Source organism: Alexandriicola marinus (genome assembly GCF_004000435.1).
Classification (GTDB): domain Bacteria; phylum Pseudomonadota; class Alphaproteobacteria; order Rhodobacterales; family Rhodobacteraceae; genus Alexandriicola; species Alexandriicola marinus.
Genome location: NZ_RBVZ01000002.1, coordinates 725,019 through 780,933 on the forward strand (window position 1 = coordinate 725,019; position 55,915 = coordinate 780,933).

The 55,915-nt window shown below is 62.5% G+C and carries 53 protein-coding genes, 1 tRNA gene and 1 riboswitch (2 of these 55 only partly in view); of the genes, 24 read left to right on the forward strand and 30 right to left on the reverse strand.

Features of this window, described 5'->3' with window-relative positions; translation table 11 throughout:
• Together EP376_RS09950 and EP376_RS09955 are read right to left on the reverse strand one after the other, a co-directional pair.
• Window positions 1-1,004, reverse strand: partial view of an aminotransferase class I/II-fold pyridoxal phosphate-dependent enzyme gene (locus tag EP376_RS09950; protein ID WP_127655388.1) — the 5' portion only. 175 nt of this gene lie to the left of the window's left edge; the window shows 1,004 of its 1,179 coding nt (coding positions 1-1,004); it begins with the start codon at window positions 1,002-1,004; its stop codon lies beyond the left edge, outside the window.
• Window positions 1,005-1,121: 117 nt separating this feature from the next.
• Window positions 1,122-2,447, reverse strand: a complete 1,326-nt coding sequence (locus EP376_RS09955; protein ID WP_127655389.1) for an amidase — start codon at window positions 2,445-2,447, stop codon at window positions 1,122-1,124.
• An 84-nt stretch (window positions 2,448-2,531) separates the two neighbouring features.
• Between EP376_RS09955 and EP376_RS09960 the strand changes: the two genes are divergently transcribed.
• Window positions 2,532-3,749, forward strand: a complete 1,218-nt coding sequence (locus EP376_RS09960) for a UbiH/UbiF/VisC/COQ6 family ubiquinone biosynthesis hydroxylase (RefSeq protein WP_238928712.1) — start codon at window positions 2,532-2,534, stop codon at window positions 3,747-3,749.
• A gap of 6 nt (window positions 3,750-3,755) precedes the next feature.
• Here EP376_RS09960 and EP376_RS09965 read toward each other — a convergent pair whose 3' ends face one another.
• The 3 genes from EP376_RS09965 to EP376_RS09975 are packed head-to-tail and all read right to left on the reverse strand — an operon-like array spanning window position 3,756 to window position 5,538.
• Entirely contained in the window at window positions 3,756-3,908 is a 153-nt protein-coding gene (locus tag EP376_RS09965) for a Trm112 family protein (RefSeq protein WP_127655924.1), read from the reverse strand.
• A gap of 47 nt (window positions 3,909-3,955) precedes the next feature.
• Window positions 3,956-4,597: an LON peptidase substrate-binding domain-containing protein gene (locus EP376_RS09970; protein WP_127655391.1), complete on the reverse strand. Its 642-nt coding sequence runs from the start codon at window positions 4,595-4,597 to the stop codon at window positions 3,956-3,958.
• A 26-nt stretch (window positions 4,598-4,623) separates the two neighbouring features.
• A complete protein-coding gene (locus EP376_RS09975) occupies window positions 4,624-5,538 on the reverse strand; it encodes a thioredoxin family protein (protein ID WP_127655392.1) in 915 nt (304 codons plus the stop codon).
• A 140-nt stretch (window positions 5,539-5,678) separates the two neighbouring features.
• On the opposite strand from EP376_RS09975, the gene EP376_RS09980 reads away from it, so the two are divergent.
• Complete coding sequence (locus tag EP376_RS09980; RefSeq protein WP_127655393.1) at window positions 5,679-6,323, forward strand: SGNH/GDSL hydrolase family protein; 645 nt, start codon at window positions 5,679-5,681, stop codon at window positions 6,321-6,323.
• Window positions 6,324-6,329: 6 nt separating this feature from the next.
• On the opposite strand, the gene EP376_RS09985 is transcribed toward EP376_RS09980, so the two are convergent.
• From EP376_RS09985 to EP376_RS09995, 3 genes are all read right to left on the reverse strand, one after another.
• The gene (locus EP376_RS09985) at window positions 6,330-7,118 is read right to left on the reverse strand and encodes an exodeoxyribonuclease III (protein WP_127655394.1); all 789 of its coding nucleotides are present in this window, start codon (window positions 7,116-7,118) and stop codon (window positions 6,330-6,332) included.
• Window positions 7,119-7,228: 110 nt separating this feature from the next.
• Window positions 7,229-7,549 (reverse strand): hypothetical protein, encoded by a 321-nt coding sequence (locus EP376_RS09990; RefSeq protein WP_127655395.1) that lies wholly within the window; start codon window positions 7,547-7,549, stop codon window positions 7,229-7,231.
• Window positions 7,550-7,864: 315 nt separating this feature from the next.
• Window positions 7,865-8,551: a response regulator transcription factor gene (locus tag EP376_RS09995; protein ID WP_127655396.1), complete on the reverse strand. Its 687-nt coding sequence runs from the start codon at window positions 8,549-8,551 to the stop codon at window positions 7,865-7,867.
• A 161-nt stretch (window positions 8,552-8,712) separates the two neighbouring features.
• Here EP376_RS09995 and ribA point away from each other — a divergent pair, with 161 nt between their 5' ends.
• A complete protein-coding gene (gene ribA / locus EP376_RS10000) occupies window positions 8,713-9,801 on the forward strand; it encodes a GTP cyclohydrolase II (RefSeq protein ID WP_127655397.1) in 1,089 nt (362 codons plus the stop codon).
• A gap of 69 nt (window positions 9,802-9,870) precedes the next feature.
• Here the strand turns inward: ribA and serA are convergent, their stop codons facing one another.
• The gene (serA, locus tag EP376_RS10005) at window positions 9,871-11,466 is read right to left on the reverse strand and encodes a phosphoglycerate dehydrogenase (RefSeq protein ID WP_127655398.1); all 1,596 of its coding nucleotides are present in this window, start codon (window positions 11,464-11,466) and stop codon (window positions 9,871-9,873) included.
• An 82-nt stretch (window positions 11,467-11,548) separates the two neighbouring features.
• The gene (locus tag EP376_RS10010; protein WP_127655399.1) at window positions 11,549-12,703 is read right to left on the reverse strand and encodes a phosphoserine transaminase; all 1,155 of its coding nucleotides are present in this window, start codon (window positions 12,701-12,703) and stop codon (window positions 11,549-11,551) included.
• A gap of 157 nt (window positions 12,704-12,860) precedes the next feature.
• Here EP376_RS10010 and serB point away from each other — a divergent pair, with 157 nt between their 5' ends.
• On the forward strand, window positions 12,861-13,733 hold the full coding sequence (gene serB, locus EP376_RS10015) for a phosphoserine phosphatase SerB (protein WP_127655400.1): 873 nt from the start codon (window positions 12,861-12,863) through the stop codon (window positions 13,731-13,733).
• On the opposite strand, the gene EP376_RS10020 is transcribed toward serB, so the two are convergent.
• Window positions 13,703-14,644, reverse strand: a complete 942-nt coding sequence (locus EP376_RS10020) for a threonine/serine dehydratase (protein WP_127655401.1) — start codon at window positions 14,642-14,644, stop codon at window positions 13,703-13,705. The genes serB and EP376_RS10020 overlap by 31 nt on opposite strands.
• A gap of 77 nt (window positions 14,645-14,721) precedes the next feature.
• Here EP376_RS10020 and EP376_RS10025 point away from each other — a divergent pair, with 77 nt between their 5' ends.
• Window positions 14,722-15,573 (forward strand): LOG family protein, encoded by an 852-nt coding sequence (locus EP376_RS10025; protein ID WP_127655402.1) that lies wholly within the window; start codon window positions 14,722-14,724, stop codon window positions 15,571-15,573.
• A gap of 49 nt (window positions 15,574-15,622) precedes the next feature.
• Here the strand turns inward: EP376_RS10025 and EP376_RS10030 are convergent, their stop codons facing one another.
• Genes EP376_RS10030 through EP376_RS10040 form a run of 3 tightly spaced genes read right to left on the reverse strand, consistent with a single transcriptional unit; the run spans window position 15,623 to window position 18,873 of the window.
• Window positions 15,623-16,741 (reverse strand): Gfo/Idh/MocA family protein, encoded by a 1,119-nt coding sequence (locus EP376_RS10030; protein WP_164744901.1) that lies wholly within the window; start codon window positions 16,739-16,741, stop codon window positions 15,623-15,625.
• A 14-nt stretch (window positions 16,742-16,755) separates the two neighbouring features.
• Window positions 16,756-17,808 carry a sugar phosphate isomerase/epimerase family protein gene (locus tag EP376_RS10035; protein WP_127655403.1) on the reverse strand — a complete coding sequence of 351 codons (1,053 nt, stop codon included), beginning with the start codon at window positions 17,806-17,808 and terminating at the stop codon, window positions 16,756-16,758.
• Window positions 17,809-18,873, reverse strand: a complete 1,065-nt coding sequence (locus tag EP376_RS10040) for a LacI family transcriptional regulator (protein ID WP_127655404.1) — start codon at window positions 18,871-18,873, stop codon at window positions 17,809-17,811.
• A gap of 174 nt (window positions 18,874-19,047) precedes the next feature.
• Here EP376_RS10040 and EP376_RS10045 point away from each other — a divergent pair, with 174 nt between their 5' ends.
• The 7 genes from EP376_RS10045 to EP376_RS10075 all read left to right on the forward strand — a co-directional run bounded on the left by EP376_RS10045 (window position 19,048) and on the right by EP376_RS10075 (window position 27,718).
• Window positions 19,048-20,283, forward strand: a complete 1,236-nt coding sequence (locus EP376_RS10045) for an ABC transporter substrate-binding protein (RefSeq protein WP_240652449.1) — start codon at window positions 19,048-19,050, stop codon at window positions 20,281-20,283.
• A 104-nt stretch (window positions 20,284-20,387) separates the two neighbouring features.
• Window positions 20,388-21,323, forward strand: a complete 936-nt coding sequence (locus tag EP376_RS10050; protein WP_127655405.1) for a carbohydrate ABC transporter permease — start codon at window positions 20,388-20,390, stop codon at window positions 21,321-21,323.
• 109 nt (window positions 21,324-21,432) lie between these two features.
• The gene (locus EP376_RS10055; RefSeq protein WP_203331002.1) at window positions 21,433-22,338 is read left to right on the forward strand and encodes a carbohydrate ABC transporter permease; all 906 of its coding nucleotides are present in this window, start codon (window positions 21,433-21,435) and stop codon (window positions 22,336-22,338) included.
• 5 nt (window positions 22,339-22,343) lie between these two features.
• Window positions 22,344-23,426, forward strand: a complete 1,083-nt coding sequence (locus EP376_RS10060) for an ABC transporter ATP-binding protein (protein ID WP_127655407.1) — start codon at window positions 22,344-22,346, stop codon at window positions 23,424-23,426.
• Window positions 23,423-25,831 carry a beta-mannosidase gene (locus tag EP376_RS10065; RefSeq protein WP_127655408.1) on the forward strand — a complete coding sequence of 803 codons (2,409 nt, stop codon included), beginning with the start codon at window positions 23,423-23,425 and terminating at the stop codon, window positions 25,829-25,831. Before EP376_RS10060 ends, EP376_RS10065 begins: the two co-directional genes overlap by 4 nt.
• A complete protein-coding gene (locus tag EP376_RS10070; RefSeq protein ID WP_127655409.1) occupies window positions 25,828-26,571 on the forward strand; it encodes a sugar phosphate isomerase/epimerase family protein in 744 nt (247 codons plus the stop codon). Before EP376_RS10065 ends, EP376_RS10070 begins: the two co-directional genes overlap by 4 nt.
• 13 nt (window positions 26,572-26,584) lie before the next feature.
• Window positions 26,585-27,718, forward strand: a complete 1,134-nt coding sequence (locus EP376_RS10075; protein WP_127655410.1) for a Gfo/Idh/MocA family protein — start codon at window positions 26,585-26,587, stop codon at window positions 27,716-27,718.
• A 22-nt stretch (window positions 27,719-27,740) separates the two neighbouring features.
• Here EP376_RS10075 and EP376_RS10080 read toward each other — a convergent pair whose 3' ends face one another.
• The 3 genes from EP376_RS10080 to EP376_RS10090 form a co-directional block, all read right to left on the reverse strand.
• Window positions 27,741-28,505: a hypothetical protein gene (locus EP376_RS10080; protein ID WP_127655411.1), complete on the reverse strand. Its 765-nt coding sequence runs from the start codon at window positions 28,503-28,505 to the stop codon at window positions 27,741-27,743.
• On the reverse strand, window positions 28,502-29,692 hold the full coding sequence (gene rlmN / locus EP376_RS10085) for a dual-specificity RNA methyltransferase RlmN (RefSeq protein WP_127655412.1): 1,191 nt from the start codon (window positions 29,690-29,692) through the stop codon (window positions 28,502-28,504). The genes EP376_RS10080 and rlmN overlap by 4 nt, the downstream gene beginning before the upstream one ends.
• Window positions 29,693-29,788: 96 nt before the next feature.
• Window positions 29,789-30,319: an invasion associated locus B family protein gene (locus EP376_RS10090; RefSeq protein ID WP_127655413.1), complete on the reverse strand. Its 531-nt coding sequence runs from the start codon at window positions 30,317-30,319 to the stop codon at window positions 29,789-29,791.
• Window positions 30,320-30,516: 197 nt separating this feature from the next.
• Here EP376_RS10090 and EP376_RS10095 point away from each other — a divergent pair, with 197 nt between their 5' ends.
• The 4 genes from EP376_RS10095 (at window position 30,517) to EP376_RS10105 (ending at window position 32,903) form a co-directional block, all read left to right on the forward strand.
• Complete coding sequence (locus EP376_RS10095; RefSeq protein ID WP_127655414.1) at window positions 30,517-31,512, forward strand: asparaginase; 996 nt, start codon at window positions 30,517-30,519, stop codon at window positions 31,510-31,512.
• Between the two features lie 89 nt (window positions 31,513-31,601).
• Complete coding sequence (gene dapD, locus EP376_RS10100; RefSeq protein ID WP_127655415.1) at window positions 31,602-32,429, forward strand: 2,3,4,5-tetrahydropyridine-2,6-dicarboxylate N-succinyltransferase; 828 nt, start codon at window positions 31,602-31,604, stop codon at window positions 32,427-32,429.
• Between the two features lie 15 nt (window positions 32,430-32,444).
• Complete coding sequence (locus EP376_RS22970; protein ID WP_164744902.1) at window positions 32,445-32,594, forward strand: hypothetical protein; 150 nt, start codon at window positions 32,445-32,447, stop codon at window positions 32,592-32,594.
• A 66-nt stretch (window positions 32,595-32,660) separates the two neighbouring features.
• The gene (locus EP376_RS10105) at window positions 32,661-32,903 is read left to right on the forward strand and encodes a GlsB/YeaQ/YmgE family stress response membrane protein (protein WP_127655416.1); all 243 of its coding nucleotides are present in this window, start codon (window positions 32,661-32,663) and stop codon (window positions 32,901-32,903) included.
• Window positions 32,904-32,907: 4 nt separating this feature from the next.
• Here the strand turns inward: EP376_RS10105 and aroC are convergent, their stop codons facing one another.
• Entirely contained in the window at window positions 32,908-34,020 is a 1,113-nt protein-coding gene (gene aroC, locus EP376_RS10110; protein ID WP_127655417.1) for a chorismate synthase, read from the reverse strand.
• A gap of 158 nt (window positions 34,021-34,178) precedes the next feature.
• A riboswitch (TPP riboswitch) is annotated at window positions 34,179-34,284 on the forward strand.
• Window positions 34,285-34,325: 41 nt separating this feature from the next.
• Between aroC and thiB the strand changes: the two genes are divergently transcribed.
• From thiB to EP376_RS10125, 3 genes are read left to right on the forward strand one after another with little or no spacing between them, the layout of a single operon-like run.
• Window positions 34,326-35,309 carry a thiamine ABC transporter substrate binding subunit gene (gene thiB, locus EP376_RS10115; RefSeq protein WP_127655418.1) on the forward strand — a complete coding sequence of 328 codons (984 nt, stop codon included), beginning with the start codon at window positions 34,326-34,328 and terminating at the stop codon, window positions 35,307-35,309.
• Window positions 35,285-36,829: a thiamine/thiamine pyrophosphate ABC transporter permease ThiP gene (locus EP376_RS10120; RefSeq protein ID WP_127655419.1), complete on the forward strand. Its 1,545-nt coding sequence runs from the start codon at window positions 35,285-35,287 to the stop codon at window positions 36,827-36,829. Before thiB ends, EP376_RS10120 begins: the two co-directional genes overlap by 25 nt.
• Complete coding sequence (locus tag EP376_RS10125; protein WP_127655420.1) at window positions 36,816-37,547, forward strand: thiamine ABC transporter ATP-binding protein; 732 nt, start codon at window positions 36,816-36,818, stop codon at window positions 37,545-37,547. Before EP376_RS10120 ends, EP376_RS10125 begins: the two co-directional genes overlap by 14 nt.
• 68 nt (window positions 37,548-37,615) lie before the next feature.
• On the opposite strand, the gene EP376_RS10130 is transcribed toward EP376_RS10125, so the two are convergent.
• From EP376_RS10130 to petA, 3 genes are read right to left on the reverse strand one after another with little or no spacing between them, the layout of a single operon-like run.
• Complete coding sequence (locus tag EP376_RS10130) at window positions 37,616-38,488, reverse strand: cytochrome c1 (protein WP_127655421.1); 873 nt, start codon at window positions 38,486-38,488, stop codon at window positions 37,616-37,618.
• 18 nt (window positions 38,489-38,506) lie between these two features.
• A complete protein-coding gene (locus tag EP376_RS10135) occupies window positions 38,507-39,856 on the reverse strand; it encodes a cytochrome b (RefSeq protein ID WP_127655422.1) in 1,350 nt (449 codons plus the stop codon).
• A gap of 10 nt (window positions 39,857-39,866) precedes the next feature.
• The gene (gene petA / locus EP376_RS10140) at window positions 39,867-40,427 is read right to left on the reverse strand and encodes a ubiquinol-cytochrome c reductase iron-sulfur subunit (protein ID WP_127655423.1); all 561 of its coding nucleotides are present in this window, start codon (window positions 40,425-40,427) and stop codon (window positions 39,867-39,869) included.
• A 332-nt stretch (window positions 40,428-40,759) separates the two neighbouring features.
• Between petA and EP376_RS10145 the strand changes: the two genes are divergently transcribed.
• A complete protein-coding gene (locus EP376_RS10145) occupies window positions 40,760-41,407 on the forward strand; it encodes an outer membrane protein (RefSeq protein WP_255519435.1) in 648 nt (215 codons plus the stop codon).
• Between the two features lie 28 nt (window positions 41,408-41,435).
• Here the strand turns inward: EP376_RS10145 and EP376_RS10150 are convergent.
• The 7 genes from EP376_RS10150 to leuD all read right to left on the reverse strand — a co-directional run bounded on the left by EP376_RS10150 (window position 41,436) and on the right by leuD (window position 48,654).
• Window positions 41,436-41,512, reverse strand: a tRNA-Pro gene (locus EP376_RS10150).
• A gap of 50 nt (window positions 41,513-41,562) precedes the next feature.
• A complete protein-coding gene (locus EP376_RS10155; RefSeq protein ID WP_127655425.1) occupies window positions 41,563-42,543 on the reverse strand; it encodes a DMT family transporter in 981 nt (326 codons plus the stop codon).
• Between the two features lie 140 nt (window positions 42,544-42,683).
• Entirely contained in the window at window positions 42,684-43,790 is a 1,107-nt protein-coding gene (leuB, locus tag EP376_RS10160) for a 3-isopropylmalate dehydrogenase (protein WP_127655426.1), read from the reverse strand.
• Window positions 43,791-43,859: 69 nt separating this feature from the next.
• Window positions 43,860-44,759 (reverse strand): LysR family transcriptional regulator, encoded by a 900-nt coding sequence (locus EP376_RS10165; RefSeq protein WP_127655427.1) that lies wholly within the window; start codon window positions 44,757-44,759, stop codon window positions 43,860-43,862.
• Between the two features lie 867 nt (window positions 44,760-45,626).
• A complete protein-coding gene (locus EP376_RS10175) occupies window positions 45,627-46,829 on the reverse strand; it encodes an endonuclease/exonuclease/phosphatase family protein (RefSeq protein WP_240652459.1) in 1,203 nt (400 codons plus the stop codon).
• Window positions 46,787-47,638: a hypothetical protein gene (locus EP376_RS10180; RefSeq protein WP_127655927.1), complete on the reverse strand. Its 852-nt coding sequence runs from the start codon at window positions 47,636-47,638 to the stop codon at window positions 46,787-46,789. Before EP376_RS10180 ends, EP376_RS10175 begins: the two co-directional genes overlap by 43 nt.
• Before the next feature lie 410 nt (window positions 47,639-48,048).
• Window positions 48,049-48,654: a 3-isopropylmalate dehydratase small subunit gene (gene leuD / locus EP376_RS10185; protein ID WP_127655429.1), complete on the reverse strand. Its 606-nt coding sequence runs from the start codon at window positions 48,652-48,654 to the stop codon at window positions 48,049-48,051.
• A gap of 184 nt (window positions 48,655-48,838) precedes the next feature.
• Here leuD and EP376_RS10190 point away from each other — a divergent pair, with 184 nt between their 5' ends.
• Complete coding sequence (locus tag EP376_RS10190; RefSeq protein WP_127655430.1) at window positions 48,839-50,047, forward strand: TsoY family (seleno)protein; 1,209 nt, start codon at window positions 48,839-48,841, stop codon at window positions 50,045-50,047.
• 126 nt (window positions 50,048-50,173) lie between these two features.
• Here the strand turns inward: EP376_RS10190 and leuC are convergent, their stop codons facing one another.
• Entirely contained in the window at window positions 50,174-51,580 is a 1,407-nt protein-coding gene (gene leuC, locus EP376_RS10195) for a 3-isopropylmalate dehydratase large subunit (RefSeq protein ID WP_127655431.1), read from the reverse strand.
• A 238-nt stretch (window positions 51,581-51,818) separates the two neighbouring features.
• On the opposite strand from leuC, the gene EP376_RS10200 reads away from it, so the two are divergent.
• The 3 genes from EP376_RS10200 to EP376_RS10210 all read left to right on the forward strand — a co-directional run bounded on the left by EP376_RS10200 (window position 51,819) and on the right by EP376_RS10210 (window position 54,498).
• Window positions 51,819-52,436 carry an SOUL family heme-binding protein gene (locus EP376_RS10200; protein ID WP_238928713.1) on the forward strand — a complete coding sequence of 206 codons (618 nt, stop codon included), beginning with the start codon at window positions 51,819-51,821 and terminating at the stop codon, window positions 52,434-52,436.
• 153 nt (window positions 52,437-52,589) lie between these two features.
• A complete protein-coding gene (locus EP376_RS10205) occupies window positions 52,590-53,882 on the forward strand; it encodes a mechanosensitive ion channel family protein (RefSeq protein ID WP_240652460.1) in 1,293 nt (430 codons plus the stop codon).
• Window positions 53,883-53,898: 16 nt separating this feature from the next.
• The gene (locus EP376_RS10210) at window positions 53,899-54,498 is read left to right on the forward strand and encodes a hypothetical protein (RefSeq protein WP_127655432.1); all 600 of its coding nucleotides are present in this window, start codon (window positions 53,899-53,901) and stop codon (window positions 54,496-54,498) included.
• A 3-nt stretch (window positions 54,499-54,501) separates the two neighbouring features.
• Here EP376_RS10210 and EP376_RS10215 read toward each other — a convergent pair whose 3' ends face one another.
• Window positions 54,502-55,915, reverse strand: the 3' portion of a protein-coding gene (locus tag EP376_RS10215; protein ID WP_127655433.1) for an ABC-F family ATP-binding cassette domain-containing protein. 113 nt of this gene lie beyond the right edge of the window; only the last 1,414 of its 1,527 coding nucleotides appear in the window; its start codon lies off the right edge, out of view; it ends in the stop codon at window positions 54,502-54,504.

The following is a 55,915-nucleotide window of genomic DNA, read 5'->3' on the forward strand; positions in this document are numbered from 1 at the left end:
TGCTCGTCATCCTCGACCGGCAACCACAGAAAGAAACCGGCCTTCGGGCTGCGATAGCCTGGCACCGCGTCGAATATCCGATCGGCAAGCTGGTATTTCTGGTGATAGAGCGCGCGGCTTTCGGTCACATGATCCTCGTCCGCCCAAACCTTTGCAGACACGTCCTGCAACGGCAGCGGAAGCGGTGCGCCGGCATAGGCGCGCAACTGGCGCATCCGCGCGATCGCGCCGGCGCCGCCCGCGACAAAGCCTGACCGCAATCCCGGCAGGTTCGACCGTTTGGACAGCGAATGGAATGTCAGAACGCGCTCCGGATCGGCGCCCACTTCGGCCGCGGCCTGAAGCACGCCGACCGGCGGCGCATCGCGCCAGATTTCGGAATAGCACTCGTCTGCAAGGATCGTGAAATCGTGCCTCTCGGCCAGCGATAGCGCGGTCTTCCAATACTCCATATCGGCCACCGATCCCTGCGGGTTGGCGGGAGAGCAGATATAGGCAAGGGTCGTCCGATCAAGGACATCCCCGTCCAGCGCGGTCAGATCGGGCAGATGCCCTGTCTCTTCGGTGGCGTTGACATAAACCGGCTCGGCGCCGACGGACAGGGCCGCCACCGCATAGACCGAATAGAACGGGTTGGGCATCAGGACGACGGGACGCGCCCCGTTCTTGTGTTCGGGACACAGCGCCATTGCGGCGTTGTAAAGACCCTCTCTCGTGCCGTTCAGGGCAAGGATGTTGTCTGCCGCCAATTCGACGCCATAGCGACGACCGATCCAGCCGGTAATCGCATCAAGCAATGCGTCCGAGCCGTTATTGGGCGGATACTTCCCAAAGCCGGCCAGACTTTCGGCAAGGGCATCGCCGAGCCAGTCGGGATAGGCATGTTTGGGTTCCCCGATGGTCAGCACGATCGGATCGGCGCCCGGTTGATGGACGTCGAGAAGCCCGCGCAAACGCGGCCACGTATGTTCCGGTAGGTCCGAAAACCGCTCGGGGTAATTCATCTCTGCCTCAGATCGCGGGGTCGTTTCGCCCCTTTGCAATCAAACTATCGTTTGACCGGCGCGACTGTCCAGAACAACGGCGTGGTTTGGTCGGGCACGGTCCGGGTTTTGTGGCATTTAGGTCAGAGCGGCCTCGGCCGCCGAGCCAAGCCGCAGCAACCGCGCCTCGGCGCCCGGCGGTGCGCAGAACATGATCCCGGTCGACGGCACCCCGGTCGGAAGCGTCAAGGCCGTCAGCCCCATCAGGTTTCCGATCCGCGTATTGCGCAAGGCTTTCAGGTTTTCAGACACATAGTAGTCATCATCCGCGAGCAGATCAGCGACCTTCGGCGGCAGGCTCGGCACCGTCGGCATGATCACGGCGTCAAATCCGGCGGTTTCCCTTAGCCAGGTTTCGCGCATCATCCGAAGGTTCTTCCAGGCGGTGATATAGGTATGGGCTGCAAAATCGGCACCCGCGGTGACGCGCTTGCGCACCTGGTGGAACATCCGGTCGCCCGCACGGTCGATATGATCCTTCCAGTTGGCATAGGCCTCTGGCGGATAGAGCGGGCCGGTCATCTGAAAGGCATCCGCAAGGAACGGCAGCGGCATACGCGTGATCCTTGCTCCGGCGCGGGCCAGTTTCTCGACAGCCTCTTCAAAGGCGCGGGCCGGAGCATCGGACAGCCCCTCCATCGCGACCGTTTCACAGATCAGAAGCCGGGCGCCGTCGATTCTTGCGCCATCAAGCGTGATCTTCGGCCCGCCCAGCGCGGTGTAGGACAAGGCCGCATCCTCGACCGTCCGGGCCAGCGGCCCGACCGTATCGAACGACTGCACCAAAGCCACGACACCGTCGACCGGCAGAGCGCCATGGGTGGGTTTGAACCCCACAAGATCGTTCCAGGCCGAGGGCACGCGAACCGACCCCCCGGTATCGGATCCGATCGCCAGAGGCGCGATCCCGAACGCCACCGAGGCCGCCGCCCCGGATGAGGAGCCTCCGGACACCGCGTCGAGGTCGTTCACGCAGGGGGATGTCGCGGTAACAGGGTTGAGACCAAGGCCCGAGAAGGCAATTTCGGACATATGGGTCTTACCGATGCAGACCATGCCGTTCGCCGTAGCATTCACAAGGACCTGTGCATCCGCATCCGGCACCCGGCCCTCCATCATCGCCGTGCCGGCCTCTGTCCCGATGCCGGCCGTATCGAAAAGATCCTTCCAGCTGACTGGCACACCATCCAGCGGCGACAGGCGTCTGCCGGTGTGCGCCCTGTCCCGCGCAGCCAGCGCCTCTGTCCGGGCGCGATCCGGTGTTAGCCTTGCATAGATATCGGAGCCACGAGGATGACTTTTCGCCGCATCCAGAAATGCGTCTGCCAGTTCAACGGGATCGATGTCCCCCCGTTCGATACCGCGACCCAAATCCGCGGCACTCATCCCAAGCCAATCCTGCATTCCGTCTCCCCCGTTTCCCTGTCAAAACAGGTAGCGGCCAATTGCAGCATGGACAATCCCGGACAGAGCCCACTAGATCCTGCCATGACACAAAACGATGACATCCTGATCGTTGGCGGCGGCCTCAACGGACCCGTTCTTGCGCTGGCCCTGGCCAAGTCGGGGTTCGGCGTGACCATCCTCGATGCGGCCGAGCGGGACACCCATACCGATCCCGATTTTGACGGGCGATCCTATGCGCTTGCGCTGGCGTCGTGCCGCCTTCTGGCTGCGATCGACATCTGGGACAAGATCGAGGATCAGGCGCAACCGATGCGCGAGATCAAGGTCTCGGACGGGCGCGCGGGCGAAGGGCCGTCACCCTGGATCCTGCATTTCGATCATCGCGAGATGGAAGAAGGCCCTATGGGCCATATGATCGAAGACAGGGTCCTGCGGACCGCCCTTCAGGACGCGATAGATGCCCACCCCGCGATCACGCATCTGACCGGCGCCCGCGTCACGGCGCAGGAGGTGGGGCCATCGGGCGTGACGTTGACACTTGCATCGGGCGACACACTGTCAGGCGGAATGCTTGTCGGTGCCGACGGACGCCAGAGCGGGACGGCCGCGCGGGCCGGTATCGGGCGAAAGGGCTGGGGCTATGGCCAGACGGCCGTTGTCTGCGCCGTGTCCCACGAAAAGGACCATGGGGGCATCGCGCACCAGTTCTTCATGCCTGCCGGTCCTCTGGCGATTCTGCCGCTGACGCAGCGCAGATCATCGATTGTCTGGTCCGAAACGGATGCGCGCGCGGCAGAATTGATGTCCATGGACGATGCCGCCTTTCTGGACGCGCTGCGACCCGCCTTCGGAAGTTTTCTGGGCGAGATCGCGTTGACCGGAAAACGGTTCAGCTATCCTCTTGGCTTGACGCTTGCCGACAGTTTCATCGCACCCCGGATCGCGCTTGTGGGCGACGCGGCGCATGGCGTTCACCCCATCGCGGGACAGGGCCTTAACGCGGGCCTTCGGGATGTCGCGGCCTTGGCCGAAGTGCTTGCCGATGCCCGTCGACGCGGCGAGGATCCCGGCTCGGCCGGGCCCCTTGGCCGGTATCAGCAATGGCGCCGGTTCGATACGACGACGTTGGCGATTGCCACCGATACGTTCAACAGGCTGTTTTCAAATAATAATCCCGCCCTTCGTCTTGTTCGGGATATCGGGATGGCGGCTGTGAATTCGGTTCCAGGCCTCAGGACGACCTTCATGCGCGAAGCGGCCGGGCTGACCGGCGATCTGCCACGGCTCATGCGCGGTTAGGCGCCACTATTCGATGTTGCGGGCCTCGTCGATCAGCATGACGGGAATGCCGTTGCGGATGGGAAAGGCCAGATGGGCGGCCTTTGAGATCAGTTCCTGACGATCGGGATCATACGTCAGCGCCCCATGTGTCTGCGGGCAGACCAGAGCCTCGAGCATCCGCCTGTCAAACGGCTTTTCCTCGTGGACCTCGTTGGTGATCTCGTTCACTGCATAACCTCTTCGTCCGTGCCACCGCGAAGCGCGAATTCGATCAGAGTAACCAGCGTCTCGCGTCGTGTCACGAGCGACGGTGCCTCGAGGAGGGCCTGCTTGTCCTCAGGCGCGAACGGGCACAGCATCGACAGTGAATTGATCAGCAATTCGTCTTCGGCCTCGCGCAGCGATTCCCAGTCGGTCTCGAGCCCGCGATCATCGAAGAACCGCGCAAGAATGGCAAAGAACTTGTCCCGATCAAGGGACGTGTCCTTTTCGGTCGGCCCAAGGTCGCGATCAAAACCATCCCAGTTCACTTTGAACCGCCGGTAGGGCGTAAAGCCTTCGACCTCTTCCTTGATCCGAAAACGGGATTGTCCCGAGAGGGTGATCATGTATCGCCCATCCTCGGTTTCGGAAAAGGCCGTCACGCGACCGGCGCACCCGATCGAATGGACCTGACCCGGACTATCGGGCGCGTCGTAGGGCTGAACCATGCCGATCAGACGATGCGGCGTTTTCAGCACATCCTCCAGCATCGCCAGGTAGCGCGGCTCAAACAGGTGCAGCGGCAGCCTCGACCGAGGCAGCAGGAGGGCCCCCGGAAGAGGAAAGACCGCAATGGTTTCGGGCAAATCTGTCTTTCGGGTCATGACGGTGAATTAGCCCGCCGCGGCCGTCAGGCAAACACCAGAGAAGAGAACTTTCGCCGGCCGTTCAAAACAATCGGATCATTGGGGGGAAGGGCGTCGAAAATCTTGAACAATTGGGCCTTTGCCGCGCCTTCGTTCCATTCCCGATCCTTGCGGAACAGCGTCAGAAGCTCTTCGACCGCCTCTTCCGTCTTGCCACTGGCATGCAGCGCGGTGGCCAGTTCGAACCGGGCCCCGTGATCTTCGGGATCCGCCTCAACCTTGGCCATCAGATCGGCGACGGGACCAGCGGACGCGGCCTGCCGCGCAAGCTCGAGCTGGGCGCGCGCAGCCTCCAGTTCCGGGGTCTCGGTGATTTCGGCCGGTGCACCGTTCAAGATCGCCTCGGCCTGATCAAGATCGTTCAGCGCAATGTAGGACCGAACGAGCCCGCCATAGGCCGCGGCATTGTCGGGTTCTTCCTGAAGGATCGCGGCGAACGTCTCGGCGGCACCGGCAACATCGCCCTCCGACAACATGGATTCCGCGGCCTCGACCGCTTCGGCGAAACCTTCGTCCTCACCCTCGCCACCAAGCTTGGCGATCTTGGCCACGAATTCATCAACCTGGCTGGGGGGCAATGCGCCCTGAAACCCGTCGACAGGCTGGCCCTGCCAGAATGCATAGACAGTCGGGATCGACTGCACGCGCAGCTGGCCCGCATAGGCCTGGTTCTGGTCGACATCGATCTTGACGAGCCTGACCTTGCCCTTCTGCTTCGCGACCGCCGCCTCGAGAGCCGGGCCAAGCGTCTTGCAGGGGCCACACCATGTGGCCCAGAAATCGACGATCACCGGAACGGTCTGCGATGCCTCGACGACGTCGGCGACAAAGGTGGCATCGGTGCCATCCACGATGGGCGCGCCTTCTGGCGCTTTCGGGCTGTCGGAGAATTCCAGCATCTGCGTCTCCTGATTGCTGTCTGCGGCGCAAGCGCCTGTTCCGCCCTATATGTGCGCTATGACCCCAAAGGCCAAGAGGCTTGCCGCATCGAAGGCTGTGGCTCTAGGATGCCGGGACGATATTCCGAAAAGGACAGACGATGGCCCGCACCCTTCTTTGTTTTGGTGACAGCAATACGCATGGCTCCCCGCCGATGCCCGAACGTGCCGCGCCGTATGAAAGATATGGCCCCGGCATCCGCTGGCCGACGGTTACCGCGGCGGCCCTTGGCCCCGACTGGACGGTGATCGAAGAAGGGCTGCCCGGACGCACCGCGCAATTCGACGATCCCGTGATGGGGCCGCATATGAACGGCCAGATCGGGCTCAAGATCGCGCTGAACAGCCACGGGCCTTTGGATATGGTCGCGATCATGCTGGGCACCAACGATTGCAAGCCGCGATTCGGCGGCGACGCTAGAACCATCGTCGGGGGAATCGCCAGCCTTGTCGATATCGCGCAAAGCGTTGAGATGCAGGCGCGGCATGGCGGGCTGGATGTCCTGCTGATCTGTCCTCCTCCCGTCGAGGAGGCGGGGTGCCTGACCGGAGAATTCTTTGGCGGCGCAGAGTTGAGCCGTGCCCTCCCGCCGCTCTATCAGGCGCTGGCCGAGGCCCGCGGATGCGGGTTCCTCGATGCGGGCAAGATCATCGAGGTCAGCACGATCGACGGCGTCCACTATGCGCCCGAGGCACAGAGAACCCTGGGCGAGGCCATCGCCCGCGAGGTTGCAGCGCGGGCCTGAGTGGCGTCAAAGATCGAAGGTCGCCAGAACCGGCGCGTGATCGCTGGGCTTCTCCCAGCCCCGCACATGCCGGAGGATCCGGCTTCCTCCGCCGGCCTGCGCGATATCTGACGTGGCCCAGACATGATCGAGCCGCCGGCCCTTGTCGGCGGCGTCCCAATCGGGGGATCTGTAGGACCACCAGCTATAGAGGTTGCCATCGGGGATATCGGCGCGGGTCACGTCGACCCAGCCGCCCGCATCCTGAGTCTGCGCAAGATGCTCGACCTCGATCGGCGTATGGCTGACCACCTTGAGCAGCTGCTTGTGGTTCCAGACGTCATCTTCGCGCGGCGCAATATTCAGATCGCCCACGAGGATCGACCGGGCAGGACGATCGGCGTGGAACTGGTCGCGCATGTCTGTCAGGTAGTCGAGCTTTTGTCCGAACTTGTCGTTCTTGTCGCGGTCAGGAACATCGCCGCCGGCGGGCACATAGTAATTGTGGATCGTCACGCCATTTTCCAGCCGGCCGGCGATGTGCCGTGCATGGCCAAGGGCCGCATGATCTTCGGCGCCGACCTCTTCGATCGGCAACTTCGACAGGATCGCGACGCCGTTATAGCCCTTCTGGCCCCGCGCGATCATGTGGGTATAGCCCAGCGCTCTGAAGCCGTCGGTCGGTATCTTGTCGACCGGGCTTTTGCATTCCTGCAGGCACAGGATATCTGGGCGCTCTTCTTCCAGAAGACGCAGAACAAGCCCCTCGCGCAGGCGGACGGAATTGATGTTCCATGTGGCAAGGGTGAAAGGCATGCGATCCGCTCCAACTCTGTTCGAGGGCGGACCCTAGGCCGAGCCTGCATTCACCGCAACGCGATTGATCGCCACGGGCCGGATGGCCCGCAGCGACATCAATGGACGACTCAGCGGATGTTGATTGTCGTTGTGGAACAGATGTCGAAGGTGCCCGTCGACCAGACGCCATTCGCCAGAAGGGCTCTTACATCGTAGGAGCAATCGGCCAGACGGTTGATCCGCAGGCTGAATGTCTGACCCGGGCCCAGAACACGCCCCTGAAACAGATCGGCTTCCCAGTTCGGGTTGCTTGACGCAGAGGTCTGAAGCGCGACGACGTTTTGCCCACTTCTGTTGACGAACCGCAGGTCCACGGTCTGCGCGATGACAGGGGCCGCGGCAACCGACAGGGCCAGCGCGGTTACTGCGACTTTCAGTGAATTAAGCATCGATACCTTTCCCTCTTATCGAAAACTCATGAACTTTAATAAATTCATAAGGAACAATAGACACAGGGTCGGGAACTCGCCAATGCTGAAAAATTATCCCGGACGCAGGCTTCGGACAAAAAAAGCCCGGGTCGAAACCCGGGCAAGTCCAACAGGGAGGTGATGGCTTGACCCCGCCACCGAGGGATTCCGTCGACGCCGCTGGTTCAATCTAGAATCAAAAGCGTCCAATACGATTAACAAAACACGTCATCTGGACAACAATATGGCTTCGTTTTGCAAAATTGTCACTTGCGGCGAACAAGTCCGGGGACGTCAGGCCACCAGCCGATAGCCTCCGGATTCGGTCACGAGGAGCCGTGCGTTTGAAGGATCGGGCTCTATTTTCTGGCGGAGCCGGTAGATATGCGTCTCGAGCGTGTGCGTCGTGACCCCAGCGTTATAGCCCCAGACCTCGTGCAAGAGCACATCGCGCGGGACGATCCCTTCGGTCGAGCGGTAGAGATACTTCAGGATGTTCGTCTCCTTTTCGGTCAGGCGAACCTTTCTGTCGTCCTCGGTGATCAGCATCTTCTGGGCCGGCTTGAACGTGTAGGGGCCAAGCTGGAACACCGCGTCTTCGGATTGCTCATGGGTCCGCAACTGGGCCCTGATGCGCGCCAGCAGAACCGGGAACTTGAACGGCTTGGTCACGTAATCATTGGCCCCGGCATCAAGGCCAAGGATCGTATCGCTGTCGCTGTCATGCCCTGTCAGCATCAGAACGGGGCACTTTACCCCTGTCTTGCGCATCACGCGGCACAGCTCCCGGCCATCGGTGTCGGGCAGGCCCACGTCGAGGATCACCAGATCGAAAAGCCCTGCCTTGGTCTTGGCCATCGCGTCGGCACCGTCGACCGCTTCGAAGACGTCGAAGTCCTCGGTCATCATCAATTGCTCGCTCAGCGCTTCGCGCAGATCGTCGTCATCATCGACAAGCAGGATTTTCTTCAACTGAGCCATGACTTTCTCCGCTTTGTTCTCACCAGAGATGAGGCGCGCACTATGTTCAGGCAAGCTATGCTGCATTCCGCTCACGCGCTCGTGTCGGAGGGGCGGGATTTGTTTCATTTCCGCCGGTTTGGCGCTATCGACTGACACGAAACGAAAGGTCCCACCCCAAGATGAGCTTTGCACCCGACCTGACAGAACGGCTGGCCCGCGCCCGGTCGGACCTCCGCATGGGTGTGCCGGTGGTGTTGATCGCCGAGGATGGAACCGGCGCGCTGGTGCTTGCCGCTGAAACAGCGGGGGCAGACCGTGTGCGGCAATTCGCCGGACAAGGCACCGACGCCGCGTTGACCATCACCGCGCGCCGCGCCGAGACGCTGCGCGCCCGCGTCTATGACGGGGACCTTGCGCGCATCGCCCTGCCGCCGGATGCGACGCTTGGCTGGGTGCGTGGCGTGGCCGATCCCGCGGGCGACCTCGACACACCCATGAAGGGGCCATTCACCTGCCTGCGTGGAGGCGACGCCACCTTGCATCGCGCAGCGCTCAACCTGACGAAGGCCGCGCGCATCCTGCCGGCGGCCCTCGTGGTTCTTCTTTCCGATCCCGCCAGCTTTGCCCGCGACCACGCCCTGACCGAACTGCCCGTGGCGGCCGCGCTGGATACGGGCATGTCTCCGCTCCATTCCGTCGTCTCGGCCCGCGTGCCTCTCGAGGTGTCAGAGGCGGGACGGCTTCACGTCTTCCGCCCAGAAGACGGCGGAGAGGAGCATTACGCAGTGGAGATCGGGCATCCGGACAGATCGGCCCCGGTGCTTGCACGGCTGCACTCGGCCTGTTTCACCGGCGACTTGCTTGGCAGCCTGAAATGCGATTGCGGGCCCCAGCTGCGCGCGGCACTCGCCCAGATGGGGGCCGAAGGGTCGGGGGTTCTGCTGTACCTCAACCAGGAAGGCCGCGGCATCGGACTGGCCAACAAGATGCGGGCCTATTCGCTTCAGGATCAGGGGTTCGACACCGTCGAGGCAAACCATCGTCTGGGGTTCGAAGACGACGAACGGGATTTCAGGATCGGCGCCGCGCTCTTGGAAAAGCTTGGCTTTTCTCGGGTCAGGCTGATGACGAACAATCCCGCGAAGGTCGACCGCATGGAAAGCTGCGGGTTGGAAGTGACGGAACGCGTCCCTCTCAAGGTTGGTGAGAACCGGTTCAACACCGCCTATCTGCAGACCAAGGCCCGGAAGTCGGGCCATATCCTTTAGCACCGCCATCCACGACACGTCGCGGAGGGGTGGCCGGGCCGGAAGCCATGCTCCCGGCCCGCCATGTCATCAGGCGACGTCGAACTGAAGCGCCTTGACCTGCCGGAACAGGCCGGTGGCGCGCAGCTTGTCCAGAACCGCCTCTGGGACCTGCTCATCGACATAGAGAAGGGCAATCGCTTCGCCCTTTTCGGCGGTCCGCCCAAGGGTGAAATTCGCGATGTTGACGCCGTTTTCGCCCATCGTCTGACCCAGCGTCCCGATGATGCCGGGCACGTCTTCGTTGGTCGTGTAAACCATGTGCGCCCCGATCTCGGCGTCGATATTGATGCCCTTGATCTGGATGAAGCGCGGCTTTCCGTCGGAGAAGACGGTGCCCCCGATCGACCGCTCGCGCTTGGTCGTGACGACCGTCACCTTTATATAGCCCTCGAAGGCGCCGGACTGATCCTGTTTCGTCGTCGAAATCCGGATGCCGCGTTCCTTGGCGATGACCGGAGCCGAGACCATGTTCACATCCGGGTTGGTGCTTGCCATGATCCCGGCCACGGTGGCGGAGGTCAGGGCGGCGAGGTTCATCTCGCTCGCCTCGCCGTCATAGAGGATGTTGATCGCCTTGATCGGCTCGTCCGTCATCTGGCCGATGAAATTGCCCAGATGACCGGCAAGCTTGATCCACGGGCCCATGATCTTGGCCTCTTCGGCGGTGACCGACGGCATGTTGAGCGCGTTCTGCACCGCGCCCGTCAGCAGGTAGTCGGCCATCTGTTCGGCCACCTGAAGCGCCACGTTCTCCTGCGCCTCCGATGTTGCGGCCCCAAGGTGCGGGGTGCAGACGACGTTGGGCAGATCGAAAAGCGGGTTCTGCGTTGCGGGTTCCTCGGAAAACACATCAAACGCCGCGCCGGCGACGTGGCCGGACTTCAGAAGGTCGGCAAGCGCGGCCTCATCGACCAGACCGCCACGGGCACAGTTGATGATGCGGACGCCCTTCTTCGTCTTCTCGAGGTTTTCGCGGCTGAGGATGTTGCGGGTGGCATCGGTCAGCGGCACGTGAAGCGTGATGAAATCGGCCCGGGACAGCAGCGTTTCCAGCTCGACCTTCTCGACACCGATTTCGGTCGCCCGCTCCTCGCTGAGGAAGGGATCATAGGCGATGACCTTCATCTTCAGACCGCGGGCCCTGTCACAGACAATGGAGCCGATGTTCCCGGCTCCGATCACGCCCAGCGTCTTGCCAGTCAGTTCGACGCCCATGAACTTCGACTTTTCCCATTTGCCCGCATGGGTGGAGGTGCTCGCCTCAGGGATCTGGCGGGCGACGGCGAACATCATCGCGATGGCATGTTCGGCAGTTGTCACCATGTTGCCGAAGGGCGTGTTCATCACGATGATGCCCTTCTTGGAGGCCGCTTCCTTGTCGATGTTGTCGGTGCCGATCCCGGCACGGCCGATGACCTTGAGATTGTCCGCAGCGGCGATCAGCTTTTCGGTTGCCTTGGTGGCCGACCGGATGGCCAGACCATCATAGTCGCCGATCACCGCAAGAAGCGCGTCCTTGTCCTTGCCGAGTTCGGGCCGGAAATCGACCTCGATCCCGCGATCCCGGAAGATCTGGACGGCCGCGTCGGAAAGTTTGTCGGAGATGAGAACCTTGGGAGCCATGTATCTGGTCCTTGAACGTTTGAAGAGGGGGGACCGGACTCTTTGAAAGAGTCCGGGACGATTTCCTGATAGGAAATCGGGCTCAGGCGGCTTGGGCCTGCGCCTCGATTTCAGCGTGGAAGGCCCAGTCGAGCCACGGCAGCATCGCCTCGATGTCGGCGGTCTCGACCGTGGCGCCGCACCAGATGCGCAGACCTGCCGGCGCATCGCGATAGGCGCCGATGTCGAGCGCGACGCCTTCGGCCTCGAGGCGCTTGGCCACCGCCTTGGCGAAGGCCGCGCCATCCGCGATCGCGGGATCGGTGAACTTCAGGCAAACGCTGGTGTTCGACCTGGTCGCCGGATCCTCGGCCAGGTTCGCGATCCAGTCGCGGGAGTCGCAGAAATCCCAGATCGCCTGCGCATTCGCGTCGGCCCGGGCCTGCAGGGCCGCGAGGCCACCGATCGATTGCGCCCAGTCGAGCGCAAAGAGGTAATCCTCAACCGCCATCATCGATGGCGTGTTGATCGTCTCGCCCCGGAAGATGCCGTCGATGAGCTTGCCGCCCTTGGTCAGGCGAAAGATCTTGGGAAGCGGTCTGTCGGGCGTATAGCTTTCCAGCCGTTCGACTGCGCGGGGGCTGAGGATCAGCATCCCGTGCGCGGCCTCGCCGCCCATCACCTTCTGCCAGGAAAAGGTCGTCACATCGAGCTTGTCCCAGGGCAGATCCTGCGCGAAGGCGGCACTCGTGGCGTCGCAGATCGTCAGGCCTGCGCGATCCGCCGGGATCGCATCGCCATCGGGCATCCGAACGCCGGATGTGGTTCCATTCCACGTAAAGACGACGTCGCGATCATAATTCAGCGCGGCCATATCGACGATGTGCCCGTAATCGGCGCGATGCACATTGGCATCCAGCCTGAGCTGCTTGACCGCGTCGGTGACCCAGCCTTCGCCAAAGCTTTCCCATGCGACCATCTCGACGGGGCGTTCGCCCAGCATCGTCCACATCGCCATCTCGACGGCGCCGGTGTCAGAGGCCGGCACGATGCCGACGCGGTAACCATCGGGCACGCCCAGAATCTCGGCCGTGAGGTCAATCGCGCGCTTGAGGCGCTCCTTGCCGATCGCGGCGCGATGCGACCGCCCAAGGGGCGCGTCGGCTACGGCTTCGGGTGTCCATGTGGGGGGTTTGGCACAGGGGCCGGACGAAAAACGCGGGTTGGCCGGCCGCGTGGCCGGGGTTTTGATCGCCATTTCTGGTATCCTTACAGATAATCGCCCCTCGTTGGGGAGGGGTGTCCCGCCGCCGCTGATACGGCGAAGGCCGGCCTTCCACAACAGCCAAAATGTCGCTAGACCGCCGTTCGATCGCCTGAAAGCGACGTGTCTGTTCACGATAGGAAACCTGCCGATGTTCACCGTCTCGCTGATCGCACCTCCGGGGCGGCTTGATCCCGAACTCGCCACCTCCCTTCGCAACGCCTGGGGCGGCCGCGATCTGGACTGGCTGTCACCCGATGAGGCGGCGGAGTTCGAAATCGAGACGCGCCCCGCGCATGAGGACGATGTCTGGCAAACCCTGCAGGCCTCTTCCGTGGATCTGGCAATCCAGCGATCCGAAAGCCGCCGCAAACGCATCCTGATCGCGGACATGGATTCGACCATGATCCAGCAGGAATGCATCGACGAACTGGCCGCCGAGGCCGGGGTCGGCGAGCGGGTCGCCGCAATCACGGCCCGCGCCATGAACGGGGAGCTGGATTTCGAAGATGCGTTGCGCGAACGGGTGGGCCTTCTTGCGGGACTTCCGGTTTCGATCATCACCAAGGTTCTTCAAGACCGCATCACGCTGATGCCGGGCGGACCAGAGCTTGTCGCGACCATGCGGGCAAACGGGGCCTATGCCGCGCTTGTCTCAGGCGGGTTCACACGGTTCACGGGGCCCATCGCCCAGCGGCTCGGGTTTCATGAAAACCGCGCCAACACCCTGCTGGAAGAGCATGGCGTTCTGACCGGCAAGCCCGGCGATCCGATCCTCGGTCGCGAGGCAAAGGTCACGGCTCTCGAGGAGATCTCGGAGCGTCTATCCATCACGCCCGCGGATGCGATCGCAGTGGGTGACGGCGCCAACGATCTTGGCATGTTGCAGCTGGCTGGAACGGGGGTCGCCCTGCATGCAAAGCCCTCGGTTCAGGCGCAGGCGCGCATCCGGATCAACCACGGCGATCTGACAGCGCTTCTGTTCCTGCAGGGCTATGCCCGCTCTGAGTTCGTCGCCGGATAGGGCGAGGTGGAGGGGTTTGCCCCGCACAGCAGAACCGCAACCCGCTCCCCGGGCTCGGGCTTGTATGCACCGCTGATAAGCGCCGCAAGCGCCGTCGCCCCCGCAGGCTCGACCACCTGACGAAGCCTCCGCCACAACAGGTGCTGGGCCGCGAGGATATCCGCGTCTTCGACCAGAACCGACGGCATGCCCGTCGCCTTTGCCAGATCAAAGCAGATGCGGCCGATCCGTTGGGCCCCCAGCGCGTTGGCGGCAATGCCCGACACCTCGACATCGACAGGCTGCCCCTCGTGCAGGGCACGGTTCAGCGACGGGGCCAGAACGGGTTCGACCCCGACGACCTTGCGCCGTGTCCCGATCCAGGCGAGCGCCCCGGCGATCAGGCCGCCACCGCCCACGGCGATGAGGATCGTATCGGCCGCAAGGCCCTGCTCCTCCCATTCCGCCATGACGGTGCCCTGACCGGCCACCGTCTCGGGCGTGTCATAGGCGTGGATCTGCATTGCACCGGTGCGTGCCTGATACTCTTGTGCGGCCTTGTAGGCGTCGACATAGGCGCCGGGCAACACGGTCAGATCGGCACCCGTCTCGCGGATCAGGGCAATCTTTTCAGGGCCTGCAATCTCGGGCACGAAGATCGCGGCATGGTGGCCAAGGCGCGTCGCGGCATGGGCCACAGCCGCGCCGTGATTGCCGCCAGATGCCGCGACGACCCCGCCTTCCGGCACCTCCCCCGAAAGCAGCGTGTTGAAGGCGCCACGCGGCTTGAACGACCCGGTAACCTGGACATGCTCGAACTTCAGCTCAAGCTCCCGATCCTCGAGAATATCGTTCACGACCATGACCGGGGTCCGCCGGACATGTGGGCGGATGCGGGCGAACGCGGCCTCGACATCGGTACGGCTGCTCATGGAAGAGGCCCCTCGTGATTGGACAAGACCGAGCGACCCTGCCATCACTTCCCGGTAACCGGCAAGGATGATCAGTGATGAAAGACGATACCAGACGCCACCTGTTCCGCGACAGCCACGAAGACAGCATCACGGCCCGCGGGGTCCCCGAGACACCGCAAACGATAGCACCGTCGTACCGGCTTGCCTTTTCGGATGACGATTTCCTTTGCCGCGAAGAGCTCCGCCCCGTGCGGCTTCAACTGGAGCTGCTCAAGCCCGAAATGCTGATGAACGAGGCCGGCGTCGTCTCGACCATCGTGATGTTCGGCGGCGCCCGCATTCCCGAGCCCGCCAAGAAGGGCAAAGCCCGAACCCAGACGCTTGCCGACCTGTCGTCCTACTACGACGAGGCCCGCAAATTCGCGCGCCTGATCACCGAGAGGTCATCCCACACGAACGGGTCCGAGAACGTGATCGTCACGGGGGGCGGGCCCGGCGTCATGGAGGCGGGCAACCGGGGCGCGTCCGAGGCGGGCGGCAAATCCATCGGGCTGAATATCGTTCTGCCGCACGAGCAGGCGCCCAACGAATACGTCACCCCAGAGCTGTGCTTCAATTTCCACTATTTCGCGATCCGGAAGATGCATTTCCTGATGCGGGCCCGGGCGATCTGCATCTTTCCCGGCGGTTTCGGCACGTTGGACGAGATGTTCGAATCGCTGACCCTGATCCAGACCGGCCGGATGCAGCAGGTGCCGTTCCTCCTGTTCGGACGCACATTCTGGGAAAAGATCATCAATTGGGATGCGCTCGCCGAGGCCGGCACCATTTCGGAAGACGATCTCAAGCTGTTCCGGTTCGTCGAAACGGCGGAAGAGGCGATTGCAGCGATAGATGACTGGCCCGGCGCCGGTCAGAAGCGCGACGTCATTCCCGGGCGCGGATAGCGGCGACGACCGCAACAGACGTCATGGTGTCTGTTGCGGTCTGATCTTGTTATCGGGCAATCCAGCTTCCGTCGGCCGCCGAGGATTTCTGGCAGGCCTCGATGAACCACATGCCGTCGAGACCGTCTTCGATCCCGGGCAGATAGCTGCCATCGCCCTCGCCAAGGATGACGTCGGCCGCATCGGTATAGAGGTTCGCGAACCCTTCGAGATAGCCCTCCGGGTGACCGGGCGGGATACGGGTCCATTGAGCTGCACCGCCGCCAAGGCCAGCACCGCCGCGGGTGATCAGCTGCTTGGGCTCTCCGAACCGGGCAAAGGTCATGACGTTGGGGTTTTCCTGGCCCCATTCGAGGCCGGCCTTGTCGCCATAAATCCGCAGGCGCAACCCGTTCTCGTTTCCGACAGCGACCTGGCTTGCCCAGATCGTGCCGCGTGCGCCGCCTTCGAACCGCAGGCGGATGTGGGCGTTGTCGTCGACCTGCCGGCCTTCGACAAAGGAATGCAGTTCCGCCGAAAGAGCCTCGGGCGTCTGGCCGCTCACGAACATGGCGAGGTTGAACGCATGGGTCCCGATATCGCCGATCGCCCCGGCGCCCGCCTGTTTCGGATCGGTGCGCCAGTCGGCCTGCTTGTTCGAGGCGGGCTCGGTCAGCCAATCCTGCACGTATTCGGCATGAACCATGCGGATCTTGCCCAGATCACCGCGCGCGATCATCGCCTTGGCCTGCCGCATCAGCGGATAGCCGGTGTAATTGTGCGTCAGGATGAACCGCGCCTTGGACCGCTTGCAGGCATCGGCGATCTGCTGTGCCTGTTCGGCGGTGGCCGCCAGCGGCTTGTCGCAGATCACGTTGATCCCGGCCTCGAGAAAGGCGATCGCGGGGCCGGCGTGCATGTGGTTCGGCGTCACGATGGACACCGCGTCGATCCCGTCCTCGCGTGCGGCCTCTTTCGTGGCCATCTCCTCGTAGGATGCATAGGATCGATCCGGCGCGATCAGAAGCTCGGCCGCGCTGGCTGCCGCGCGATCGGGATCGGACGACAAAGCTCCTGCCACAAGGTCATAGCGGTCGTCGATGCGGCTCGCGATGCGGTGGACTGCGCCGATGAACGCGCCCTGCCCGCCCCCGACCATTCCAAGGCGAACCCGTCTTTTCGTCGTCATGTCATTGTCCTTCTTCAAAGTCCCAGCATGGTGCGGATCGCGGCCTCGTCGCGTTCCCCGCCTGCGAAATCGTCGAACGCCTTGTCGGCGCGGTCGATCAGGTGGCGCGCGATGAACGGCGCGCCCTCTGCCGCGCCCTGTTCGGGCGACTTGATGCAGCATTCCCATTCGAGAACCGCCCAGCTGTCATATCCATATTGCGTCAGCTTTGAAAAGATCGCCGGGAAGTTCACCTGCCCGTCGCCAAGGCTCCGGAACCGGCCGGCCCTGTCAATCCAGGGCTGATACCCGGAATAGACGCCCTGTCGCCCGTCGGGGTTGAACTCGGCGTCCTTGACGTGAAACGCGTTGATGCGGTCGTGATACAGGTCGATGAACGCGAGGTAATCCATCTGCTGCAGCAGGAAATGCGATGGATCATAGTTGATCATCGCGGCCACATGGCCCCCGCAGGCATCGACGAACATCTCGAAGGTGGCGCCGTCGAAAACGTCTTCGCCGGGGTGAATCTCGTATCCGATGGACACGCCGTGATCGGCATAATGGTTGAGGATCGGCGTCCAGCGGCGGCCCAACTCGGCAAAGGCCTCTTCGATCAGGCCGTCGGGGCGCTGCGGCCATGGGTAAAGATAGGGGAATGCCAGCGCACCGGTAAAGCTGACCGAGGCACTCAGCCCCAGCCGTTCAGAGGCAACGGCGGCCTTTTTCACCTGATCGACAGCCCATGCCTGCCGCTTGGCCGGATTGCCACGCATCGCCTCGGGTGCAAAGGCGTCGAAGGCAACGTCATAGGCCGGGTTCACCGCGACCAGCTGTCCCTGAAGATGGGTCGAAAGCTCGGTGATCTCGACACCGGCATCGGCGCAGATTCCCTTGACCTCGTCACAATAGGTCTGACTTTCGGCGGCCTTGTCGAGATCGAACAGCCGGCCATCGAACGTCGGGATCTGCACGCCCTTGTATCCAAGATCAGCCGCCCACTTCGTGATCGCCGGCAGGCTGTTGAACGGCGCCTCGTCCCCTGCGAATTGCGCAAGGAAGAGGGCCGGACCCTTGATCTGGCTCATCTATGTCGTCTCCTTTGACTGAAGTGTCAGGCCCTGGCCTGGTATTTCGAGTTCCTGCATCGGAGGCGCATCGGGATTACGGATCGCATCGATGGCCGCCATCGCGAGGAATTCACCCGCTCTCGCCACGTCCTCATACATCGCAATCACCGGTGGACGAAACATCTGAAGGACCGGAATCGCTTCTTTCGAAACGACGTCGAAATCCGTCCCGATCACGCGGCCCTTGGCTTCGAATGCGGCGATCAGCGCCATGGCCGACGAGGTAGAGCCGCAGATGATCCCGTCCGGGGCATTCGGCTCATCGAGGAGCTCGGCCACCCGGGCCATCACTTCGCTGCCGGGGCTGTCGCTTGTCACGCGAGACAGGACAGACATCCGCACGCCCAACTCCCGCGCCATGGTCATCGCGCCGTCGCGCATCTCCATCGAATAGTTCTGGGTCTTGGGCGGCGCGACAAGAACGATGTTCCGCCGGTTCCGCTTGGTCAGTTCAGAAACGGCCAATTGACCGAAAACCCCGTTGTCATAGTCGAAATAGGCATGCTGATCGCGCCAGTCGGACCGGCCATGCGTGGCGAAGGGAAACTTCTTCTCCATCAGGTAGGCGACCCGCGGATCCTGAGGTTCGATCTGGTTCATGACAATCGCGTCCGCCGACCCGGTCTCGACGATATAGCGGATCGGGCGCATCGGATCCTCATCGGGAAAGAACGGCGTCACGATCAGGTGAAACTGCGTGCCGCGCAGATGCCCCGCGAGCGACGAGATCAGCCGCGCCGTGTGATTCATCATGTCGTGCTGCGTCGACAGGACGAGGCTGATCACATTCGTCCGCCCTGTCCGGAGCCGCACACCCGCGCGATTCGGGACATAGCCGATTTCATCCGCAATCCGTCGGACCCGTTTCTTCGTTTCCGCCCCGATATCGGGCGCGTCGTTCAATGCGCGCGACACTGTTGGAACGGCAAGGCCGCTCAACATGGAAATCGTCTTCAGCGTCGGCTTCTCGCCGCGGCGAATCGGCGACTGCAGGCGTCTGCCGGGTTCGGGCTTCTTGGCCATCTTCTCCCCCACGCGACCCGCGAACCGGCCGCGACTCGTTCATCGGTTAAGGAAAAACCCAGTCAGAGCAAATGCCAACAGGGTTTTGAGATCATCCGAGATTACATGTTGCCACACGAAACTAAATCGATATAGAAATTTCTACAACGATTTAGAACCAGGGAGGAGAGAATCGTGAAACTGACAACAAAACTGCTTGCGGCGACCGCGATGGTGTCGGCTGCATCGGCCGCGAACGCGGTCGAACTCGAGGTCATGCACTGGTGGACTTCGGGCGGTGAAGCCGCCGCTGTCGGCAAGTTTGCCGAAGCCGTCAACGAGCGCACCGAGCACACATGGATCGATGGCGCGATCGCCGGTGGCGGCGATACCGCACGCCCGGTCATGGTGTCGCGCATCATCGGTGGCGATCCGCCGGCCGCGTTCCAGTTCAACCACGGCCGCCAGGCCGAGGAACTGATCGAAGCGGGCCTGATGCTTGACCTGACCGACGTCGCCGAAGCCGAAGGCTGGGAAGACATCGTCAACCCGCCGTCCCTCCTTGACGCCTGCACCGTCGATGGCCGCGTCTATTGTGCGCCCGTCAACATCCACTCGTGGCAGTGGATGTGGCTGTCGAACGCCGCGTTCGAGAATGCCGGCCTCGAGGTTCCCTCGAGCTGGACCGAGTTCGTTGCCATGGCGCCCGCACTGCGCGAAGCCGGCATCGTGCCTCTCGCCATGGGCGGCCAGTCCTGGCAGCAGTCCGGCGCCTTCGGCGTCATGAACGTCGCGCTTGCCGGCGAGGACCTCTGGTTCCGCATCAACCGCGACAAGGATGCCAGCGCCGTGCGCAGCCCGGAATTCCGTGCTGTTCTCGAAGCTTTCGGCGAAGCCCGTAACCTGGCCGAAGGCCTTGACGTTCTGGACTGGAACCTCGCCACCGCCGCAGTGATCGAAGACCGCGCCGCGGCACAGATCATGGGTGACTGGGCGCAGGGCGAATTCCAGGTTGCCGGCGAAGTCGAAGGTGAAGACTACACCTGCCTTGCCGGTCTTGGTGAGACCGCGATCCTGTCGACCGGTGGTGACGCCTTCTACTTCCCGGTCACCGGCGATCCCGAGATCGAAGCAGCCCAGAAGGAAATGGCAGCGCTGCTGCTGTCGCCCGAGGTGCAGGTTTCGTTCAACTCCGCGAAAGGCTCCCTGCCGATCCGTGGTGACGTCGACCTGACGACCGTCAATGCCTGCACGCAGACCGGCCTCGACCTGCTGGCCAACGGTAACGTGATGCCCGACGGCAACCAGCTGATCGCGCCCGACGCTCAGTCGCAGATCAACGACCTGATGACCGAGTTCTGGAACGATCCTGCCATGTCGATCGACGACGTGCAGGAGCGCTATGCGCAGATCATCGAAAACGCGAGCTGATAAGCCTCGTTTTCTGACATCGAGAGTGGGCTCCGCAAGGGGCCCACTCCTCACGCCGGGGATCGTGCGACGACAGGACGTCCCGTTGTCATAGGGAGGGCATCATGGCGATTGCCGAGAGCGGTGAGACGACGGTCACAAGACGGACCGCGGCCGCAAAGAAACCAATCCGACTTTTCCGCAACCTGTGGTCCAAGATCGCGCTGACCCCGATGATCCTGACCGCCGTGGTCGTGTTCATGGGCGGGACGATCTGGACGATTGTCTATTCCTTCACCAACAGCGGGCTTCTGCCGCGTCTGAACTGGGTTGGCCTCGATCAGTACGAACGCCTCTGGTCCACCGCGAAATGGATCGTATCGATCAAGAACCTCGCGATCTATGGCGTCTTCAGCCTCACCTTCACACTTGTGATCGGGTTTGTTCTGGCGGCCCTTCTGGATCGCAAGATCCGGTTCGAGGACACGTTCCGAACCATCTTTCTGTATCCCTTTGCGCTGAGCTTCATCGTCACCGGCCTTGTCTGGCAGTGGATCCTGAACCCCGAGTTCGGCATCCAGGGCATCGTGCGCGGCTGGGGATGGGAGAGCTTTACGTTCAACCCGCTGAACGATCCTGAAATCGTGATGTTCGGCCTTCTGATCGCCGGTCTCTGGCAGGGCACGGGCCTGATCATGTGCATCATGCTGGCAGGCCTGCGCGGCATCGACGAAGATATCTGGAAGGCCGCCCGCGTCGACGGGATCGGCGTGGTCAAGACCTATGTCCAGATCATCATCCCGATGATGCGTCCGGTCTTCGTGACGGCCGTCGTGCTGATCACCAGCGGCATCATCAAGCTGTATGACCTTGTCGTCGCGCAGACCGCGGGCGGGCCGGGCATCGCGTCCGAGGTGCCTGCGAAATACGTCATGACCACCATGTTCGGCGGTCAGAACCTTGGCCAGGGCTTTGCAGCCTCGACGATGATGCTGCTGAGCGTGGTGATCATCCTGATCCCCTGGGCACTTCTCGAATTCGGAGGACGCAAGCGTGGCTAACATCGACGCCCTGAACGCGACCGGCGCCGCGACCGCATCCGTCGCCCCCCGCCTGTCCGACGGCCCGCGCGGCCCGAAACCCAAGAGCGCGCTGAGCCCGCGCAACATCATGCTCTATGGCACGCTGTTGATCGTGTCGATCTACTACCTTCTTCCGCTTTACGTGATGATCGTCACGTCGCTGAAGGACATGGCCGAAATCCGGATGGGCAACGTCTTTTCCCCGCCGGTCGACGTGACCTTCCAGCCCTGGGTCAAGGCCTGGGCCGAGGCCTGCACCGGCGTGAATTGCGACGGGCTGAGCCGCGGATTCTGGAACTCGGTCCGGATCCTCATCCCGTCGGTTCTGCTCAGCATGACGATCGCCCTGATCTCGGGCTACACGCTGTCGAAATGGAAGTTCAAAGGCTCCGAAGTCTTCTTCACGATCCTTCTCGTGGGCGCCTTCATTCCTTACCAGGTGATGCTCTATCCGATTGTGATCGGCCTGCGCGAAGTCGGCGGTTTCATGACCGATATCTATCAGGGCACATGCGGGCTTTTCACCGCAGCCGAAGGTGCGTGCCGGGGCCGTGTCCAGCTTTTCGGATCGTTGTCGGGGCTTGTGATCGTGCACACGATCTTTGGCCTGCCGATCAACGTTCTGCTGTTCCGCAACTACTTTGCATCGATCCCCGATGAATTGTTCAAGGCGGCGCGTGTCGACGGGGCGGGCTTCTGGGGGATCCTGATCCGGATCATCCTGCCCATGTCCCTGCCGATCATCGTGGTGTCGGGCATCATCCAGGTCACCGGCATCTGGAACGACTTCCTGTTCGGGGTCGTCTACACCCGGGCCGAAAGTTACCCGATGACCGTCCAGCTCAACAACATCGTCAACTCGGTGCAGGGGATCAAGGAATACAACGTCAACATGGCGGCAACCCTTCTGACCGGGCTTGTTCCTCTCGTCGTGTATTTCTTCTCCGGCAAACTATTCGTTCGCGGCATCGCCGCCGGCGCCGTGAAAGGCTGAACCAAATGACCAACAATTCCGTCGAAATCCGTGACCTGGATCTGCATTTCGGGGCAGTGAAGGTTCTGCAGCAGCTCAACCTCGATATCCATGAAGGCGAATTCCTCGTTCTTCTGGGATCGTCGGGCTGCGGCAAATCCACCTTGCTGAACTGCATCGCGGGCCTTCTTGAAATCACCGATGGCCAGATCTGGATCAAGGGCGAGAACGTCACCTGGGCCGAGCCGTCGCAGCGCGGCATCGGGATGGTGTTCCAGTCCTACGCGCTCTATCCGCAGATGACGGTGCGCGGGAACCTGTCCTTCGGTCTGAGAAATGCCCGCGTGCCGAAGGACGAGATCGAACGCCGGGTCAGCCGTGCGGCCGAGGTCCTGCAGATCGGGCCGCTTCTCGATCGCAAGCCTGCGGCCTTGTCGGGCGGGCAGCGTCAGCGTGTGGCGATCGGCCGTGCGCTGGTGCGGGATGTGGATGTGTTCCTCTTCGACGAGCCTCTGTCCAACCTCGACGCCAAATTGCGCGCCGATCTTCGGGTCGAACTCAAGCGGCTGCACAACCAGCTTGAAAACACGATGATCTACGTCACCCACGACCAGGTCGAGGCGATGACACTGGCCGACCGGATCGCGATCATGAAGGGCGGCAAGATCATGCAGTTGGGCACGCCCGACGAGATCTATAACCGGCCACAGAACCTCTATGTCGCGGATTTCATCGGGTCACCGTCGATGAATTTCATCCAAGGCAAGGTCAACGGCATGACCTTCACTGCCGGCGATCTGTCGATGCCGCTCGATGGCTACCAGTTCAGCGGCCCCCAGACCGACGGCCAGACCGCGACGATCGGCATCCGCCCCGAACACGTCATCACCGGCGAGTTGGTGGCGAATGCTCCGATGCGGACAACCGTCAACGTCGATATCGTCGAACCGATGGGTTCGGACACGCTCGTCTGGGCCGATCTGGCCGGGAAGCCGTTCCGCATCCGGATGGATGGGCAGGCCACCGTTTCGCACGGTGACTCGCTCGAGATCGGGCTCGACCTCGCCCGCTCGTCCCTGTTCGATACGCAAAGCGAGCTGCGTCTGTGACACAAGCCGACCTGACGGGTGTCTGGTCATTGCGCGATGCACAGGGCACCCATAGTTGCGACTTCGCCCTGCCGGGAGACGGGATAACGGCCCTGCATCAAGCGGGCCTGATCCCCGATCCCTATTGGGGACGAAACGAATACGACCTGCGCTGGATCTGCGAACAAGACTGGATCGCCACGCGAAGTTTCGAGATCGAGGATGACGATGTCGTCCTCGTTCTTTCACAAGTCGATACGGTTGCAACGGTCAGCGTCAACGGAACCGAAGTCGCCCAGCTGGAGAATGCGTTTCGAAGCTATCGGATTTCCCTCGCCGGCATCGCGCGGACGGGGCGGAATGAAATTGCCATCACCTTTCATTCCCCCGTCGAGGCCGGGCGCAAGAAACAGGACGCCCATCCTTTCGAGATTCCTTGGTCGACGAATTGTCCGATCCCCTTCGGGAACTTCCTACGCAAGCCCGCCTGCGACTTTGGCTGGGACTGGAACATCGCGCTGGCGCCATTTGGTATCTATGGCGACATCCGGATCGAAAAGGCCGGTGCCGACAGGATCGCGCGGCTTGAAATCGCGCAGAGACACGACGCCGGCACCGTCACGCTTGATCTTGTGGCACAGATGGAGGGAACCGCGACCGAGGCGCGTTTTGAAATCGCGGATCAGGTCGCATCGGCGTCGGTCGACGGCGGCATAGCGCGGGCGCGCATCACGATCACCGACCCGAAACTATGGTGGCCCGCGGGCCAGGGCGATCAGCCGCTTTACGATCTGACAGTCAGCGCAGGCACGGCCAAGGCCCATCGCCGGATCGGACTGCGCCGCCTCGATCTGATCACCGAACCCGACGAGGCGGGCCTCGGCTTCAAGTTTCGGGTCAACGGACGGGACGTCTTCGCCAAGGGTGCGAACTGGATCCCTGCCGAGGCGCTCCCGGGACAGATCACGCAGGAGGGCGTCGCGGCGCTTCTGAAATCGGCTGTCGATGCGAACATGAACATGATCCGCATCTGGGGCGGCGGACGATACGAGCCGTCATGGTTCTACGATCTGTGCGACGAAATGGGGTTGATGGTCTGGCAGGACTTCATGTTCGCCTGCAACCTCTACCCGTCCGACCCCGCTTTCCTAAACGAGGTCACCGCCGAGGTCGAAGAGAACGTGGCCCGCCTTCATCATCACGCCTGTCTGGCCCTGTGGTGCGGCGACAACGAACTGATCGGCGCGCTGACATGGTATGACGTCAGCCGGAAGGATCGCGACCGCTATCTGGTGAACTATGACCGGCTCAACCGCACGGTCGAACTGGCCCTGCGCCGCACAGATCCTCATGCCAATTGGTGGCCCTCCTCGCCCAGCCCGGGACCGCTGAGTTTCGGCGATGCCTGGCACGACGACGGTTCGGGCGACATGCATTTCTGGTCGGTCTGGCACGAGGGCCGCGATTTCGAACATTACCGCGACGTCTCGCCCCGGTTCTGTTCCGAATTCGGGTTCCAGTCCTACCCTTCGATGGAGGCGATCCGCCGCTTCGCCGGGCCCGAGGATTTCAACATCGCGGCCCCGGTTCTGGAAAGCCACCAGAAGAACGCGGGCGGCAATGCCCGCATTGCAGAGACGATGTTTCGCTACTTCCGCTGGCCCGAGAAGTTCGAGGATTTCGTCTGGCTCAGCCAGCTGCAGCAGGGGCTTGCGATCAAGACGGCAGTGCAGCACTGGCGCGGCCTGCGCCCGCATTGCATGGGCACGCTGATCTGGCAGCTGAACGATACCTGGCCCGTCTGTTCGTGGTCATCGCTCGATCACGGCGGCGGCTGGAAACTGATGCATTACATGGCGCGGGATTTCTATCGGCCCGTCGCGGTAATTCCGGTCCCGGGCGAGACGGGAATCGAGCTTCGCGCTGTCAACGACGGCCCCCGCGAAGAACAGCTCAAGGTCACCGCCTTTGCCGCCGACATGAAGGGCACCGCCCGGCAACTGGCCGAGGCCGATGTCACCGTGGCAGGCAGCGCCGTCACCGCGCTGACCGTGCCGGAGAGCGCGCTTGGCGATCAGGAGATGCTGACCTTCGTCTGGACTGACAGTTCGGGACAGATGGCAGGTGACGTCTTTGCGCCGCGCCCTTACAAGACCTATGATCTCGAAGCGCCGAACCTGAGCCATACGGCCGAAAAGTCCGGCGACATCTGGAAACTGACGATCCGGACAGAGGCGCTGGCCCATTTCGTGACCGCCGAGGCGGATTGCCCCGGCAGGTTCAGCCTGAACGGATTTGCCCTTTTTCCCGGCCACCCGGCCGAGATCACCTTTGTCGCGCAGGACCCGACGGACACGCCGTCCTTCATCTTGCGCGATCTATATAACGCCACAATGGCGACCACGGAAGGAAGACCCCGATCATGACCACCATCGCCTATCAGCTTTATTGTTCCCGCAAGTTCCCACCTGTTTCGGCGACACTCAAGATGCTTGCAAATACCGGGTATACCGCCGTCGAGGGCTATGGCGGTCTGTTCGATGACGTCGATGGCCTTGCCGCCGCAATGGCCGAAAACGGGCTGTCGATGCCGTCTTCCCATATCGGGCTCGATATGGTCGAGGGTGATCCCGCAAGGACCCTCGAGATCGTGAAGAAGCTGGGGATCGAAAAGGTCATCGTGCCCCATATCGCGCCCGACCAGCGGCCGTCTGATGCCGCCGGATGGGCGGCGTTCGCGACCCGCGTGGCCGAGGCCGGCAAGCCGTTCCTTGACGCAGGTCTCGTCTATGGCTGGCACAACCATGATTTCGAACTGGTCGAACTTGACGACGGCCAGACCCCGCTTGATCACCTTGCAGGGCAGGACGGCATCTCGCTTGAACTCGACCTTGGATGGGTGCGCATCGCGGGCAAGGATCCGGCCTCCAAGATCCGCAAATACGGCAAGTCGCTGACCGCCGTTCACGTCAAGGACATCGCGCCCAAGGGCGAGTGCGCTGACGAGGATGGCTGGGCCGACGTGGGGCACGGCATCATGGACTGGCCAAAGATCAACGAGGCGCTTGCCAAGGTCGGTGTGACACATCTCGTCGCCGAACACGACAACCCCAATGATGACGCCCGCTTTGCCAAGCGGTCGCTCGAATCCATCAAAGCGTTCTGAAGCGGAGCCTCACATGTCCAAACTCGGAGTCGGCATCATCGGATGCGGCAATATCTCGACCAGCTATCTCAAGCTGGCGCCTCTGTTCAAATCCCTGGACCTTCGGGCCGTGGCCGACATCAACATGTCGGCCGCCCGCGCCAAGGCCGAGGAATTCGGCGTCAGGGCCGAAACGGTCGAAGACCTTCTGAAGGCATCCGACATCGACGTCGTGGTGAACCTGACGATCCCCGACGCGCATTTCGCTGTCACCAAGGCGATCCTTCAGGCCGGCAAGCACGCCTATTCGGAAAAGCCTTTTGTCCTGTCCATCGACGAGGGCAAGGAGCTGCGTGATCTTGCGGCCGCAAAGGGCCTGCGCCTCGGCTCGGCACCCGATACCTTCCTCGGTGGCGCCCATCAGCAGGCGCGTTCGCTGATCGACGCGGGCGAGATCGGACGCGTCATCGGTGGCACGGCCCATGTCATGAACCACGGGATGGAAGGCTGGCACCCCAACCCGGACTTCTTCTACAATCCCGGCGGTGGCCCCGTTCTGGACCTTGGGCCGTATTACGTCACCAACCTGATCCAGCTTGTCGGACCGGTGAAATCGGTGGGCGCGCTTGCCACGACGACGTTTGCCGAACGCACCATCGGCAACGGCGATCGCAAGGGCGAGACGCTGACGGTCAAGACGCCGACGAACATCCATGCCCTGCTCGAGTTCCACAATGGTGCGACGATCACGCTGTCCGCCAGCTGGGACATCTGGGCCCATACCCACCGCAACATGGAGATCTATGGCGAAACGGGATCGCTGATCGTGCCGGACCCCAACTTCTTTGGCGGAACGGTGGAAAAGGCCGGCGAACAGGGTGGCTTCGCACCGCTGGACGCGACCGATCATCCCTTCGGCGTGACCAACCTCAAGGACAATGCCGGAAACGATCGCGCCAACTATCGCTGTGCGGGCCTTGCCGACATGGCAACCGCCATCGACGAGGGGCGCCCGCATCGGTGCAGCCTCGAACTGGCGCTTCACGCCGTCGACGTGATGCTGTCGATCCTGAAATCGTCGGATGAACGGCGGATGCTGGACTTGACGACGACCTGCGATCAGCCTGCAGCCCTGTCACCTGACGAGGCCCGCGCCCTGTTGGCCTGAACGATCTGAGGGTCCCCGTCCGTCAGTGCAGGACGGGGGCCTTCGCCTCGGGCGCCAGCCCGCGCAATTCCGCGATCACGGACGCAAAGCTACGGGTCAGCGCGGGATCCTTTTCCCTCTCACCGGACATCATCTCCTCGATCTGCGGTTTCAGGTCCTTGGCGCGGCGGGTCAGCGCGATCATCCGGATCGAATGATTTGCCTTCGACCAGGTGGGGATCAGAAACGCCGGCGGCGGGCCGTCGATCGCGCTTTCAGCCTCTGGCGTGGCATCCCCGATGATCCTGTGCCCGAAGAGAACCTGACCCGGAACAAAGAGATAGATCGAAAGGTTGCGCGACGGCTCGATAAGTTCGACGACGTTGAATTCCGTCCGCATCAGGATCTCGTAGGACGCGATTTCATTGAGCGGTGCGAAATGGCCGAGCGGCAGGCTCTTTTGCGGCAGCTTGAGCAGGGTCTGAACCGATTGAAGCACCTCGGGCAGCGACCTGGCGCCGACGGTCTCGAGAAACCGTTTCATCATTGTCTGGGACGGCTTTTCGTTCTTGACGATCCGGCCGTCGGGCAGGGCCTTGGGCACGAAGAACCCCAGGCCGTTGGGCAATGGAACAGATCCTTTGGGCGACAGGCGCACCTGTGCCTCGCCCTTGCGGGTTTCCTTGTCCCAGGCCCAGACGATGGCCGAACGGCCCGCCGCCATCTGCGGGTCGGACAGCAGCGCGGAGCGCAGCCCCTCGGGGATCGAGCGAACCTCGAAGGCGATGCCACCAATGGTGATTTTCATGAGTGATCCAGTCCTGCCTCTGCCGCGATCTGGGCACGGCTCTTGCGCGCGCGTTCGGTCGCCGATTTCAACTGCCCGCAGGCAGCCATGATATCTTCGCCGCGTGGCGTCCGGATCGGGCTGGCGTAACCCGCCTGCATCAGGATCGTGGCAAACGCGCGGATGCGGTTGTTGGACGACCGTTCATAGGGCGCACCGGGCCATTCGTTGAACGGGATCAGGTTCACCTTGGCGGGAATGCCATCAAGAAGCTTGACCAGACGGCGCGCGTCATCGTCGCTGTCGTTCACACCGTCCAGCATCACGTATTCGAACGTGATCCTCTCGGAATTCGTGGCCTTGGGATATTCGCGCAGCGCATCAAGAAGCGCCTCGATATTCCAGCGCTTGTTGATCGGAACCAGCTTGTCGCGCACCTCGTCCGTCGTCGCATGGAACGACACCGCCAGAAGGCAGCCGATCTCATCGGCCGTGCGTGCGATCTCGGGCACCACGCCCGAAGTGGACAGCGTGATCCGCCGACGGCCCAGCGCGATGCCTTCGCCATCCATGGCGATCTTCATCGCGTCGCGCACATTCTCGAAGTTATAGAGCGGCTCGCCCATGCCCATCAGAACGATGTTGGACAACAGACGGGTCTCATCCTTGGGCGCGCCCTGCTCGGGCCATTCACCCAGATCGTCACGTGCCAGCATGATCTGGCCCACGATTTCTGACGGCGTCAGGTTACGGACAAGCTTTTGCGTGCCGGTATGGCAGAACGAACAGGTCAGCGTGCAGCCAACCTGGCTCGAGATGCACAACGTGCCGCGCCCCTCTTCGGGGATATAGACGGTTTCGACCTCGTGCCCGCCGGCGATCCGCACAAGGTACTTGCGCGTCCCGTCCTGGCTGACCTGGCGCGAAACAATCTCGGGCAAGGTTATCTCGAACTTATCGGCGAGCATCGCGCGATAATCCTTGGCAAGGTTCGTCATCAGCGCGAAATCACGGACGCCCCAATGATAGACCCATTGCCACAGCTGGTTCGTCCGCATCCGGGCCTGCTTTTCCGGCGTGCCGGCGGCAACCAGCGCCTCTTGCAGGGCGGGCCGGGTCAGGCCGACAAGGTTGACCTTCTCGCCTACGTCCAGCTTGCGCGGTATCGTCAGAAAATCCTGTGCAATGGGTGCCTTGGCGTCCGTCATCGCATTCATCCCGATTGAAAGACCAGCCTGATACCGCAAAAAACGGCCCCCGAAAAGGGACCGTCTTCAACGGTGGGACCTATCCTGTAACTGCAATCAGCCCGAGCAGCGGCGTTCCGCTTCTTCGACCGAGGCTGTAAAGCCCAGCAATGAGAATGTGTCCTGTGTCTGCGTTCCGCGACCGGACACGCCTGTCAGCACCGCCTGCGAGCCCCGCTTCATCGCAGCGACGATCCGGGCGTCTTCTTCCGGGGTCGCGGGCCAGGCCCATTCACCCTCGGTGAAAAGCTCGAATTCCGTGCCGTCGATATCAAGCGACACCGTGGAGCCGGAGGCAAACGGATAGCCGCCGGTAAAGGTCACCTGCCCCGCGACATTCTGGCTGGGGCGGTAGAACACGAAGAGCAGCGTCTCGCCGCGTCGCACCTGAACAGGTTCCCCGTTGCGGGTGTTGAGTTGTTCCTTGGGGGCGGAAACGCCAAAGCATTCCCGGGGATCGCTTTCCTCGAAGACACTCCAATCGGTCGCGGCAGCGACACGGTTGGTGGCCTCTTCCTGCGCTGCGGCGGCGAACGCCGTGCAGGTGAAGGCCGCTGTCCAGAGGATGCGCTTAAATCCTGAGGTCATCGTGAGAACTCCAAACTGTCCTTGCCTCTGTCGTCACCCCTGCCGCACAGGCGCGTCTTGCGGCGCCTTTTGCGCTGGAAGGAGCATGTTCAACGCGATAGCCAGAGGCATAGCAAGAAATTGCCCACAGGGGAAAGCCCTGATCGGGTGCCGGCGGCGGCGGATTGCCGCCCTCCATGCGATAGAGGATTTCGGGGATGAAAGGTGACGTCGAACTGATCGAGGTGACCCGCGGTGGTCGGGTCGAGTCGGTGCATCGTGGACATATCGCGATTTGTGACGGCGCGGGCCGGATCGTCGAGGCCTGGGGCGCGCCAGAAACCGTCGTGTTTCCCCGGTCCTCCTGCAAGATGATCCAGGCCCTGCCGCTGATCGAAAGCGGGGCGGCGGATGCATTCGGGCTTGGGTCGGAACAGCTGGCGCTGGCCTGCGCGAGCCATAGCGGCGCTCCCTACCAGACCGGCCCCATCGGTAAGTGGCTTGCAGAGCTGGGCCTGACCGACGACGCCTATCGCTGCGGCAAGCAGGCCCCTGACGACGACGAAACGAACAGGGCGATGATTCGCGCGGGCGAAGCGCCGTGCCGCATCCATCACACCTGCTCGGGCAAGCATACGGGCTTTCTCACGCTGGCCCGGCATCTGGGTGCGGGGCCTGAATACAACGATCCCGACCACCCCGTTCAGACCGCGTTTCTTCAGACCTTCGAAGAACTGACCGACGAAAAGAGCGAGGGATTCGGGATCGACGGGTGTTCGGCGCCAAACTTCACGACATCCCTGCAGGGTCTTGCCCGGGCAGCCGCCACATTCGCCACCGCCCGCCAGCGCGGCGACAGCCGGTCCAAGGCCCAGACCCGCATCATCGAGGCAATGATGGCGCATCCCCACCTTATTTCGGGGCATGGCACCTCCTGCACCGAATTGATGCGATTGGCGCAAGGCAAGGCCGCGATCAAACGTGGTGCAGACGGGATGTATGTCGCCATCCTGCCTGATCTGGGGCTTGGCATCGCGATCAAGATGTCCGACGGCGCCGATCGCGGCCGCAACGCGGTGATCGCCAATCTGCTTGACCGCTTCGGCGTCCTGCCGAAGGGCGCCGCCGCCGAACACTGGACGGCCCCGCCCGTGCACAATGCAGACGGGATCGAAACGGGACAGATCAGGCCGGCGCCCGCCTTCCTTGGCTGACGGGCTCGCACCAAACGGCGGCAGGCATTGTCTGCCCCGACCCTCCCCTATATAGACCGCCGAAACCGCATTTTCGGAGATTTCACGCCATGTCCAATGCCCAGCTCGAAACCGCCATCGAAGCCGCGTGGGAAGAGCGTGACACGATCACGCCTGCCACCACCGGCGAGACGCGCGAAGCGATCGAAGATACGCTCGATGCGCTCGACAGCGGGGACCTGCGGGTGGCAGAACGGCAGGATAATGGCGACTGGCACGTCAACCAATGGGCCAAGAAGGCCGTGCTTCTGGGTTTTCGCATCAAGGACATGGAATTCCAGTCGGGCGGACCGCAGGGTTCGGGCTGGTGGGACAAGGTAGACAGCAAGTTCGCGGGCTGGGGCGATGACGATTTCGGCGAAGCCGGTTTCCGCGCCGTACCCAATTGCATCGTCCGCAAGTCGGCGTTCATCGCGCCCGGCGTGGTTCTGATGCCGTCCTTCGTGAACCTCGGCGCCTATGTCGACAGCGGCACCATGGTCGACACATGGGCCACGGTGGGCAGCTGCGCCCAGATCGGCAAGAACGTGCACCTGTCGGGTGGCGTGGGTATCGGCGGCGTGCTTGAGCCGATGCAGGCCGGCCCCACGATCATCGAGGACAATTGCTTCATCGGGGCCCGGTCCGAAGTCGTCGAAGGCTGCATCGTCCGCGAAGGATCCGTCCTTGGCATGGGCGTCTTCATCGGCAAGTCCACCAAGATCGTGGATCGCGAGACCGGCGAAGTCATGTATGGCGAAGTGCCGCCCTATTCGGTGGTTGTCGCCGGTTCCATGCCCTCCAAGAACGGTGTGAACCTTTATTGCGCGGTGATCGTGAAGCGGGTGGACGAGCAAACCCGTTCGAAGACAGGCATCAACGAGCTTCTTCGCGACTAGGGTCGGATCGGGCCCATGTTCGACGGATCAACATCCGGCCGCGGGCTTGACTCGCAGGCCGGGTTGATCCTGTTCCTTGTCGTCGCTGTCGTGTCGGTCGTGTTGTGGTTCGTCTTCGAACGGCATCACCGGCGATCTGACCGTGACGACGACGATCAGAACTGACGCCTCGCGGTTGAACGGCCCGCCGGGATGCCCACCTTTGTCCCATACCAGACGGAGGACGACATCATGGGCCTTGGACTGATTGCATCGCTGATCGTGGGCGGGCTTGCCGGATGGATCGCCAGTTCGGTGATGAAAGCCGAAACAGGCATACTGGCCAATATCGGGCTGGGCATTCTGGGGGCAATCATCCTGAACGGAGCGCTTGGCCTGATTGGCATCTATGCCGAACGGGCGTTCCTGCCACAGCTCGTGGTGGGCGCGGCGGGGGCGTCGGCGCTGATATGGATCGCGCGCAAGCTGCGCTAACCTGTCAGGCCCCGTCGCCGATCTTGCCGCGCACACCGCCGGTCTGCGCCCTGTCCAGAAGCAAGTGGTCAAGCACCACGCAAGCCATCATCGCCTCGCCCACCGGCACGGCGCGAATCCCGACACACGGATCATGACGGCCCTTGGTCACGACTTCGGTCGGGGTGCCGTCTATGCGGATCGACTGCCGCGACGACAGGATCGACGAGGTCGGTTTCACCGCGAACCGCACGACGATGTCCTGACCCGTCGAAATGCCGCCGAGGATCCCGCCCGCGTGGTTCGTTGAGTACTCGGGCCCGGTTTCACCCATGAAGATCTCATCGGCATTGTCTCGCCCGGTCAGCGCGGCTGCGGCCATGCCCTCACCGATCTCGACGCCCTTGACGGCATTGATCGTCATCATGGCTGCCGCCAGATCGCTGTCGAGCTTGGCATAGACCGGCGCGCCGATCCCCGCCGGCACACCACGGGCGACAACTTCGATCATCGCACCCACGGAATTGTGGTCCTTGCGGCGCAGGAAATCGAGGTAATCCTCCCACTCGGCGGCGACCGCCGGATCGGGGCACCAGAAATCGTTCTGATCGATCGCGTCCCAGTCAAACCGGGTCCGGTCGATGACCTTGGGGCCCATCTGCACCATGAAGCCCTTGATGAACATGCCCGGCACAAGCGTATCGAGAACCTTGCGCGCCACGCCCCCCGCCGCGACCCGCGCCGCGGTTTCGCGGGCAGAAGATCTGCCGCCCCCGCGATAATCGCGGATCCCGTACTTCTGGTGATAGGTGATGTCGGCATGGCCGGGGCGGAATGTCTGCGCGATATCGCCGTAATCCTTGGACCGTTGATCGGTATTCTCGATCATCAGCTGGATCGGCGTCCCGGTCGTGCGCCCCTCGAAGACACCCGACAGGATGCGCACCTGATCGGGCTCCTTGCGCTGGGTCGTGTTCTTGTTCTGACCCGGACGCCGCTTGTCCAGCCACGGCTGGATATCGGCCTCTGTCAGCTCAACGCCCGGGGGGCAGCCATCTACGGTCGCGCCAAGTGCAGGCCCATGGCTTTCGCCCCAGGTCGTGACCCGAAACACATGTCCGAAGGTGTTGAACGACATCCGCGCCCTCCTTTTCCACCGCTCGGACTACGGCAAACCGTCCGGCGAGGGAAGAGCCATCCCCCACGAGGTCAGGCGGCATTTCGCCCCTGATCGACGGCCCGGCCGATATCTGACGATCCGACCGCTTGCCAAGGTCGGGCATGAACCCTAGGTTCCACCATACCTCGGGGTGCCCGCGATACGCGGGCTGAGATGCCAACCGGCGAACCCGTTGAACCTGAACCGGCTAATACCGGCGGAGGGAAGGTCATGAGTGTTACCTCACGCCCCGCCCCCGTCCGGCAACATGAGTGAGGAACCACATGAAACACCCTCTTTTCCATGTCGCAGGACTGACATTCGCAGCCTCGGCAGCAATGGCGCAGACCCCTGAACTGACAATCTATACTTACGACAGCTTTGTCACCGAGTGGGGCCCCGGCCCCGCGATCGAGGCCGCCTTCGAAGAGGTTTGCGGTTGCGATCTTGTCTTTTCCGGCCATGGCGACGGAGCGGCGCTCTTGTCGCGCCTGCGACTGGAAGGCAACCGGACCGAGGCCGACATCGTCCTCGGGCTCGATACCAACCTGACCTACGCCGCGGCAGAGACCGGGCTTTTCGCGCCGCACGGGCTCAGCCCTGATCTCGACCTGCCAGTGTCATGGGACGATCCCGACTTTCTGCCGTATGACTGGGGCTATTTCGCCTTTGTGGGCAACGAAGGCGGCCCCGCGCCATCCTCGTTCGAGGAGCTTGCCCAAAGCGACGCCAGCATCGTGATCCAGGATCCCCGATCCTCGACGCCGGGCCTTGGCCTCGCGCTCTGGGTCCAGCAGGTCTATGGCGACGAGGCGGCCGGCCTCTGGGCCGACCTGGCCGACAATGTCGTCACGGTCACGCCCGGCTGGTCAGAGGCCTATGGCCTGTTCCTTGAGGGGGAGGCCGATCTGGTCCTGTCATACACCACCTCGCCCGCCTATCATCTGATCGCCGAGGAAGATGCCTCCAAGATCGCGCTGCGCTTCGACGAAGGCCATTACATGCAGGTCGAGGTGGCCGGGATCGTGGCATCGACGGATCAGCCAGATCTGGCGCGTCAGTTCATGGAGTTCATGGTGTCGGACGCGTTCCAGTCGGTCATTCCGACAACGAACTGGATGTTCCCGGCGGTCATGCCCGAAGGCGGTCTTCCCGAGGGCTTTGGCACGGATATCGACCCCGAAACAGCCCTTCTGCTGCCCGCGGATGCGGCCGCAGCCCTGCGCGAATCGGCGATCGATGCATGGCGCACGGGTCTGAGCCAATAACGCGCGGCCTGCCCCTCTGGCCCGGCAGGATCGCTGCCGGGCTGGTTCTGCTGCTGACGCTCGGCACGCTTCTGGCCGTCGGGCTCAGGGCGGGGTCCGCCGGCCGCTTTGGCGTCGCGGATTGGGCCGCGATCAGGTTCACCCTCGTGCAGGCGGTCCTGTCGTCCGTGCTGTCGGTCGCCGCAGCGATTCCGGTTGCACGGGCGCTTGCCCGCAGGTCGTTTCCGGGTCGGCGGTTCCTGATCGCCGTTATGGGGGCGCCGTTCATCCTGCCAGTGGTCGTCGCGATCCTTGGCCTGTTGGCCGTGTTCGGGCGCGGTGGCGTGATCAATGACGCGCTGATCTGGGCTGGGCTGCCTGCCATCAGCATCTATGGCCTGCACGGCGTGGTGCTGGCGCATGTCTTCTTCAACCTGCCTCTGGCCGTGCGCCTGATCCTGCAGGGATGGGCCACCATCCCGGCGGAACGGTTTCGCGTCGCCGCGTCACTCGACATGTCGGTCTGGCGGTTTCTGGAATGGCCGATGCTGCGGGCGACAGTGCCGGGCATCCTTCTGGCAATCTTCCTCATCTGCCTGACAAGCTTTGCCGTCGCCCTGACCCTTGGCGGCGGGCCCCGCGCGACCACGGTCGAACTGGCAATCTACCAGGCGATCCGCTTCGAATTCGATCTGGGACGCGCCGCCCTTCTGGCGGGGGTGCAATTCACGATCTGCGCCGTGGCAGCCGCTGCCGCGTGGTGGATCGCCGTGCCATCGGCACTGGGCGGCGGACTGGACCGGGTGGTGCAACGCTGGGACACCGGGGGCTCGACCCGGTTTTCCGACGCATGTGCCATTGGCATGGCCGCGCTGTTCCTTCTGGTCCCGTTGACACTTGTGCTCTCGCGTGGCGTGACCGAGATCGCGGCGCTCCCGAATTCGGTATGGCTTGCGGCGGGCAGGTCTGTCGGGGTCGCGATCTTCTCGGCGCTGCTTTGCGTGGTTGCCGCCCTCGCGCTTGCCATGCTGCGGGGCTCTGCAGTCGCAGGGCTCGCGGGGACGCTGCCGCTTGCGGCGTCGGGGCTGGTGATTGGCACAGGCCTGTTCGTGGTGGTGCATCCGGTCATGGATCCCGCGCGACTGGCGCTCCCGGTGACAGCGCTTGTCAACGCGGCCCTCGCCCTGCCCTTCGCATATCGCGCGCTCTCTCCGGCCGTGGAGCAGGTCGAGGCGTCCCACGGTCGGCTGGCCGACACGCTCGGGGTTTGCGGGATGGCGCGGGTTCGGCTCGTTCTTCTGCCCCGGATCCGGGCGCCACTTGGATTTTCGCTTGGCCTTGCCGCCGCCCTCAGCATGGGAGATCTGGGTGTGATCGCACTCTTTGCCGGTGATGCCGAAGAAACCCTGCCACTTGCGATGTATCGCCTGATGGGCGCCTACCGCATGGATACGGCGGCGGGCGCCGGGGTCTTGCTTGTCTTGCTGAGTTTCGGCCTGTTCTGGCTTTTTGACCGAGGGGGGCGCCATGACCGCGTCTGACGGCCTGCAATTCGACCGGCTCGATTTGGGGCAGGGTGATTTTTCCCTGACGGCGGATTTCACCATGTCGCCCGGCGGTCTTGTCGCGCTGATCGGCCCTTCCGGCGCGGGCAAATCAACCCTGTTGTCCGCGATTGCCGGGTTTCTGGAACCGCGTCGCGGCCTGATCCGCTGGCATGGACAGGACATCACGCGGCTGGCCCCGGCACAGCGGCCCGTAAGCATCCTCTTTCAGGACAACAACCTGTTTCCTCATCTGCCGGTCTGGAAAAATCTCGGCCTTGCCCTCGATCCACGGCTGAAACTCTCCGAGGCTGACAGGTCACGGATCGACGAGATCCTCGACCGGCTCGGCCTTGCCGGCATGGGTGACAGGCAACCGGGCGCCCTATCGGGCGGGCAGGCAAGCCGGGCCGCCCTTGGCCGCGTTCTGCTGGCGGATCGCCCGCTTGTCCTGCTGGATGAGCCGTTCTCGGCATTGGGGCCCGGGCTCAGGCAGGACATGCTGCACCTTGCGGCCCGGATGATGGAGGAGGCCGGACGCACCGCCATCCTCGTCACCCATGACCCGGACGACGCCCGTCTTGTTGCCCAGCGCACGATGCTTGTCATGGATGGTATCGTTCATCCACCGATCGGGACCGACGCGCTTTTCGCCGATCCGCCGGATGGGCTGCGTCAATACCTTGGTCATTCGGGCGATATGTCCCGGCGTTAACCCTGGACAGGAAAAAGGCGCGCCGATAAGGCGCGCCCGATTTTTGTCGGTAACCGATCAAAACAGGATCAGCTGTCCTCGGGGTGCTTGACCGGCGCCCAGATCCGCTTGTTCGTGAGGTAAAGCAGAGCTGCCAGAACGATCAGGAAGATCACCCCGGTCAGACCGGCTTCCTTGCGGGCGTTCAGCTTGGGCTCTGCGGTCCACATCAGGAATGCCGAGACATCCTGCGCGACATGATGCAGGTCGGTCGAATGGCCGTCGGCATATTCGACGTCATCCCCGTAAAGCGGCGGCGCCATGGCGATGTAGGATCCCTCGATGGTCGGCTTTCCACTCTCGTCCTTGCAGGTCTCGGGAATGCCGCCATTGGCGAAGGCGGTGTTGTAGTAGCCGTCCATCGGCTCGCCTTCCAGGGCGCATTCAGGCTCTTCTTCATAGCCCGTCATGAGCGAGGCGATGTACTCGGCTCCGCCCATGCCCTTGAACAGCTGGTTCAGACCCGTGCCGTAAGGACCGTGGAAACCTGCCCGTGCCTTGGCCATCAGGCTCAGGTCGGGGGCATTCGACAGCTGACTTTCCGGGAAATGGTCGGACGGCGTTGCGGGACGCCAATCGCCTTCACCGTCGAACAGGGTCGGATCCCAGATCTCGTAGAATTCGGCATAGGCGCGCATCTGGTCTTCGGGAAGATGCGGGCCGCCTTCGTCCGCAAGGTTGCGGAACGCGACATAGCGTAGTCCGTGGCAGGCGGAACAGATCTCGGTATAGACCTGAAGACCGCGCTGAAGCTGCATCTGGTCATAGCTGCCGAAAGGGCCCTCGAAGGGGAAGTCGAAGTCTTCGACATGGGCTTCGCCGGCGGCGAAGGCCGGGGCGGCCATGCCGCCCGCAACCAGACCAAATGCCACGGCCGCGGAGAGTGTGATCTTTTTCATCATCGGTCTCTAGAGTCCTTTTCACTCGGCCGGGGCGGCCGCGGCGGAACCGGTGGCCTTGGCATCATTGACGCCGTAATGGGCATTGAAGTCTTCCTCGATGGTCGACGGCGGAACCGTCGGTTTCTCGATCACGCCAAGAAGCGGCAGGATCACGAGGAAGTAAGCGAACCAGTAGGTCGCACCAATCAGGGCGATGATCGGATAGATCCCTTCGGCCGGCATGGCCCCCGCCCACATCAGGACGATGAAGTCGACCACCAGCAGCGCGAACCACCATTTGAACATCGGGCGATACCGACCGGACCGGACGCTCGACGTATCGAGCCAGGGCGCAAGGGCCATGACGACGATGGCACCGAACATCGCAAGCACGCCGAAGAACTTCGCGTCGATGATGCCGAAGCTCACAAAGCTGGTCAGCTGCACGATCCAGACCGTATCATCAAAGGCGCGCAGGATGGCATAGAATGGCAGGAAATACCATTCCGGCACGATGTGGCTGGGAGTCACGAGGGCGTTCGCCTCGATGTAGTTGTCGGGGTGGCCAAGATAGTTGGGCATGAACCCGACGATCGCAACGAACACGGCCAGGATCAACGCGAGGGCGAAGAGGTCCTTGATCACGAAATAGGGCCAGAAGGGAAGCGTGTCCTTCTGGGCCTCTTCTTTCGAGGCCCGGCGCACTTCCACACCGGTCGGGTTGTTGTTGCCCGTCGAGTGGAAAGCCCAGACGTGAACGATCGTCAGGCCGAGGAGCACGAAGGGCAGCAGATAGTGCAGCGAGAAGAAGCGGTTCAGCGCAGGCTGACCAACGGCCGAAGCGCCAAGCAGCCAGGTCTGGACAGCCTCACCCACGAAGGGGATGGCGCCGAACAGGCCGGTAATCACGGCGGTGCCGTGGAACGACATCTGACCCCAGGGAAGAACATAGCCCATGAAGGCGGTGCCCATCATCAGAACGAACATCAGGATGCCGATGATCCACGTCACTTCACGCGGGCTTTTGTAGGAACCGTAGTAGAGCGACCGGAAGATGTGCGCATACACGGCAACAAAGAACAGCGATGCGCCATTCTGGTGGAAATAGCGGATCATGTGGCCGCCATTCACGTTGCGCATGATATGTTCGACGGAGGCAAAGGCCATGTCCACGTGCGGCGTGTAGTGCATCACGAGCACGACGCCCGTGGCGATCTGCATCACGAGCGTGAAGACAAGTACGATGCCCCAGATCCACATCCAGTTCAGGTTCTTGGGCGTGGGGATCATCAATGTGTCATACATCAGCCCGACGATCGGCAGGCGCTTGTGAAGCCATTTCTCGCCGGCTGTCGTCGGCTCGTAATGGTCGTGGGGGATACCAGACATAATAACCTCCTTAGCCGAGCTGGATGGTTTCTTCGTCCACGAAGGACGCGACGGGGATCGGAAGGTTCCGCGGCGCGGGACCTTTGCGGATCCGGCCGGCCGTATCGTAGTGCGACCCGTGGCACGGGCAGAACCAGCCACCGAAATCACCTTCCTCGCCGAGGGGAACACACCCGAGGTGCGTGCAGACACCCATCTGGACGAGCCATTTTCCTTCTTCGTCCAAGGTGCGGTTTTCGTCGGTCGCCGGGGCGCCCTCGTTGATGTTCTCGTTCCACGCGATCGGGTCGGGAAGCGAGTCGACATCGACCGCCCGGCCTTCTTCGATCTCATCGGGGCTGCGGTAGCGCACGAAGACAGGCTTGCCCTGCCAGAGCACCGTCAGCTGCGAGCCTTCCGAGACGCCGCTGACATCGACGCGAATCGAGGCAAGCGCCTGAACGTCGGCCGAGGGGTTCATCTGATTGATGAGCGGCCAGACGGCCGCGCCGGTCGCAACCGCGCCAGCACCAGCCGTCGCATAGTAAAGGAAATCGCGGCGTGTGCCCTGATGATCATCTGCATGTGACACGAGGGTTAATCTCCGTTTTTCAATGGCCCTGAGGCTCTTGCGAACAGGACTCCGCGGCGGATTCCGCCTGCCAGTCGCGCGCTGTTTAGCCATCCTTTGTCCTATCGTCCAGCGGACAATAGGGCGCAGGGTCTTGAGCCTTCGTTGATGACGATTCTAGTCGGGCCCGGCTGCTCATCAATTAGGCGCGCCATTCTGACGCAAGCACAGTATCCGCGCGTTCACGGCAACGTCTGTTGCCGCAATGCGGAAAATACCGTAGTTTTTCACAAGTTCTGCTGCTGAACGGTCTGGATACTGATTTGTTTGCTCTTGCGATGTCTAGAAAGGCCTTGCGCCTCGGATCGTGCGTCGCCGCGATCACGATGTCCTGCAGCCCGGCGGTCGCCGAATTCGAATTCAGCATCTATGGCGGCATTCAATCATCGCCGCATTCCCCCGTCACGATATCGGGTGACAGCACCATCGCGGATCAGGATTTCACGGCGGGATGGGAGGGACAGTCCTTCGAGCCGCCGCCCTATTACGGCATTCGCGCCACGTGGTGGCCAAGCGAATCGTTCGGGATCGGCGTCGATGTCAATCATGCCAAGGTCTATGCCGATGGCGAAACAATCGACGAGACAGGGTTTGAGCGGTTCGAATTCTCGGACGGCCTCAATATCGTGACACTCAATGCCTATCGGTCGTGGGGCCGTGCGATTGGCAATATCAGCCCCTATCTGGGCGGCGGGATTGGCGTGTCGGTGCCGCATGTTGAACTGACCGAAGGCGATTCCGAAACGTCAGGCTATCAGCTGACCGGTCCGGCTGTGGCTTGGATGGCGGGCGCGACCTTTCCACTGGGAGATCAGTGGGAGATCTTTGGCGAATACAAGGGCACGTTCTCAATGAACTCCGCCGAACTTGACACCGGCGGCACCCTCGAGACGGATATCGTCACGAATTCCATCAACCTCGGCGTCAGCTTCAACTTCTGATCCGGCAGGTCTCGCGATGTCGGGATATTGGTCGGAGTGAGAGGATTCGAACCTCCGACCCCCTGCTCCCGAAGCAGGTGCGCTACCAGGCTGCGCTACACTCCGACCGTGGCGGGGGACGTATCGCGAGATCCGGTTCTTGGCAAGCCCTCTCTTCAGCTCTGATTGCGTCGGGGCGGCCCCATTCCCGAACGCCCGGCAAGTCCGAAAAGATTGGGCTTTCGGGCAATGGTTCCGGTTTCGGGCCGTTGCCGGCTTTGCAGGACAGGGCGGTTCTGCGATGTGCCGGCCCGACTTTCGCGCAAGACGATGTAAAGGCCGCTTGCAATGATGACCGTCGCACCGATGACGGTTTGCATCCCGGGCAATTCGCCAAAGACCAGCGCGCCAAAAAGGGTCGCCCAGAGTATCTGGGAATATTGCATCGGGGCGACGATCACGGCTTCGCCTGCCTTGTAGGCCGCGATGATCAGAAGGCCGCCCGCCGATCCCAGGATCGCCATACCGGCGAAAAAGCCAAGATGGCTCAGCTCGGGCGGCTCATATACCCAGGGCAGCGCAATCGCCATGAACAGGAAATTCGCCATCATCGGATAAAGCAGCAGAACGACGGATCGTTCCTCCGGCCCGATCTTGCGCGCGATGACAGATGCCACGGCCCCGCCAAAGGCAGCAGCAAGTGCCGCGAGGTGACCCAATGTCAGATCCGCGCCGCTTGGATCGAGAACGATGATCACCCCGACAAGACCGACAAGAACGGCGATCCAGCGCCGGATACGCACCTTTTCCCCGAGGATCGGGATCGCGAGGATCGTGATCAGGAGCGGCGAGGCAAAGATGATCGCATAGACATCCGCCAGCGGCAGGACCGAAAAGGCATAGAACGCACTGATCCCCGTCAGCAGCGCGGCAGCGGTCCGCAGGGTCACCCACCATGGATGCACCGGCAGAAGCGTCCCCGGCCGCGCATCGCGCATCATGATCAGAATCGCGATCGGAAAGCTGAACAGAACCGAAAAGAAGATCAGCTGGAACGGCGAATATCCCACGCCCATCAGCTTTACGATCACGTCATGGCTTGAGTAGAGCCCGAAAGCCACCAGCGCCAGAAGCGCACCTTTCAGATTACCACTCATGGTAGGATACCCATCAACTCGGATTTTGACCGACTCGACAAGGTGCGCCCGTGCTTGTCAACGCCCCGCGGGCAACTTCGCCATCCGGCGACGCCATTGGCCCCGCGGACTTGCGTCCGGCAGGGCCAATCGCAGACATGTCAGAGGCTCGCGTCGAGCGCCGCGACGATCGCGTCGCCCATCTGCTTGGTGGTCACGGGATCCTTGCCCTCTTCGCCCAGAAGGTCGGGCGTCCGATATCCATCGGCCAGAACGGTATTCACCGCATCTTCAAGGCGCGTGGCCTCGTCGCCCTTGTCGAACGAGTAGCGCAGCGCCATCGCAAAGCTCAGGACACAGGCGATCGGGTTGGCCTTGCCCTGACCCGCGATATCGGGTGCCGAGCCGTGCACCGGCTCGTAGAGTGCCTTGGGCCGGCCATTGGCCATCGGTGCGCCCAGTGACGCCGACGGCAACATGCCAAGTGATCCGGTCAGCATCGCGGCGGCGTCGGACAGAAGGTCGCCGAACAGATTGTCCGTCACGATCACGTCGAACTGCTTGGGCCAGCGGCACAGCTGCATGGCGCCTGCATCCGCATACATGTGGCTCAGCTCGACATCGGGGTATTCCCGCTCGTGAACCTCGGTCACGACCTGGCGCCACAGGACGCCTGATTCCATGACATTGGCCTTCTCCATCGAGCAGACCTTGTTGCTGCGCTTGCGGGCCAGCTCGAACGCGGAACGGGCGACGCGGGCGATCTCGCTTTCCGTGTAGCGCTGGGTGTTGATGCCCACGCGTTCGTTGCCCTCGGTATGGATGCCGCGCGGCTCACCGAAATAGACGCCCGAAGTCAGTTCCCGGATGATCATGATGTCGAGGCCGGCAACCACGTCACGCTTGAGCGAGGAAAAATCGGCCAGCGCATCGAAACACTGCGCCGGGCGCAGGTTTGCATACAGGTCCATCTCCTTGCGGAGCCGCAGCAGCCCGCGTTCCGGCTTTACGCTGAAATCCAGATCGTCGTATTTCGGGCCACCAACTGCGCCCAGAAGAACCGCATCGACCTGTTGGGCCTTTTCCATGGTGGCATCGGTCAGGGGGGTGCCATGCGCATCATAGGCGCAGCCGCCAACGAGGTCTTCGGACACATCGAATTCGAGGCCGCGCTTGTCGCCGAACCAGCCGATGACTTTCTTGACCTCGTCCATGACTTCGGGGCCGATGCCGTCGCCGGCAAGGATAAGGAGAGAAGGGTTCGCCACGGGAAGGCTCCTTTGGGACAATTGAGCGTGAAGTGTTCCGCAGCGGCGTAGCCCCTTGCCCGAAGGCGGTCAAGTTTCGGCAGACCGGCAAAGCGCCCCGAGGTCGTCGGCAAGCCTGTCCCAGACCCGCCTGACCCGTGCGGAGCGACGCATCGCCTCATGCGCCGTCAGCCAGACCTCGAGAGGTGGCAGCGGAAGCCCGATATCAATCTCCACGAGTTCGGGATCGGACAGACCGACGACCGCCTGACCGAACCCGATGCCACATCCCGCCCGGACGAGCGCCCAATTGGCGAGGTTGTTGTCGCAACGGACACCGAACCAGCCTCGTTCAGCCGGCAGGCCGGCCATTCGCATCCCCGAGATGATCGCCTCGTTCGCATCATAGCCCACTATATCGTGCCGCCGGAGGTCATCGGCCGAACGCGGTGTTCCGCGTTCGTCGATATAGCGGCGTGCAGCAAACATCCTGATCGGAAGATCACCCAAATGGCGGGTCACAAGATCAAGCTGGGTCGGGCGATACATACGTATCGCGATATCCGCCTCGCGAAACAGCAGGTTCGATGTCAGATCAGATGGCACAAGTTCGATCTGGATCTCGGGATGGGCCGTGCGGATCCGGGCGATCATCGCGGGCAAGTGAAAAAACGACAGCATCTCGCTTGCGGTGACGCGGACCGTTCCCGAAAGATCGGCCTCTCGCCCAGCGGCTGCGAGGGCTATCCCGTTCACGGCCTCGCGCATCTGGCGGGCACGGGGCAGGATCGTCAGCCCCTCTTCCGTGAGCGACAGGCCCTTGGGATGCCGCTGAAACAGCTCGAGCCCGAGGTCCTGCTCAAGCGCGGCGATATGGCGGCCAAGGGTTGGCTGGCTCGTCCCAAGAACGCGGGCCGCCTCCGACAGGCTGCCGCCTTCGGCAACGGCAAGGAATGCCTCGAACAGGGACCAGTTGGGTGTTTTCTCCATTCATTATTGAATGTCCGATATCCGATTTCTGTCAATGTCTTTTCGAAATGGTATGGGGGATAGAGGTCTCACCTTTTCAAGGAGACCCAGACAATGACCGGAACCGTCCTCATCCTCGGCCCTTCGGGCAAGATCGGAACCCATGCCATCCGTGCCTTCGAGGCGCGCGACTGGACGATCCGGCGCTATACGCGCGGAACAGACATGACCACCGCTGCTCAGGGCGTCGATGTGATCGTCAACGGGCTGAACCCGCCCAAGTATCACGATTGGGCGAACCAGATCCCGGCCATCACGGCACAGGTCATCGCCGCCGCCAAGGCAAGCGGGGCGACAGTGCTCATTCCGGGAAATGTCTATGTCTTCGGCGAAACGGGCGGATCATGGGACGAGACAACGCCCCATCGCGCAACATCCCGAAAGGGCCGCATCCGGATCGAGATGGAGGAGAGCTATCGCCGCTCTGGCGTTCGGACGATCATCCTGCGCGCCGGAAATTTCATCGACCCCGACGCGAACGGGGACATCTTCTCCCTCGTCACGGTGCCCGACCCGTCGAGGCGCAGGATCACCAGCCTTGGCGATCCCACCGCCATGCAATCGTGGGTCTGGCTCCCCGATTGGGCCCGCGCCGCGGCGCAACTTGCCGAAATGCGGGGTGAGCTTGCCCAGTTCGAGGATGTGCCGATGCCGGGGCTGACCTTTTCGCATGAGGAACTGGCCAAGGCTTTGTCTGACGCAACGGGTCAGACCTTCCGGGTCAAGCGGTTCCCATGGCTGATGATGCGGATCACCGCGCCGTTCTGGGAACTCGCGCGCGAGATGGTGGATATGCGGGCTCTCTATGATACGCCGCATCGCCTTGGATCAGCGAAATTCGACCGATTGCTCCCGGATTTCGGGGCCACATCCCTCGATACTGTCCTGACCCGCCGCGTGCTGGGTGCGCAGATCAACCCAGACCATGCGGTGCGGGCCGGCGGCAAGGCCATCGTCACCGAGTAGCGCGCGTTCGGGCGCATCCCGCGCGGGCCAGAAGACGCCGGCGCCCGCAGCCTCAAGATTTGTCGACGGCAGGACATAGCTCACCCTAAGGTTACCGGGGGCGCCGTCGGGCCAATCGGCAGTATCAAGGGCGGGGTCGCCCCGGTGATCAGGATCGGCGGCCTCTGAACCGCCGACCGAGGCCGGGGCGGGGTCGATCAGCCTCGGGTCATCGAGAACGCCTTGCATGGCAGCGTGATCGCCATCGCCATCGGCCGGATCGAGGTTCGAATTCCCGATCACCACAAACCTGTCCGCGAGAGACCCGACCTTGCCATCCATCACATGGCCCCAGAGCCGCAATTCATCCCGCGCCCGAAGGCCGTTGCGATCCTCGGGCCCGTCGAAGACCGGCGGCGTCGCCGACCACGCCAAGAGATCGACACGCACACCATCGACCAGGACCGACACGATCCAGTGCGAGGTCGAGGACAGGCGCTGAACCTCCTGCGCCTCTGTTGACGGAAAGGCGGACCCATCGGGCCAGCGTGGCAAGCGCGCGCCGGGGATCTGCGCCCAGATCAGGTGGGACAGGTCCTGCACCGCACAAATCGGGTATCGGGACAGCACCGCAAGTCCCGACTGCCCGGTGAACCATCCGAAGCCCTGCGCATCGCGCGGCTCCCCAGACCGGCCATTGCCATCCAGATCGAACCCCGTCTCTAGCCCGGCATTTCCTGCACCGGCATATTGGTAAGGATAATCAAGACCGTCTTCCCGCAGCGCTGCGGCAAAGGCCGTCAAAGCGGCATTGTCCGCGTCCCAATCCATCGCGGTCAGAACGACGATATCGGCGGACACCTCGGTCAGGACGGAGATTGTGGCCGCGATCTGATCATCGTCGCCCCGAAGAATGTCGCGCAGAAGAAGCCCCGGGCCGTCCCGGCTGAGCGCGGCAGCATAGGTTGCGATGCGGACGACATCGTCGGGTTTGCCCTGTGCAAAGGTTTGCCCGGAGGCAAGCAGGACAAACAGCGCCGCGATCAGGAAACGGCGAGCGATTCCTGACCGGCCTGATTGGCGGATTTGGCGTGGGCGCGTTCGCGCTGACGGCTGATCATCTCGGCCACCCGGCCAAGGGCGATGCCGCGCATCAGAAGGCTCGCAGGAAGAAACGCCCATGCTGTTATCGTCCAGATCAGGGTATGCGGATTCGCAAGGTTGATCGGATCGATGAAATCCGAGGCCAGCTGTACAACGGCCGGGATAATGAAAGGCAGCAGGAACCCTAAGATAAGGTTAAGCTGGGCGTCCCGATTGAGGCGGCTGACCACGTCGCCGCCCGCCGTCGGATCGAAAGTCGGCAGGTTCACCCAGACATTGAAACTACCGGAATGGGCGGGCCAGCTGCGGATACGAATGTAGAAAAAGAAGATCGCGAGCGACAGGATCGAGATCAGGTAGCTGAGCCCGGCCGCCACCCGGACGCTCTCCACCAGAGCCGCGTCTGCGTTGGGCGGCAACATCAGGACGATCAGGCGCACGGGAGAATAGGGAAAGTCGATCGCGTCACCGATGATCGTGCCGGTGGTTTGCGAAAGCTTCGTCAAAGTCGTGGGTTCGACTTCGCCGCGCAGAATCAGACTCAGGCAGAAGACGGTGACGAACAGCGCGCCGAACCGAAGTCGGTTGAATGGCGGCGCGTCCCTGAATTCGACGAGGCTGGGGTAATGCGACTGGTATTCAACGATCGTGAAAATCGCGGCAATCAGCGCCACGAGGGCGACCGTCTGCGCCGTATTGCTGGTCGTTCCGGGTAGAAGGACCGACGGCAATGCAATCAACAACACTACCAGTACGGCCCGCAGGATTGCTCCTGAAAGTCGGCTCAACATCATGCCTCTGTCCTCAATCCGGCCAGGGGCGGTGCTTTGCCGCCCACTTGTTCCAGGTTGATTGCGCCGAAAGACGCTCTGCCTCAGTCTCGCCATGTTTTAGCCCCGCTCCGAAAACCCGGACAACGTCCATTAGGTAATGCTTAACGAACGGGGCAGTTTTGCGGCCAAGATGGTGCGGGAATGCAACCATTTTGCAGCTTTGGCGCGGCTCTGTGCGATCACTAACAATATGTTCCCGACCCACACTCGGCGTAACCTTCATATGCCCCAATCGTGCATATATAGCGGTTCTCCGCCGCGCCCTTGGCAGGGCTGGATCTTGACCTGATCTGTATTGTCCGGAGACCACCCCCCGGCGGACTCCAGATCAGGCCTTGATCACCAGCATGTCCAGTCTGTGGATCGGTTCAGACCCAGGGGCGTGCTTGCGCCGCTGTGGCCTCAAACGCATCGATCGCAGCCGCCTTTTCCATCGTAAGGCCGATATCGTCGAGTCCGTTGATCAGACAGTGCTTCTTGAAAGCATCCACCTCAAAGGTAAATTTTTCCCCTTCGGAGGTGGTGATCGACTGCTCTTCAAGGTCGACCTCGATCCGGGCGTTCGCACCCTTCTCGGCGTCTTCCATCAGCCTATCCACCTGATCTTGCGGTAAAACCACGGGCAGAATGCCGTTCTTGAAGCAATTGTTATAAAAAATGTCGGCAAAAGACGTGGAGATGATGCAGCGGATCCCGAAATCCGCCAAAGCCCACGGCGCGTGCTCCCGGGACGAGCCGCAACCGAAATTGTCACCCGCCACAAGAATCGACGCCTCGCGATACTGCGGCTTGTTCAGCACGAAATCGGGGATCTCGTTTCCGTCACGGTCATACCGCATCTCGTCGAACAGGTTCACACCAAGGCCCGAGCGTTTGATCGTCTTGAGGAACTGCTTCGGAATGATCATGTCGGTATCGATATTGACGAGGGGCATGGGCGCCGCGATGCCGGACAATGTCGTGAATTTTTCCATGGGTCGATCCTCTCTGGCCACTCCGCGCGACGGCTGATCACCGGGATTCCGTCCCTGTCGCGAAAGTCGTCGCTTTCTGCATCATGCCCCGATCCAGTTCAAGACGGCGCGGGCTTGATCCAGATCAATTATACATATTCAGATTTTTGTATATTACTCTCCGACTCAGAAATCGGAGGCATTCATGGACCATCAAGATCGACAACCAGCAGGCTATGCGCCGCTCTACTTTCTCGCCGCCCTCGGCGCGGGCGGGCTCGCCGTCACCTTCTTTCTCTACCTTCTCTTCTGGGTGCCGCATCCCGGCCAGCCGGTCCCCGTGTTCGAAGACATCATGGCGGCCTTTTCGGCAGGGTCACTTGTGACGAAAGCGATGATCGTCACTGCGTGGGCCGGCATCCTTGGCTTTTCCTTCATGCTCATCCGGATGCTGATCTGGAACCTGTCGACCCTGTCCCGCTATCGCCAGACCGACGCGTTCGAGACGCTTCTGAAATCCAACGCCGGCACGCAGTTGATGGCGGTTCCGCTGTCGCTCGCCATGACGGTTAATGTGGGCTTTATCCTCGGGCTCGTCTTCGTGCCGGGGCTCTGGTCGATCGTCGAATATCTGTTCCCGGCCGCGATGGCTGTCTTCGTTCTGATCGGCGCCTACGGGCTGAAGCTTTACGGAAGCTTCCTGTCGGCGCGGCTCAAGGAAGGCGGCTTCGACTGCGCCAAGAACAATTCCTTCGCACAGACCCTGCCGGCCTTCGCCTTTGCGATGGTGGCCGTCGGGCTGGCCGCACCCGCAGCAATGAGCATGGTCACCGCGACCGTTGCGATCAGCCTGATGCTGTCGACCTTCTTTGTCGTTCTCTCACTGATCATCGCCGGTGTGACCATGTTCCTCGGGCTGCGTTCGATGATGGAGAATGGCGCCAATGCCGAAGCCGCGCCGACGCTCTGGATCGCGATCCCGCTGATCACCGTTCTGGCCATCGCTTGGATGCGGCAGGCGCACGGGCTTCACGTTCACTTCGATGTGCATGGCGGTAAGGCCGGCAGCTTCACCCTCCTGATGCCGCTGCTGTCGATCCAGCTGATCGTTGGCCTCTTTGGCTGGTCGGTGATGCGGGCGCAGGGCTATTTCGGGCGCTTCGTGGCCGGACCGGAACGCAGCCCGGTGAGCTACGCCCTTGTCTGCCCCGGCGTCGCCCTGTCGGTCCTGCTGCAGTTCTTCGTGAACAAGGGCCTGGTCGGTTCCGGCGTGATCGAGAAGTTCTCGACAGTCTATTGGGTTGCGACTGCGCCCGCGCTGATCCTGCAGGTGGCGACGATCGCACTGGTCGTGATCCTCAACGCAAAACATTTCGGGCGGGACCGCACGCCCGTGGCGGCCCTCCCCGCCTGACAGGTCCCGGTGCGACCCGAGATGACAGCCCCGCCCGGAGTTGGCCCGGGCGGGGCACCTTGGCCGCAAGAACAAAAAGGCCGCCTCCTTTCGGGGCGGCCTTTTCGATTTTGGGCGGGCGAAAGCCTACATCAAGTCGCGCACATCCGTCAGACGCCCGGTCACGGCCGCGGCCGCCGCCATGGCGGGGCTCATCAGGTGGGTGCGACCGCCACGGCCCTGACGGCCCTCGAAATTGCGGTTCGACGTGGCGGCACAGCGCTCACCTTCGGACAGCTGATCGGGGTTCATGGCAAGGCACATGGAACACCCCGCAAGGCGCCACTCGAAACCGGCCTCCTTGAAGATATCGGCAAGGCCCTCTTCCTCGGCCTGTGCGCGGACAAGACCCGAACCGGGCACGACCATGGCACGCAGACCGTCCTTGATCTTCTTGCCCTTCAGTATTTCGGCCGCGGCACGCAGATCCTCGATCCGGCCATTCGTGCAGGAGCCGATGAAGACGGTGTCGATCTCGATCTCGTTGAGTGGCGTGCCGGGGTTGAGCCCCATGTAATCCAGCGACCTCTTGGCCGCCGCGACCTTGCCACCCTGAAATTCTTCAGGCGCGGGAACGGTTGCGGTGATCGGCAGCACATCCTCGGGCGAGGTGCCCCAGGTCACGACGGGGGCGATATCCTCGCCACGGATCGTCACGACCTTGTCCCAATGCGCATCGTCGTCGGAGTAGAGCGTCTTCCACCATGCAAGCGCCGCTTCCCACTGCGCGCCTTTCGGCGCATGCGGGCGGCCCTTCACGTATTCGAAGGTCTTTTCATCGGGCGCGATGAGACCGGCACGCGCACCACCCTCGATCGCCATGTTGCAGACGGTCATACGGCCTTCCATCGACAGATCGCGAATCGCCTCGCCGCAATATTCGATGACATAGCCCGTCCCGCCGGCGGTGCCGGTCTTGCCGATGACCGACAGCGTGATGTCCTTGGCGGTGACGCCCGGGGCCAGCTTGCCGGTGATCTCGACCTTCATGTTCTTGCCCTTGCGCTGGATCAGCGTCTGGGTCGCCAAAACATGTTCGACCTCGGAGGTGCCGATCCCGTGGGCCAGCGCACCAAAGGCGCCGTGGGTCGCGGTATGGCTGTCGCCACAGACGACGGTCATGCCGGGCAGCGTCCAGCCCTGTTCGGGGCCGACGATATGCACGATGCCCTGACGCACATCGGAGACGGGGTAATAGTGGATCCCGAAATCCTTGGCGTTCTTGTCGAGCGCGGCCACCTGAATGCGGCTGTCCTCGGGCATCTGGTCCGGGTTTTCGCGCCCCATCGTCGTGGGCACGTTGTGATCGGGCACGGCGATCGTCTTGTCCGGCGCGCGCACCTTGCGGCCCGCCATGCGCAGACCCTCGAATGCCTGCGGGCTGGTCACCTCGTGCACGAGGTGGCGATCAATATACAGAAGGCAGGTGCCGTCTTCGGCCTCATGGGCCAGATGGGCATCCCAGATTTTGTCGTAAAGCGTCTTGGGGGACATGGGTCCACTCCCGGTGATGTCAGAAGGTCGGAATCGTCGGCACGCGCGGGCCGCTATAGACGCGCCAGCACAGTGCGGGCCGCACCGTGAAACCGCTCGATCAGGCGGGTCCGGTCACAGATGGTGAAGATGCGTTTCATGCCAGACCGGATACACCCATGACCCCTTGCATCGCAAGGCCCGGATGATCCGCAGATCGGCGGTCCGCGTATCAATCATGAATGAACAGAGGTAACCTATGTCTATCCTGAGCCGAATGCTTGCTGGTGCCACGGCCGCCCTGCCCGTCGGGGCCTCGGCTGACAGCTATGGCAAATACGACTCGCCCCCCTACACGGTCGAGCAGCGGATCGGCGAGATCGAGATTCGCCAATACGCGCCTCATATCCTTGCCGAGGTCACGGTTTCGGGCGATCGCTCGGGCGCGCTGAACCGGGGCTTTCAGGTGCTTGCCGGGTATATCTTCGGCGGCAATACCAGCAGGGCAAAGGTCGCGATGACCTCGCCCGTTGCGCAATCCGAGCGGATCGACATGACCTCCCCCGTCGGGCAATCGGGCCGGGACGGGTATTGGACCGTGACCTTCATGATGCCCTCCGACTACACGATGGAGACTTTGCCCACGCCCGACAGCCCCGCCATTCGCCTTGTCGAGGCCGGCGGCGACAGGCAGGCCGTTCTGATCTATTCGGGCCGGCCGACGACAAGCGCCGTCGAGGCTCATGAGACCGAACTGCGCGAGGCGCTGGAAACAGCCGGTATCTCCTACCGTGAACCGGCACAGTATTACTACTACGACGCGCCGATGACCCCGCCGTGGCAGCGCAGGAACGAGGTTTCCTTCATCCTCGACTGATGCCACCGGCCCGCGCCCGCCGCTTGCTAAGGCATTTCCGGGTGTGCGAGGCTTTCTCACCCCAAGTCGCAGAGGACGCAGGTGGCCAACCATACCGAGGATGCCGTTCCACAGACCGAACCGCCGGGCGTGCCTGCGGATTCGTTCGGGGACGTGATCGATATCGGCCAGTCCCTTCTGGATCAGGGGCTGACCTTCGGCGAAAGCCTGTTCCGGACATGGAACCTGTACCAGATCGGGATCGCCTTCGGGATCATGGTCGCGGCGCATCTTCTGCGCGCGTTCCTTGGACCAAAGATCCGGAGCTGGATGGGCCAGCGCGAGAATTGGCCGAAATGGCGGATGCGCATCCTCGTTGTGATCCACCAGAGGCTGCGCGCGATATTCTTCGTGGCCCTGATCTGGGCCGTGATCTGGACAATGCGCGAGATCACCTGGCCCTCGCGCAGTTACCTTCTTGGCATCATCGCGACCCTCGCCACGGCATGGCTGGCCGTCGTCTTTGCCACGAGGCTGATCCACAGCCCGCTTTTGCGCAGGCTTGTTCGCTATGGCGCGACGATCTGGGTCACGCTCCATATCCTCGGCCTCAAGGAGGAGGCGGCCCAGCTACTGGATTCGCTGGGCTTTTCGATCGGGGAATTCCGGTTTTCGCTCCTGCTTCTGGTGCAGGCAATCGCGTTGCTTGGCGCCCTTGTCGCGCTGGCGCGTTTCGTGTCGCGCACGACCGAAAGCCGGGTCCGGCGAAGCGAGGATATCAGCCCCTCGATGCAGGTGCTGATCGTCAAGTTCGTCCAGATCGCCCTTTATGCCGCGGCTTTCCTGATCGGGATTCGCGCCGTCGGGATCGACCTGACCGGCCTTGCCGTTCTGTCCGGGGCCATCGGCGTCGGCCTTGGCTTTGGCCTGCAAAAGGTGGTCTCGAACCTTGTGTCGGGGGTGATCATCCTTCTCGACAAGTCGATCAAGCCCGGCGACGTCATCAGCATCGGCGAGACCTTCGGATGGATCAACACGCTGGGCGCGCGCTACACGTCGATCACCACGCGCGACGGCAAGGAATTCCTGATCCCGAACGAGGATCTGATCACCGGACAGGTGGTCAACTGGTCGCATTCCAACGATTTCGTCCGGCTCGATATCAATTTCGGCACGTCCTACGGTGACAACCCGCACGACGTGCGGCGGATCGCGATCGAGGCTGCATCATCCGTCGATCGGGTTCTGACGTCGCGCCCGCCGGTCTGTCACATCGTGGGTTTCGGCGATTCAAGCGTTGATTACGTTCTGCGGTTCTGGATCCGCGATCCGACCGGCGGCCTGACCAACATTCGCGGCAATGTATTCCTTGCTCTTTGGGATGCATTCGAGGCCAATAGAATTTCGATACCCTTCCCCCAGCGCGAGGTGCGCATGCTTGGAGAAGCGCCTTCGAAAGACATTTGAGAAAGTTGATTTGCCCATGCTCCGACGTTTTTCTTCGATCTTGATGCTGCTTTCAGTCGCTGCCTGCGGCACCGGCACGACAAGCCCAGCGCCTGATCCCGACCCGGCACCCGAACCGATCGCATTCGACACTTTTGCCGGAGGTCAGTCCATCGCCTCCGGGATCGAGGCCGCGAATACCGATCTTGGGCTCACGAACCCCGCCGATCTTCTGGTCAACGGCAGCGCGACCTACCAGGGCACCGCCGAAATCTCGAGCACGGCAGGCCTGAACGCCATCGGGGTGATGAACATGAGTGTCGTCTTCGAGACAGGAAACGAAACCGTCGGCGGAAGCGCGACGGACTTCGTCGACCAGGACGACAATCCCGTTTCCGGCGCCCTGGGCATCGTCAGCGGAAGCTTCGACAGGAATGGCGGGGCTGGCGCAAACCTCACTGTCGGGGTCACGGGCAATTTCGAAGGAACAACCCACGTCCTGCAGGCTCAATCTCCGATTTCCGGAGATTTCTATGGCAATGCCGAGGGCATGATCCTTCAGGGGGATGTTCAGGGTTTCGTCAATGAAGCCCCCACAACCTATAACATCAGGATCGTGACAGAGTTGGCTGACTGACGCCTATCCGTCCTCGGCGCCGAGCGCCTCGGCAAAGAACGGCTCGGGGCTTTCCACCTCGACCAACCGCCGGCGGACGATCTGCCAGAACCGGGTGCCGACGGACCTTACGAAGCTTCGGTCGTGGCTGACGATCAGGCAGGTGGCCTCACGCCCCACGATCTCTGACTCGAGCGCCTCTTGCCCTTCGATATCCAGATGGTTGGTCGGCTCGTCGAGCAGGTAGAAGTTCGGCTGCGACAGGCGCAGGACAAGCATCGCAAGCCGCGATTTCTGCCCACCCGAAAGGGCCGAGACCTTCGATCCCTGCAAGCGGACGTCCATCCCCGCACCGGCCAGCGCGGCACGGGCCCGGGCGTCCCCGATATCGAATTGCCCCGCGATCACCTGCATGGGCGTCGCGGCCTCGTCTATCTGGCTGAGCTGCTGATCCGAAATCCCCGGAACCACCGATGGCGTGGCCCGGATCTCGGGATCTTCGGCCCCCCGCAGCACGGCGGCAATCCGCATCATCAGCCGGGTCTTGCCGGCCCCGTTCTCCCCGAGGAGCACGACCCGGTCGCCCCGGTTGATCCAGACCTGACCTGTTTCGAACAACGCGCGCCCATCCGGGGTCGCGATCCGTGCATGTTCGAGGCTGAGAAGCGCCTTGGCATGTGTCCCGCTATTGGCCAGCCGGATCGCACCGGCCGACATCTCCTTGTGGGCGGGGCGCGCGGCCTGTTCGACTTTCTCGGCCCGGTCTTTGAGTTGCTTCGTCTTCTTGGTCAGAAGATCCGATCCGGAATTGATTCCGATATTGTTCAGCTTGGCGGCCTGCCGGCGCAATTGCGCGGCCTTCTTCAACTCGTTGTCGAAACGGCGGCCATCGGCTTCATCAGCCTCATCCAGGGCAACGCGCGCCTGACTGAACGGCAGCGCAAACACGCGCGATCCTTCGGGCCGCAGGAACAGGGTCCGATTCGTCACCGAATCGAGGAAGGCCCGATCATGGCTTGCCACGATCATGGCCATGTCGCGCGGCTGGGCTGCGATCCATCGTTCCAGAAGCCCGATCCGCATCAGATCAAGATGGTTGGTCGGTTCGTCCATCAGGATCGCATCGGGCTCCGCCACCGCGACGCGGGCCAGCATCACCAGCCTCTGCCACCCCCCCGACAATGTGCCAAAAGGCACATGATGCAGTTCGGCAGGAATACTCAGGTCATCAAGGGCGATATCGGCACGCCAGCTTTCGTATTCGGCGGCCTCGGGCTCCAGCCCGCCGGCCACGACCGCATGAACGCTCTGCTCTGCAAATGCCTCGGGCGCATCCTGCTCGAGATATCCGATCCGCAGCCCGCGGGCGCGGGTGATTTCGCCGGTCGTAGGCTCTGAAAGCCCTGAAATAGCGCGCAAAAGCGTGGTCTTTCCGCGC

Excerpts from the sequence above, each read along its gene's own strand:
- EP376_RS09955 (WP_127655389.1), bottom strand. The coding sequence starts at position 2,447 with ATGCAGGATTGGCTTGGGATGAGTGCCGCGGATTTGGGTCGCGGTATC.
- EP376_RS09960 (WP_238928712.1), top strand. The coding sequence starts at position 2,532 with ATGACACAAAACGATGACATCCTGATCGTTGGCGGCGGCCTCAACGGA.
- EP376_RS09965 (WP_127655924.1), bottom strand. The coding sequence starts at position 3,908 with ATGCTCGAGGCTCTGGTCTGCCCGCAGACACATGGGGCGCTGACGTAT.
- EP376_RS09970 (WP_127655391.1), bottom strand. The coding sequence starts at position 4,597 with ATGACCCGAAAGACAGATTTGCCCGAAACCATTGCGGTCTTTCCTCTT.
- EP376_RS09975 (WP_127655392.1), bottom strand. The coding sequence starts at position 5,538 with ATGCTGGAATTCTCCGACAGCCCGAAAGCGCCAGAAGGCGCGCCCATC.
- EP376_RS09980 (WP_127655393.1), top strand. The coding sequence starts at position 5,679 with ATGGCCCGCACCCTTCTTTGTTTTGGTGACAGCAATACGCATGGCTCC.
- EP376_RS09985 (WP_127655394.1), bottom strand. The coding sequence starts at position 7,118 with ATGCCTTTCACCCTTGCCACATGGAACATCAATTCCGTCCGCCTGCGC.
- EP376_RS09990 (WP_127655395.1), bottom strand. The coding sequence starts at position 7,549 with ATGCTTAATTCACTGAAAGTCGCAGTAACCGCGCTGGCCCTGTCGGTT.
- EP376_RS09995 (WP_127655396.1), bottom strand. The coding sequence starts at position 8,551 with ATGGCTCAGTTGAAGAAAATCCTGCTTGTCGATGATGACGACGATCTG.
- ribA (WP_127655397.1), top strand. The coding sequence starts at position 8,713 with ATGAGCTTTGCACCCGACCTGACAGAACGGCTGGCCCGCGCCCGGTCG.
- serA (WP_127655398.1), bottom strand. The coding sequence starts at position 11,466 with ATGGCTCCCAAGGTTCTCATCTCCGACAAACTTTCCGACGCGGCCGTC.
- EP376_RS10010 (WP_127655399.1), bottom strand. The coding sequence starts at position 12,703 with ATGGCGATCAAAACCCCGGCCACGCGGCCGGCCAACCCGCGTTTTTCG.
- serB (WP_127655400.1), top strand. The coding sequence starts at position 12,861 with ATGTTCACCGTCTCGCTGATCGCACCTCCGGGGCGGCTTGATCCCGAA.
- EP376_RS10020 (WP_127655401.1), bottom strand. The coding sequence starts at position 14,644 with ATGAGCAGCCGTACCGATGTCGAGGCCGCGTTCGCCCGCATCCGCCCA.
- EP376_RS10025 (WP_127655402.1), top strand. The coding sequence starts at position 14,722 with ATGAAAGACGATACCAGACGCCACCTGTTCCGCGACAGCCACGAAGAC.
- EP376_RS10030 (WP_164744901.1), bottom strand. The coding sequence starts at position 16,741 with ATGACGACGAAAAGACGGGTTCGCCTTGGAATGGTCGGGGGCGGGCAG.
- EP376_RS10035 (WP_127655403.1), bottom strand. The coding sequence starts at position 17,808 with ATGAGCCAGATCAAGGGTCCGGCCCTCTTCCTTGCGCAATTCGCAGGG.
- EP376_RS10040 (WP_127655404.1), bottom strand. The coding sequence starts at position 18,873 with ATGGCCAAGAAGCCCGAACCCGGCAGACGCCTGCAGTCGCCGATTCGC.
- EP376_RS10050 (WP_127655405.1), top strand. The coding sequence starts at position 20,388 with ATGGCGATTGCCGAGAGCGGTGAGACGACGGTCACAAGACGGACCGCG.
- EP376_RS10055 (WP_203331002.1), top strand. The coding sequence starts at position 21,433 with ATGCTCTATGGCACGCTGTTGATCGTGTCGATCTACTACCTTCTTCCG.
- EP376_RS10060 (WP_127655407.1), top strand. The coding sequence starts at position 22,344 with ATGACCAACAATTCCGTCGAAATCCGTGACCTGGATCTGCATTTCGGG.
- EP376_RS10070 (WP_127655409.1), top strand. The coding sequence starts at position 25,828 with ATGACCACCATCGCCTATCAGCTTTATTGTTCCCGCAAGTTCCCACCT.
- EP376_RS10075 (WP_127655410.1), top strand. The coding sequence starts at position 26,585 with ATGTCCAAACTCGGAGTCGGCATCATCGGATGCGGCAATATCTCGACC.
- EP376_RS10080 (WP_127655411.1), bottom strand. The coding sequence starts at position 28,505 with ATGAAAATCACCATTGGTGGCATCGCCTTCGAGGTTCGCTCGATCCCC.
- rlmN (WP_127655412.1), bottom strand. The coding sequence starts at position 29,692 with ATGACGGACGCCAAGGCACCCATTGCACAGGATTTTCTGACGATACCG.
- EP376_RS10090 (WP_127655413.1), bottom strand. The coding sequence starts at position 30,319 with ATGACCTCAGGATTTAAGCGCATCCTCTGGACAGCGGCCTTCACCTGC.
- EP376_RS10095 (WP_127655414.1), top strand. The coding sequence starts at position 30,517 with ATGAAAGGTGACGTCGAACTGATCGAGGTGACCCGCGGTGGTCGGGTC.
- dapD (WP_127655415.1), top strand. The coding sequence starts at position 31,602 with ATGTCCAATGCCCAGCTCGAAACCGCCATCGAAGCCGCGTGGGAAGAG.
- EP376_RS22970 (WP_164744902.1), top strand. The coding sequence starts at position 32,445 with ATGTTCGACGGATCAACATCCGGCCGCGGGCTTGACTCGCAGGCCGGG.
- EP376_RS10105 (WP_127655416.1), top strand. The coding sequence starts at position 32,661 with ATGGGCCTTGGACTGATTGCATCGCTGATCGTGGGCGGGCTTGCCGGA.
- aroC (WP_127655417.1), bottom strand. The coding sequence starts at position 34,020 with ATGTCGTTCAACACCTTCGGACATGTGTTTCGGGTCACGACCTGGGGC.
- thiB (WP_127655418.1), top strand. The coding sequence starts at position 34,326 with ATGAAACACCCTCTTTTCCATGTCGCAGGACTGACATTCGCAGCCTCG.
- EP376_RS10120 (WP_127655419.1), top strand. The coding sequence starts at position 35,285 with ATGGCGCACGGGTCTGAGCCAATAACGCGCGGCCTGCCCCTCTGGCCC.
- EP376_RS10125 (WP_127655420.1), top strand. The coding sequence starts at position 36,816 with ATGACCGCGTCTGACGGCCTGCAATTCGACCGGCTCGATTTGGGGCAG.
- EP376_RS10130 (WP_127655421.1), bottom strand. The coding sequence starts at position 38,488 with ATGATGAAAAAGATCACACTCTCCGCGGCCGTGGCATTTGGTCTGGTT.
- EP376_RS10135 (WP_127655422.1), bottom strand. The coding sequence starts at position 39,856 with ATGTCTGGTATCCCCCACGACCATTACGAGCCGACGACAGCCGGCGAG.
- EP376_RS10155 (WP_127655425.1), bottom strand. The coding sequence starts at position 42,543 with ATGAGTGGTAATCTGAAAGGTGCGCTTCTGGCGCTGGTGGCTTTCGGG.
- EP376_RS10165 (WP_127655427.1), bottom strand. The coding sequence starts at position 44,759 with ATGGAGAAAACACCCAACTGGTCCCTGTTCGAGGCATTCCTTGCCGTT.
- EP376_RS10180 (WP_127655927.1), bottom strand. The coding sequence starts at position 47,638 with ATGTTGAGCCGACTTTCAGGAGCAATCCTGCGGGCCGTACTGGTAGTG.
- leuD (WP_127655429.1), bottom strand. The coding sequence starts at position 48,654 with ATGGAAAAATTCACGACATTGTCCGGCATCGCGGCGCCCATGCCCCTC.
- EP376_RS10190 (WP_127655430.1), top strand. The coding sequence starts at position 48,839 with ATGGACCATCAAGATCGACAACCAGCAGGCTATGCGCCGCTCTACTTT.
- leuC (WP_127655431.1), bottom strand. The coding sequence starts at position 51,580 with ATGTCCCCCAAGACGCTTTACGACAAAATCTGGGATGCCCATCTGGCC.
- EP376_RS10200 (WP_238928713.1), top strand. The coding sequence starts at position 51,819 with ATGTCTATCCTGAGCCGAATGCTTGCTGGTGCCACGGCCGCCCTGCCC.
- EP376_RS10210 (WP_127655432.1), top strand. The coding sequence starts at position 53,899 with ATGCTCCGACGTTTTTCTTCGATCTTGATGCTGCTTTCAGTCGCTGCC.